The sequence below is a fragment of the Micromonospora sp. NPDC047548 genome (genome assembly GCF_040642975.1).
GTDB lineage: Bacteria > Actinomycetota > Actinomycetes > Mycobacteriales > Micromonosporaceae > Micromonospora.
This window is the reverse complement of the sequence record NZ_JBEYTI010000006.1, coordinates 1-45,962: the sequence shown is the minus strand read 5'-3', so window position 1 is coordinate 45,962 and position 45,962 is coordinate 1. Positions and strand designations below refer to the sequence as shown.

The 45,962-nt window shown below is 74.4% G+C and carries 37 protein-coding genes, 1 pseudogene and 1 riboswitch; of the genes and pseudogenes, 26 read left to right on the top strand and 12 right to left on the bottom strand.

Annotation, left to right across the window (positions count from 1 at the left end; all coding sequences use genetic code 11):
* Positions 1-206: 206 nt before the first annotated feature.
* The 3 genes from ABZ807_RS08350 (at position 207) to ABZ807_RS08340 (ending at position 3,259) form a co-directional block, all read left to right on the top strand.
* Entirely contained in the window at positions 207-1,574 is a 1,368-nt protein-coding gene (locus ABZ807_RS08350) for a pitrilysin family protein (RefSeq protein ID WP_357154291.1), read from the top strand.
* Positions 1,575-1,761: 187 nt separating this feature from the next.
* On the top strand, positions 1,762-2,535 hold the full coding sequence (dapB, locus tag ABZ807_RS08345; protein ID WP_357154288.1) for a 4-hydroxy-tetrahydrodipicolinate reductase: 774 nt from the start codon (positions 1,762-1,764) through the stop codon (positions 2,533-2,535).
* A 253-nt stretch (positions 2,536-2,788) separates the two neighbouring features.
* Positions 2,789-3,259, top strand: a complete 471-nt coding sequence (locus ABZ807_RS08340; RefSeq protein ID WP_357154286.1) for a GNAT family N-acetyltransferase — start codon at positions 2,789-2,791, stop codon at positions 3,257-3,259.
* A 59-nt stretch (positions 3,260-3,318) separates the two neighbouring features.
* Here the strand turns inward: ABZ807_RS08340 and ABZ807_RS08335 are convergent, their stop codons facing one another.
* Positions 3,319-5,442, bottom strand: coding sequence for a glycogen debranching N-terminal domain-containing protein (locus ABZ807_RS08335; RefSeq protein ID WP_357154284.1), 2,124 nt, complete (start codon positions 5,440-5,442; stop codon positions 3,319-3,321).
* 145 nt (positions 5,443-5,587) lie between these two features.
* On the opposite strand from ABZ807_RS08335, the gene ABZ807_RS08330 reads away from it, so the two are divergent.
* The 4 genes from ABZ807_RS08330 to ABZ807_RS08315 all read left to right on the top strand — a co-directional run bounded on the left by ABZ807_RS08330 (position 5,588) and on the right by ABZ807_RS08315 (position 9,979).
* A complete protein-coding gene (locus ABZ807_RS08330; protein ID WP_357154282.1) occupies positions 5,588-6,616 on the top strand; it encodes a substrate-binding domain-containing protein in 1,029 nt (342 codons plus the stop codon).
* A 26-nt stretch (positions 6,617-6,642) separates the two neighbouring features.
* Positions 6,643-7,890 carry an extracellular solute-binding protein gene (locus ABZ807_RS08325; protein ID WP_357154281.1) on the top strand — a complete coding sequence of 416 codons (1,248 nt, stop codon included), beginning with the start codon at positions 6,643-6,645 and terminating at the stop codon, positions 7,888-7,890.
* 68 nt (positions 7,891-7,958) lie between these two features.
* Positions 7,959-9,089, top strand: a complete 1,131-nt coding sequence (locus ABZ807_RS08320; protein WP_357154278.1) for a sugar ABC transporter permease — start codon at positions 7,959-7,961, stop codon at positions 9,087-9,089.
* A complete protein-coding gene (locus ABZ807_RS08315) occupies positions 9,086-9,979 on the top strand; it encodes a carbohydrate ABC transporter permease (protein WP_357154276.1) in 894 nt (297 codons plus the stop codon). Before ABZ807_RS08320 ends, ABZ807_RS08315 begins: the two co-directional genes overlap by 4 nt.
* A 109-nt stretch (positions 9,980-10,088) precedes the next feature.
* Here the strand turns inward: ABZ807_RS08315 and ABZ807_RS08310 are convergent, their stop codons facing one another.
* Complete coding sequence (locus ABZ807_RS08310) at positions 10,089-10,670, bottom strand: GNAT family N-acetyltransferase (protein ID WP_357154273.1); 582 nt, start codon at positions 10,668-10,670, stop codon at positions 10,089-10,091.
* A gap of 35 nt (positions 10,671-10,705) precedes the next feature.
* Here ABZ807_RS08310 and ABZ807_RS08305 point away from each other — a divergent pair, with 35 nt between their 5' ends.
* Positions 10,706-12,016 (top strand): glycosyltransferase 87 family protein, encoded by a 1,311-nt coding sequence (locus tag ABZ807_RS08305; protein ID WP_357154782.1) that lies wholly within the window; start codon positions 10,706-10,708, stop codon positions 12,014-12,016.
* On the opposite strand, the gene ABZ807_RS08300 is transcribed toward ABZ807_RS08305, so the two are convergent.
* Entirely contained in the window at positions 11,915-12,466 is a 552-nt protein-coding gene (locus ABZ807_RS08300) for a GNAT family N-acetyltransferase (RefSeq protein ID WP_357154271.1), read from the bottom strand. The genes ABZ807_RS08305 and ABZ807_RS08300 overlap by 102 nt on opposite strands.
* A 78-nt stretch (positions 12,467-12,544) precedes the next feature.
* Between ABZ807_RS08300 and ABZ807_RS08295 the strand changes: the two genes are divergently transcribed.
* The 5 genes from ABZ807_RS08295 to ABZ807_RS08275 all read left to right on the top strand — a co-directional run bounded on the left by ABZ807_RS08295 (position 12,545) and on the right by ABZ807_RS08275 (position 18,012).
* Entirely contained in the window at positions 12,545-13,774 is a 1,230-nt protein-coding gene (locus ABZ807_RS08295; protein WP_357154269.1) for a crosslink repair DNA glycosylase YcaQ family protein, read from the top strand.
* Between the two features lie 4 nt (positions 13,775-13,778).
* The gene (locus tag ABZ807_RS08290) at positions 13,779-14,420 is read left to right on the top strand and encodes a DUF2752 domain-containing protein (protein ID WP_357154266.1); all 642 of its coding nucleotides are present in this window, start codon (positions 13,779-13,781) and stop codon (positions 14,418-14,420) included.
* Positions 14,421-14,554: 134 nt separating this feature from the next.
* Positions 14,555-15,298 (top strand): FAD-dependent thymidylate synthase, encoded by a 744-nt coding sequence (gene thyX, locus ABZ807_RS08285; RefSeq protein ID WP_357154780.1) that lies wholly within the window; start codon positions 14,555-14,557, stop codon positions 15,296-15,298.
* A 46-nt stretch (positions 15,299-15,344) separates the two neighbouring features.
* Positions 15,345-16,271, top strand: coding sequence for a 4-hydroxy-tetrahydrodipicolinate synthase (gene dapA / locus ABZ807_RS08280; protein ID WP_357154264.1), 927 nt, complete (start codon positions 15,345-15,347; stop codon positions 16,269-16,271).
* 52 nt (positions 16,272-16,323) lie between these two features.
* Positions 16,324-18,012 (top strand): ribonuclease J, encoded by a 1,689-nt coding sequence (locus ABZ807_RS08275; RefSeq protein WP_357154261.1) that lies wholly within the window; start codon positions 16,324-16,326, stop codon positions 18,010-18,012.
* A 122-nt stretch (positions 18,013-18,134) separates the two neighbouring features.
* On the opposite strand, the gene ABZ807_RS08270 is transcribed toward ABZ807_RS08275, so the two are convergent.
* The 3 genes from ABZ807_RS08270 to ABZ807_RS08260 all read right to left on the bottom strand — a co-directional run bounded on the left by ABZ807_RS08270 (position 18,135) and on the right by ABZ807_RS08260 (position 21,112).
* A complete protein-coding gene (locus ABZ807_RS08270) occupies positions 18,135-18,965 on the bottom strand; it encodes an isocitrate lyase/phosphoenolpyruvate mutase family protein (RefSeq protein ID WP_357154257.1) in 831 nt (276 codons plus the stop codon).
* 69 nt (positions 18,966-19,034) lie between these two features.
* A complete protein-coding gene (locus tag ABZ807_RS08265) occupies positions 19,035-20,552 on the bottom strand; it encodes a YbjN domain-containing protein (protein WP_357154778.1) in 1,518 nt (505 codons plus the stop codon).
* A gap of 80 nt (positions 20,553-20,632) precedes the next feature.
* Positions 20,633-21,112 carry a YbjN domain-containing protein gene (locus tag ABZ807_RS08260; RefSeq protein ID WP_357154254.1) on the bottom strand — a complete coding sequence of 160 codons (480 nt, stop codon included), beginning with the start codon at positions 21,110-21,112 and terminating at the stop codon, positions 20,633-20,635.
* Positions 21,113-21,226: 114 nt separating this feature from the next.
* Here ABZ807_RS08260 and ABZ807_RS08255 point away from each other — a divergent pair, with 114 nt between their 5' ends.
* Positions 21,227-23,686 (top strand): DNA translocase FtsK 4TM domain-containing protein, encoded by a 2,460-nt coding sequence (locus ABZ807_RS08255; protein ID WP_357154251.1) that lies wholly within the window; start codon positions 21,227-21,229, stop codon positions 23,684-23,686.
* Between the two features lie 83 nt (positions 23,687-23,769).
* Here ABZ807_RS08255 and ABZ807_RS08250 read toward each other — a convergent pair whose 3' ends face one another.
* Positions 23,770-24,084, bottom strand: a complete 315-nt coding sequence (locus ABZ807_RS08250) for an SMR family transporter (protein WP_357154249.1) — start codon at positions 24,082-24,084, stop codon at positions 23,770-23,772.
* A gap of 63 nt (positions 24,085-24,147) precedes the next feature.
* A riboswitch (guanidine-III (ykkC-III) riboswitch) is annotated at positions 24,148-24,211 on the bottom strand.
* Positions 24,212-24,309: 98 nt separating this feature from the next.
* Between ABZ807_RS08250 and ABZ807_RS08245 the strand changes: the two genes are divergently transcribed.
* The 7 genes from ABZ807_RS08245 to ABZ807_RS08215 all read left to right on the top strand — a co-directional run bounded on the left by ABZ807_RS08245 (position 24,310) and on the right by ABZ807_RS08215 (position 30,688).
* The gene (locus tag ABZ807_RS08245; protein ID WP_357154776.1) at positions 24,310-25,233 is read left to right on the top strand and encodes an ornithine cyclodeaminase family protein; all 924 of its coding nucleotides are present in this window, start codon (positions 24,310-24,312) and stop codon (positions 25,231-25,233) included.
* A 75-nt stretch (positions 25,234-25,308) separates the two neighbouring features.
* Positions 25,309-26,862, top strand: a complete 1,554-nt coding sequence (gene rimO / locus ABZ807_RS08240) for a 30S ribosomal protein S12 methylthiotransferase RimO (protein WP_357154247.1) — start codon at positions 25,309-25,311, stop codon at positions 26,860-26,862.
* Positions 26,863-26,939: 77 nt separating this feature from the next.
* Complete coding sequence (gene pgsA, locus ABZ807_RS08235; protein ID WP_357154244.1) at positions 26,940-27,527, top strand: CDP-diacylglycerol--glycerol-3-phosphate 3-phosphatidyltransferase; 588 nt, start codon at positions 26,940-26,942, stop codon at positions 27,525-27,527.
* A 121-nt stretch (positions 27,528-27,648) separates the two neighbouring features.
* Positions 27,649-28,203 (top strand): CinA family protein, encoded by a 555-nt coding sequence (locus tag ABZ807_RS08230; RefSeq protein WP_357154242.1) that lies wholly within the window; start codon positions 27,649-27,651, stop codon positions 28,201-28,203.
* Positions 28,204-28,364: 161 nt separating this feature from the next.
* Complete coding sequence (locus tag ABZ807_RS08225; protein ID WP_357154240.1) at positions 28,365-28,802, top strand: helix-turn-helix transcriptional regulator; 438 nt, start codon at positions 28,365-28,367, stop codon at positions 28,800-28,802.
* A 201-nt stretch (positions 28,803-29,003) separates the two neighbouring features.
* Positions 29,004-29,879 carry a PspA/IM30 family protein gene (locus ABZ807_RS08220; RefSeq protein ID WP_357154239.1) on the top strand — a complete coding sequence of 292 codons (876 nt, stop codon included), beginning with the start codon at positions 29,004-29,006 and terminating at the stop codon, positions 29,877-29,879.
* A gap of 23 nt (positions 29,880-29,902) precedes the next feature.
* The gene (locus ABZ807_RS08215; RefSeq protein ID WP_357154238.1) at positions 29,903-30,688 is read left to right on the top strand and encodes a hypothetical protein; all 786 of its coding nucleotides are present in this window, start codon (positions 29,903-29,905) and stop codon (positions 30,686-30,688) included.
* A 58-nt stretch (positions 30,689-30,746) separates the two neighbouring features.
* Here the strand turns inward: ABZ807_RS08215 and ABZ807_RS08210 are convergent, their stop codons facing one another.
* From ABZ807_RS08210 to ABZ807_RS08195, 4 genes and pseudogenes are all read right to left on the bottom strand, one after another.
* Positions 30,747-34,355, bottom strand: a complete 3,609-nt coding sequence (locus ABZ807_RS08210; protein WP_357154237.1) for a hypothetical protein — start codon at positions 34,353-34,355, stop codon at positions 30,747-30,749.
* Between the two features lie 172 nt (positions 34,356-34,527).
* Positions 34,528-35,343 carry a zinc finger domain-containing protein gene (locus tag ABZ807_RS08205; protein ID WP_357154235.1) on the bottom strand — a complete coding sequence of 272 codons (816 nt, stop codon included), beginning with the start codon at positions 35,341-35,343 and terminating at the stop codon, positions 34,528-34,530.
* 181 nt (positions 35,344-35,524) lie between these two features.
* Positions 35,525-35,767 carry a CPCC family cysteine-rich protein gene (locus ABZ807_RS08200; RefSeq protein WP_357154233.1) on the bottom strand — a complete coding sequence of 81 codons (243 nt, stop codon included), beginning with the start codon at positions 35,765-35,767 and terminating at the stop codon, positions 35,525-35,527.
* Positions 35,768-35,811: 44 nt separating this feature from the next.
* Positions 35,812-35,983 (bottom strand): annotated as a pseudogene (locus ABZ807_RS08195) (SAM hydroxide adenosyltransferase); the annotation flags it as partial.
* Positions 35,984-36,214: 231 nt separating this feature from the next.
* Between ABZ807_RS08195 and ABZ807_RS08190 the strand changes: the two are divergent.
* On the top strand, positions 36,215-37,300 hold the full coding sequence (locus ABZ807_RS08190; protein WP_357154231.1) for a TIGR03118 family protein: 1,086 nt from the start codon (positions 36,215-36,217) through the stop codon (positions 37,298-37,300).
* 350 nt (positions 37,301-37,650) lie between these two features.
* Here ABZ807_RS08190 and ABZ807_RS08185 read toward each other — a convergent pair whose 3' ends face one another.
* The gene (locus ABZ807_RS08185) at positions 37,651-42,363 is read right to left on the bottom strand and encodes a DEAD/DEAH box helicase (protein WP_357154228.1); all 4,713 of its coding nucleotides are present in this window, start codon (positions 42,361-42,363) and stop codon (positions 37,651-37,653) included.
* Positions 42,364-42,535: 172 nt separating this feature from the next.
* Between ABZ807_RS08185 and ABZ807_RS08180 the strand changes: the two genes are divergently transcribed.
* The 4 genes from ABZ807_RS08180 to ABZ807_RS08165 all read left to right on the top strand — a co-directional run bounded on the left by ABZ807_RS08180 (position 42,536) and on the right by ABZ807_RS08165 (position 45,858).
* Positions 42,536-42,922 carry a hypothetical protein gene (locus ABZ807_RS08180; protein WP_357154226.1) on the top strand — a complete coding sequence of 129 codons (387 nt, stop codon included), beginning with the start codon at positions 42,536-42,538 and terminating at the stop codon, positions 42,920-42,922.
* 218 nt (positions 42,923-43,140) lie between these two features.
* On the top strand, positions 43,141-43,278 hold the full coding sequence (locus ABZ807_RS08175) for a monovalent cation/H(+) antiporter subunit G (protein WP_357154225.1): 138 nt from the start codon (positions 43,141-43,143) through the stop codon (positions 43,276-43,278).
* Between the two features lie 160 nt (positions 43,279-43,438).
* On the top strand, positions 43,439-44,797 hold the full coding sequence (locus ABZ807_RS08170) for a hemolysin family protein (RefSeq protein ID WP_357154223.1): 1,359 nt from the start codon (positions 43,439-43,441) through the stop codon (positions 44,795-44,797).
* Positions 44,794-45,858, top strand: coding sequence for a hemolysin family protein (locus ABZ807_RS08165; RefSeq protein WP_357154222.1), 1,065 nt, complete (start codon positions 44,794-44,796; stop codon positions 45,856-45,858). The genes ABZ807_RS08170 and ABZ807_RS08165 overlap by 4 nt, the downstream gene beginning before the upstream one ends.
* Positions 45,859-45,962 lie beyond the last annotated feature (104 nt).

Below are 45,962 nucleotides of genomic sequence, written 5' to 3'. Positions count from 1 at the left end.
GGCGGGGCGGGGGGTGGGGGGGGGGGGTGGCTCTCGGTCTGCCGTCCGGCGAGGGCTGGCGGTGTTGCCGCCCTCCCGCGCCGCGCGCCCGCCGCCCCCCCCCCCCCCCCCCCCGGCCGGTTCGTCCCACCCCACCCCTCGTCAACTGAGAGCAGGTTTCCGTGAGTCGGGCCCAGCGTTCGTCTTTTCCTGCGGGTCGACGGGGGGTGGCGCCGTCCGGCGCCGTCCGGCACGCCACCGGGACGCAACCCGGTCGCGCCGGGTCGGGCCGGGCGGTCACCCGTACGCTGAGTGACGACCCGCTGGGCGGCACGGTACGTCGTACCGTCCTGCCCAGCGGGTTACGCGTGCTCACCGAGGCGATCCCGGCCATGCGCAGCGTCTCGTTCGGCATCTGGGTGGCGGTGGGCTCCCGGGACGAGACCGGCCCGCAGGCCGGCGCCGCGCACTTCCTGGAGCACCTGCTCTTCAAGGGCACCCACAAGCGCGGCGCGCTGGAGATCTCCTCGGGGATCGAGGCGGTGGGCGGCGAGACCAACGCCTTCACCACCAAGGAGTACACCTGCTACTACGCCCGCGTGCTGGACGAGGACCTGCCGCTGGCGATCGACGTCATGTGCGACCTGGTCGCCGACTCGGTGCTCGAGGCGGCCGACGTGGAGACCGAACGCGGCGTCATCCTCGAAGAGATCGCCATGCACGACGACGAGCCCGGCGACGAGGTGCACGACCTCTTCGCCCGCGCCGTCTACGGCGACCACCCGCTGGGCCGGCTGATCTCCGGCACGGAGGAGACGGTCACCCCGATGACCCGGCGGCAGATCCAGAGCTTCTACCAGCGCCGCTACACCGCACCGCAGATCGTCATCGCCGCCGCCGGCAACCTCGACCACGCCGTCGTGGTCAAGCTGGTCCGCCAGGCACTACGCGGCACGCCGCTGGACACCGACCCGGCCGTGCCGGCTCCACACCGGTCGGCCACCCCGGCGGTACGCACCAGACCGGCCACCACCCTGGTCGAGCCGAAGGAGTCCGAGCAGGCGCACGTGATCCTCGGCTGCCCCGGCATCGACCGCTCCGACGAGCGGCGCTTCACCCTCGGCGTGCTCAACAACGTCCTCGGCGGCGGCATGTCCAGCCGGCTGTTCCAGGAGATCCGCGAGCAGCGGGGCCTGGCCTACTCGGTCTACTCCTATGCCAGCCAGTACGCCGACAGCGGCCTCTTCGCCGTCTACGCCGGCTGCGCCCCCGGCAAGGTGGACGAGGTGCTGGCGCTGACCCGCGCCGAGTTGGCCCGGGTGGCCGCCGAGGGGATCACCGAGGCCGAGCTGGCCCGGGGCAAGGGCATGAGCAAGGGTTCGTTCGTGCTGGGCCTGGAGGACACCGGCTCGCGGATGAGCCGGCTGGCCAAGGGGGAACTGCTCTACGGCGACCTGATGCCGGTGGACGAGCTGCTCACCCGGGTCGACGCGGTCACCCTGGCGGACGTGAACACGCTCGCCGCCGAGCTGCTGAGCCGGCCGATGTCCCTCGCCGTGGTCGGCCCGTTCGGCGAGCACGACTTCTCCGCCTGACCCGTCGCCCCGCACCCGTTCGGATCTGCCCTGCCCACGCGCCCGGTCGGCCGCGCCGTGCGGCGTGTCGCGGTGTCCGCCGCCCCGGAAGCGCGACATGCCGCAACCGCAGTGGGTCACCGCCGTCCGGTGGGACGAGGGTGGTCCCGGCGGATGACGGCGTCCCGATTGGGATAGGTTGTGCCCCGTGACTGACGAGCAGGAGAAGGGCCTGGACGAGCCGATCCGGGTCGGCGTGCTGGGTGCCCGGGGCCGGATGGGCGTCGAGGTGTGCAAGGCGGTCGACGCGGCCGGAGACATGGACCTGGTGGCGATGGTCGACCAGGGCGACTGGCTGTTCAACGCCTCCGACGCGGGCGCCGAGGTGGTCGTCGACTTCACCACGCCGGACGTCGTCATGGACAACCTGCACTGGTGCATCGACCAGGGCATCAACGCGGTGGTCGGCACCACCGGCTTCACCGAGCAGCGGATCGAGCGGGTGCGCGGCTGGCTGGAGCGCAAGCCGGGCGTCGGCGTGGTGATCGCCCCGAACTTCGGTATCGGCGCGGTGCTGATGATGCAGTTCGCCGCGCGGGCCGCCCGGCACTTCGAGTCCGTCGAGATCATCGAGCAGCACCACCCGCGCAAGCTCGACGCCCCCAGCGGCACCGCCACCCACACCGCCCGCCGGATCGCTCAGGCGCGGGCCGAGGCCGGCCTGGGTCCGGTACCGGACGCGACCAAGGACGAGGTCGCGGGCGCGCGCGGCGCCGACATCGACGGGGTACGCGTGCACGCGGTGCGCGCCACTGGGCTGGTCGCCCACCAGGAGGTGCTCTTCGGCACCACCGGCGAGACGCTCACCATCCGGCACGACTCGTACGACCGGGCCTCGTTCATGCCGGGCGTGCTGCTGGCCGTCCGCGCGGTGCGCAACCGGCCTGGTCTGACCATCGGCCTGGACTCCCTGCTCGACTGAACGCCCGCCGGCCGGGGTCGAGCGGCCTGAACCCTGCCCTTCGTCGGCGCCGCAGGCGGCGGGTCGGCGCCGTGCAGCCCGGCCCTGACGGCTCCGCCAGGCAGGTGACGTCCGCCGGTCGTCGCCGGCGCGGGGCTCGACGGCGACGGTCGGCGCGGGGAATGCGGTCGTCGCCGGCGTGGCGCTCAGCGCGTCGGTCGGTGCGGGGGAAAGCGGTCGTCCGCGGGGTGGGAATGCGCCTAGGCTCGGCGCCATGATCGATTCTGGGCTGCGCGACCGGGCCGGCCGTCACGTGACGCTGCGGCCGGTCGACGACGACAACTGGCGGGCCGTCGCCGACGTGGCGCCCCGCGACGACCAGCGGGACTGGGTAGCTGCCCTGGCGGCCCGCTACCTGGTGCTGACCATGCGCACCGACGTGTGGACCTCGCTGGCCGTCTACGCCGACGACACGGTGGTCGGGCACGCCATGTGGGGCGTGGACGACGACGGCTCCCGGTGGATCGGCGGCATGGTGATCGCTGCCGCCGAGCAGGACCGGGGCGTCGGCCGGGCCACCGTCCGCACCCTGGCCGACTGGTTGTCCGCCCAGGACGGCGGCAGCGTGGTCCGCCTCTCGTACCACCCCGACAACACCCCCGCCGCCCGCCTGTACACCTCCGTCGGCTTCACTCCCACCGGCGCCCGTGAGGACGACGAACTGGTCGCCGAACTCACCTCCTGACCCCGTCGATCATGAGGTTGACGGCAACGTACCGCCGCCAACCTCATGATCGACCCGGTTCAGGCCCGGACGGGGGAGTCGGGGGCGGGGCGGGGGGAGGGGACAGCCGGGGTGGTGGGGGTCAGGGTGAGGGTCGAGGGCAGATTGGTGAGGGTGGGCTGGCCCGTCCGGTCGACGTGGACGTCGACGGGGGTGCCGGCGATGCGCAGGCCCTGGACGGAGAGGGCGCCCAGCTCGGGGCCGGCCAGCGGGCGCAGGGTGACCCGGCCGTTCGGCACGTCGGGTTGCAGCCCGGTGGCGGCGTGCAGCAGCAGCACCGCGGCCGCCGCCGACCAGGCCTGCGGCCGGCAGGCCGCCGGGTAGGGGACCGGCCGGCCGAGCAGCGTACGGTCGTCGCCGCCGTAGAGCTCGGGCAGCCGGTGGTCGAACGCCTCCGCCGCCCCGAGCAGCCCCTCCGCCAGGCCGAGCGCGGCCTCCCGGAAGCCGGCCCGGGCAAGCCCGGCGAGCACGATGGCGGTGTCGTGCGCCCAGATCGACCCGCAGTGGTACGACAGCGGGCTGAACCCGGCGTCGTCGGTGGACATGGTGCGCAGCCCGAACCCGCCGGCCAGCGCGTCGCCGGTGAGCAGGCGGGCGACCTGCGCCTCTTCCTCGCCGGAGAGCAGGCCGGTGCCGAGCAGGTGACCGATGTTGCTGGTCAGCGAGTCGACGGGGCGCTTGTCCCGGTCCAGCGCCAGCGCCGGGCGGGGCCCGTCCGGGCCGCCGTCGACCCAGAACGAGGCGCGGAACCGCTCCGCCAGCCGGGCCGCGTACCCGCGCCAGCGGTCGGCGCCCGGACGGCCGAACGCGTCCAGCAGGTCCGCGCCGGCGACGGCCGCCTGGTGCGCGTACCCCTGCACCTCGGCCAGCACGATCGGCGGCGCGGCGAGCCGGCCGTCGCGGAACCGGACCGCGTCCCCGGAGTCCTTCCAGCCCTGGTTGGCCAGGCCGTGCCCGGTGGTGTCGACGTACTCGACCAGCCCGTCGCCGTCGGGGTCGGCGTGCTCGCCGAGCCAGCCCAGCGCCGCCTCCAGGTGCGGCAGCAGCGGCTCCACCTGGTCGGCGGCCAGACCCCAGCGCCAGGCGTCGTGCAGCAGCGCCACCCAGAGCATGGTGGCGTCGACGGTGCCGTAGTAGGCCGGCGGCAGCTGAAGCTGCCCGTCGAGCAGGGCGAACTCGTTCCGGCGCAGCTCGTGCAGGATCTTGCCGGGCGCCTCCCCGGTGGCCGGGTCGAGCCGGGCGCCCTGCCGGCGGGCGAGCACCCGCAGCGTTCCGGCGGCCAGTTCGGTGCCGAGCGGCAGCATCATCCGGGCCGCCCAGAGACTGTCCCGGCCGAACAGGGTGAGGAACCAGGGCACGCCGGCGCCGAGGAAGACGTCCCCGGGGGTGGCGGGTTCGGCCAGGCGCAGCCCGCGCAGGTCGTCCAGTGAGCGGTCGAGCAGCCGGACCAGCCGCCGGTCGTCGGCCTGCACCACCGGCCGGGACCAGGTCGACTCCCCGGTCGGGGCGGTCACCACCGCCCGCGGGTCGTCCACCCGCAGCCGCCAGCGCAGCGTCGCCGTCTCGCCGGGGCCGAGGTCGACCGGCCAGGACAGCCGGGGCGCGGTGGCCCGGTCGCCGTCGGTGTCCACCCGGGCGCCCTCGCCGGTGACGGTCACCGTGATGCCGTCGGCGGCCCAGGCCACCTGCCCCGGCTGGCCGGTCTTGCCCTCGATCGGCGTGGCCGCGCCGCCGGATTTGACCACCTCGATCGGCGCCAGGTCGCAGCCGAGGTCGACGCTGACCGTGGCGCGCACCGGCGCGGCGGCCGTGGAGACGAGGCGAATCTCCTCGTCGACGCCGCGCGGGCCGGCCCGGCGGGCGCGCTCGACCCGGACGGTGGGATCGGGGCCGGGGTCGCCGAGCCAACGGGCGAGGCCGACGAAGCACGCGCCGTGCGGGCCGTCCGCACCGTGGGTCAGCGCCTCCGGTTCCCGGTCGTCGATCCGCAGCTCGGCCCGGGACAGCACCCGGGCGTCGGCGTGGAAGACCCCCTGGACGCCGGCCGGGCGGATCTGCCCGGCCCGGTCACCCAGCGCGCTGGTCGGGGCGAGGACCACCCCGACCAGGTCGTGCAGCAGGGGTTGCAGCTGGCGTTCGGTCACGGTTCAGACTCCAGATCCTGAGGGGGCGGACGAGCTCTTGACAAGCCGTCCGGGGCGGTGCCAAAGTGCGAAACATTCCAGAAACTTGAACGATCTAATCCTGCCGTATCCGAATTGGATCGTTCAAGACGTCGAGAGGCATCAAGTGGCTGAAAAGGTGACCATCGCGACGGTGGCCCGGCACGCCCAGGTCAGCCGACAGACGGTGTCCAACGTGCTCAACACCCCGCACATCGTGCGCGAGGAGACCCGCCAGCGGGTGCAGGAGGCCATCGCCACCCTCGGCTACCGGGTCAGTCAGGCCGCCCGGCAGATGCGCACCGGCCGGTCCCGGCTGATCGCCGTACGGATCGAGCCCACCCGCGACGGGATCAACGGCTCGGTGCTCGACCGCTTCCTGCACGGCCTCACCGAGACCGCCGAGGCGGCCGGCTACCGCGCCCTGCTCTACACCGCCGCCGACGCCGCCGCCGAGATCGCCACCTACGACGACCTGCTCAGCGCGTACGACCTGGACGGTTTCGTGCTCACCGGCACCGACCACGGCGACTCGCGTACCGCCTGGCTCGCCGACCGCGGCGTGGCCTTCGTGACCTTCGGCCGACCCTGGGACGACCCCGACGCCCACCCCTGGGTCGACGTGGACGGCGCCGCCGGGACGGCCCAGGCCACCCGCCACCTGCTCGCCGCCGGTCACCGCCGGATCGGCTTCATCGGCTGGCCGGCCGGCTCCGGCGTCGGCGACGACCGCCGCGCGGGCTGGCGGGAGACCCTGCGGGCCGCCGGCGTCGACCCGACCGGGCTGGACCGGGAGACGCTGGACGGCATCGCCGAGGGCGAGCGGCTGGCCGCCGACCTGCTCGCCGCAGCGCCGCCGCCGACCGCCCTGGTCTGCGCCAGCGACTCGCTCGCCCTGGGTGCCCTCCAGGCCGCCCGCCCCAGCGCGCCGGCCGTCCGGGCCGCCCCCGACGGTCGCCCCGGGGCCGGCGTGCCGGTGATCGGCTTCGACGACACCCCGGTCGCCGCAGCGGTCGGGCTGACCAGCGTCAGCCAACCCCTGCGCGACGCCGCCGCCCGCTGCGTCGACCTGCTCACCGCGGTCCTCGACGGGCCCCCGCGGACCCCTGCCCCCGTGCTGCTCCAGCCCTCGCTGGTTGTGCGGCACACCGCCTGACACCATTCCCCCAACCAGGAGAACCGATGGCACCTCGATCCCTCACCCGCGCGGCGGTAGCCGGCCTCGCCGCCGTCGCGCTGTTCGGCACCGCCGCCTGCGGCAGTGGCTTCGATGACGACAACACCGAAGCCACGCAGTCCAGCGGCCCGGCCAGCCTGCAGATCCTGATCGGCTCGTCCGGCGAGGCCGAGACCAAGGCGGTGCAGGACGCCGCCGCGAAGTGGGCGAGCAGCTCGGGCAACCAGGCCACCGTGACCCCGGCCCAGGACCTCACCCAGCAGCTCGGCCAGGCCCTCGCCGGTGGCACCCCGCCGGACGTCTTCTACGTCGACGCGAGCCGGTTCGCCGACTACGCCAGCGTCGGCGCGCTGGAGCCGTACGGCGACAAGATCAGCAACAAGGACGACTTCTACGAGAGCCTGCGCACCACGTTCACCTACGACGGCAAGCTGTACTGCGCGCCGAAGGACTTCTCCACCCTCGCCCTCCAGATCAACACCGACCTGTGGACGAAGGCCGGCCTGACCGACGCCGACGTCCCCACCAGCTGGGACCAGCTCACCGCCACCGCCCGCAAGATCAAGGCGAAGGGGCAGGTGCCGCTGGCCCTCGGCGACACCCGGGACCGGATGGGCGCGTTCCTGGTGCAGAACGGCGGCTGGCTGCTCAGCAAGGACGGCAAGCAGCCCACTGGCGACACCCCGGAGAACGTGGCCGCCCTCACCTACGTCAAGTCGCTGCTCACCGAGGGGCTGGCCCGCACCCCCAAGCAGCTCGACGCCGGCTGGTCCGGCGAGGCGTTCGGCAAGGGCAAGGCCGTGATGACCATCGAGGGCAACTGGATCAAGGGCGCCCTGAAGAACGACTTCCCGAACGTCAAGTACAAGGTCGTCGAGCTGCCGGCCGGCCCGAAGGGCAAGGGGACGCTCTCCTTCACCCAGTGCTGGGGTATCGCCGCCAAGAGCAAGTATAAGGAGCAGGCGATCAAGTTCGTCGAGGCGATGACCGCCGGCGACCAGCAGATGACCTTCGCCACGGCGTTCGGCGTGATGCCGTCCCGGCAGTCCGTGCGGGACCAGTACACCGGCGCGTTCCCGGCGGACAAGCCGTTCATCGACGGCGCCGCGTACGCCCAGGGCCCGGTGAACGCCCCGAAGATGGACAGCGTCCTCAACGACCTGGAGTCCGGCCTGCAGGGGTTGGGCAACGGCGACCCGAAGACCATCCTCGGCAACTTCGACAAGAACGCCAAGGCCGCGCTCGGCGGCTGACGCCGACCATGGGGGCGCCGCCGACCGGCGGCGCCCCCACCGGCCAGGCGCGAGTCGAAGGAGGGGAGATGGCAACCGAAGCACCCGCGGCGCCGGCCACCGCGACCGGCCGCCCGCCGCGCCGCCCGGGACGCGGCATCCGGGGCAACGAGCACGTCGCGGGCTGGGTCTTCGTCGCCCCGGTGATCGTCATTCTCGGCCTGTTCATGCTGCTGCCGATCCTGATGGCGCTCTGGGTCAGCCTCACCGACTGGAACGGGCAGGGCAGCCCGTTCACGTCGAAGGTGCCGTTCGTCGGCGCCGACAACTACACGAAGCTGTTCACCGAGGACGGGCTGGCCCGCCGGGACTTCATGACCAGCATCCGCAACAACATCTACTACGTGGCGATCGTGGTGCCGGCGCAGACGGTGCTCGCCCTCGGTCTCGCGCTGGTGGTCAACAACCGGATGCTCAAGGGCAAGGCGTTCTTCCGCAGCGCCTTCTACTTTCCGTCGGTGACCAGCTCGGTGGCGATCAGCGTGGTCTTCCTCTTCCTGTTCGCCAACTCCGGCGCGGTCAACGCCATGCTCGGCCTCTTCGGCATCGACGGGCCGCAGTGGTTCGCCGACTCGCGCGGCGTGCTGCACCTGCTGCTCGGCGCCGTCGGGGTGGACACCGCGCCGGCCGCGTTCGCCGGCGGCGGTCCGTTCGGGCTGAGCTGGTGGGAGTGGCTCTCCGGGCCGAGCGTCGCGATGATGTCGATCATCACGCTGGTCGTCTGGACCACCTCCGGGACGTTCATGCTGATGTTCCTGGCCGCGCTGCAGAACGTGCCGGTGGCGTTGGACGAGGCGAGCACCCTGGACGGCGCGACCCGCTGGCAGCGGTTCCGCCACGTCACCCTGCCGATGATCAAGCCGACCATGTTCCTGGTGCTCACCCTCGGCCTGATCGGCTCCTGGCAGGTCTTCGACCAGGTCTACGTGATGAGCCAGGGCGAGCCGGCCAAGACCACCCTCACCCCGGCCTACCTGTCGTACCGGACCGCGTTCCGGGACTTCGACTACGGCCCCGGCGCGGCCATCTCCTTCGTGCTGTTCCTGATCATCGTCGTGCTCACCCTGGTGCAGCGCCGGGTGATGGCCGACCGGGACACCGACGGGCCGCGGCGCGGCCGGTGGTGGCGTCGGCGCGTACCGGAAGGGTCGCAGTCATGACCGCGCTCACCGACCGCCCGCCGGTGGCGGCGGCGCCCGCCCGCCGCGCCCGCCGGGAGGCCCGCACCCTGGCCAGCCGGTTCCTCGGGTACGCCGTCCTGATCTTCTTCGGGCTGGTCTTCCTCTACCCGTTCGTCATCCAGCTCGGCAACTCGTTCAAGACCGAGCCGGACGCGGCGGCCAACCCGCTGTCGCCGATTCCCGACCCGGTGACCTTCGCCGGCATCGAGCGGATCTTCGCCGGCACCAACTTCCCGCTCTGGCTCGGCAACTCGCTGCTGGTGACCGTCCTGGTCACCCTCGGCCGGGTGTTCTTCGACTCGCTCGCCGGATACGCGCTGGCCCGGCTGCGGTTCAAGGGCCGGTCCGGGCTGTTCGCCGCGGTCATCGCGGTGATGGCGGTGCCCGGCGTGGTGCTGCTGATCCCGAAGTTCCTGGTGCTCAACCAACTCGGCATCTACAACAGCTACGCCGGGCTGGTGGTGCCGCTGCTCGCCGACGCGGCCGGCGTGTTCATCATGAAGCAGTTCTTCGAGTCGATTCCGGTCAGCGTGGAGGAGGCGGCCCGCATCGACGGGGCCGGCGTCTTCCGCACCTACTGGTCGGTGGTGCTGCCGATGGCCAGGCCGGCGCTGATCACGCTCACCATCCTGTCCTTCCAGGGTTCCTGGAACGAGTTCCCGCACAGCCTCGTCTCGGTGCAGGACCCGGACCTGTTCACCCTGCCGCGCGGCCTGGCCGACCTGGTCAGCGGCTCGCTCGGCAAGGGCACGCAGTATCCGTTGAAGCTGGGGGCGGCGCTGCTGGCCACCATCCCGGTCGCGGTCCTCTTCGTGATCTTCCAGCGGTACTTCGTGCGGGGCGCCAACGAGGGCGCCGACAAGGGCTGACCCACCGGTGGCGGTTCCCGGCGTCGGCCGGGAACCGCCACCGGTGGCATGGCATCCACCGTGGGCGGCCCCTCCGACCCCGCCGCGCAACCCGCGCGGCCGGGCGTGGTCAGGCCTCGGCGACCGGCTCGGCCGGGACCGCGACGTGCAGGCGGAGCTGGGGGACCAGCATGTCGTCCACGTCCAGCGCCCGTGCGGCACCGTCGGGCTCCCAGCCGGTGGAGGTGAGGAACTTCCGGGTCGCCTCGTCGCCCTCGAACGCCCAGGCCACCGCCCGGTCGAAGCCGTCGGAGCGCCACTGGTCCACGATGGCCGCGAGCAGCCGGCTGCCGTGGCCGCGCCGGCCCCAGCGGGGCTCGACCAGCAGGTCGGTCACCGCCGCCACGCCGTCGGCCAGCGCCTCGGCCGGCTCGCCGGGGGCCAGCGCCTCGGCGTCCGCCGGACCGGAGGCGGCGAACCCCACCAGATACGATTGCTCGGCCTGTTCGACGGCGACCAGCACGCGGTGCGCGCCGGAGGGCGGCTCCTGCACCGCCGCGCTCCACCGCCGGGCGAGCCACGCCTCGTCCAGGTTGTCGAGCACGTGCCGGGGCAGGATCCGGCGATAGGCGACCCGCCAGGTCGCGAGCTGGATTCGTGCGATCTCGCCGGCGTCCTCGGGACGTGCCGGGCGGACGTACCCCATGGCCATGGGACGCAAGCCTACGCAGGGCGGGAGTGACGATGGTGGCGCAGGGTGCCAGGCGGACGGCCGCGCAGGTCGTCGGGGTGGTCGCGCTCGCCGCCGTGGTGGCCGCCTTCCTCTCCGTGGCGGCGGTGCGGCACGGCTTCTTCGACCTGAAGGTCTATTACGGGGCGCTGACCTTCTGGGTCCACGACCACGGCGAGATCTACGACTACCTCAAGCCCGGCACCCAGTACGGCTTCACCTACCCGCCGTTCGCCGCCCTGGTCATGCTGCCGATGGCGTACCTGCCGTGGCCGGGGGCGATCACCGTCAGCGTGGCCGCCAGCGTGGTGGTCAGCGCCGTGCTGCTCTGGTGGCTGCTCGACCCGGTGTCCCGTCGGGCCGGCTGGGCCCGCTGGTTCGCCCTGGCGGTGGCGCTCTGCCTGGCCGCCGCGTTCGAGCCGATGCGCGAGACGATCAATTTCGGCCAGGTCAACATGCTGCTGCTGTTCCTGGTCGCGCTGGACCTGCTGCGGCTGGTGCCGGCCGGCAACCGGTGGGCCGGCGTGGGCATTGGCCTGGCCACCGCGATCAAGCTGACCCCGGGCGTCTTCATCGTCTACCTGCTGATCACCCGCCGCTGGCGGGCCGCGTTCACCTCGGTGGCCGCCGCGGCGGTGGTGACCCTGCTCGCCGCTGCGCTCTTCCCGGACGCCTCCCGGGAGTTCTGGACCTCGGCGCTGTGGAACACCAACCGGGTGGGTGAGTTGGCGTTCGTCTCCAACCAGTCGCTGCGCGGCGTGGTGGCCCGGTTGAACCCGGATCACCCGAGCACCCTGGCCTGGCTGGCGCTGGTCCTGGCCACCCTGGCGATCTGGGCGTGGCGGTCCCGGGCGGCGGCGGCCGTCGGCGATCACGCGACCGGGCTGGCGCTGACCGGCGCGCTGATGTGCCTGGTCAGCCCGGTCACCTGGGTGCACCACCTGGTCTGGCTGATTCCCGCGCTGATCCTGCTGGTGGACAACGCGGTGGCCGCGCCCGCCGGCGGCCTGCGGCGCCGCGCCCTGCTGGCGTTCGCGGTGGTCGCGTACGGGCTGCTGATCAGCCGGATCGTCTGGGCGTGGGAGAAGGACTTCACCGGCGTGGGCGGCTTCCTCGGCAGCAACACCTACGTCTGGATCAGCCTGGCGCTGCTGGTGCTGCTGCCGATCCGGCGCTGGGCCGTCCCGGCCACGGCCGGTCCGGCCGGGCGTCCGGGGCCGGCCGGGTCAACCGTCGAGCCGGGCGGCGTACCGCAGCTCGTCGAGCCGGACCGGGGGACGCCCGCCGGCGAGCGGCACCGGGTAGGTCGACCGCTCGCCGTCCGCTGACAGCCCGGCCCGCTCGTAGAAGCGGCGGGCCCGCGCGTTCTCGGCCAGCACCCAGAGCCGGTACTCCCGCCAGCCCCGGGCCGCCAGGCCGTCGCGGGCGGCGGCCAGCAGCGCCCGCGCGGTGCCGTCGCCCCAGTGCGCCGGCTCCACGTACATCGCCAGCACCTCGCCGTACGCCGGGTTCAGGTCGCCCCGGTCCTGGTTGTTGCGGTACGGCCCGAACGTGGCGAACCCGGCGGGCACCCCGTCGACCTCGGCGAGCAGTGTGGTGAACGGGTGCTCCGGGTCGGCGGTGCCGACGTCCCGTCGCCGCTGCGCCCAGGCCACCGGGTTGAGCCGGCGGAGTACCTCGTCGGGCATGATCCCGGCGTAGCCGGCCTGCCAGCCGTGGATGTGCACCCGGGCGATCGCCTCGGCGTCCTCGGGTTCTTCGCGGCGGATGGTGAGCATGTGTCCGTTCTATGCCTCGGCGGCCGTACCGTCCAGCGTCCGCTCCGGCGTCGTACCGCTGGTTTAGGGTGCCCGACGATGGCCGCACCGGAATCGCTCTCCCTCGCCCAGGCCCGGCGGGTGGCGCTCGCCGCCCAGGGCTTCGCCGACCCGGCGCCCACCGGCGTGCCCACCCGGCGGCATCTGCGCCGGGCGCTGGGCCGGGTCGGGCTGATCCAGATGGACTCGGTCAACGTGCTGCAACGGGCGCACTACCTGCCGCTCTACAGCCGGCTCGGGCCCTACCCGACGGCCCTGCTCGACACCGCCGCCTACCGCCGACCGCGCGAGCTGTTCGAATACTGGGGCCACGAGGCGTCGCTGGTGCCGGTGGGGCTGCACGCGGCGCTGCGCTGGCGGATGGCCAGGGCCCACTCCCACGCCTGGGGCGGCATGCGGCGCATCGCCCAGGAGCAGCCCGAGCTGGTCGCCTGGGTCCGCGACGAGGTGGCCGCACGAGGGCCGCTGACCGCCGCCGAGATCGAGCACGACGCGCCCCGGGAGACCGGCAACTGGGGGTGGAACTGGTCGGCGGTGAAGCGGGCCCTGGAGTTTCTCTTCTGGGCCGGCGAGGTGACCGCCGCCGACCGGACGACCTCCTTCGCCCGCCGGTACGACCTGCCCGAGCGGGTGCTGCCGGCCGCCGTCCTGGCCGCGCCCACCCCGACCGACGCGGAGGCGTACCGCACGTTGGTGTCGGTGGCCGCGCGGTCGCTCGGGGTGGCCGCCGAGCCGGAGCTGCGCGACTACTTCCGGCTTCCGCTGGCCGGCGCCCGACAGGCGATCGCCGAGCTGGTCGAGGCCGGCGAGCTGCGGCCGGTGACGGTGCAGGGCTGGCGGCAGCCGGCCTGGTTGCACGCCACCGCCCGGCTGCCCCGGTGGGTGCGGGGCAACACGCTGGTGAGCCCCTTCGACCCACTGGTCTGGGAGCGGCCCCGCACCGAGCGGCTGTTCGACTTCAGCTATCGGATCGAGATCTACGTGCCGGCGCCGCAACGGGTGCACGGCTACTACGTGCTGCCATTCCTGCAGGGGGAGCGGTTCACCGCCCGGGTCGACCTCAAGGCCGACCGTCGGGCCGGGGTGCTGCTGGTGCCGGCCGCCTGGGTCGAGCCGGGCGTCGACCCGGGGGAGACCGCCGTCGCGCTCGCCGCGGAGCTGCACCGGCTCGCCGGCTGGCTCGGCCTGTCCGCGGTGGCCCCGCCGGCCGCCGGGGACCTCGCCGGCCCGCTGGCCGCCGCGCTGGCGGGGGTTGCCGGTGTACCGTGAGCGCGTGACGAGCGTTGACGGGTCGGCGGGCCAGCCGGGTCAGCAGGTGCAGGACACGGGCACGCCGCAGGCCGCCCCGCCCGGTGCGGTGCCCACCTCGCCCGGCGACGCCGTCCCGCACGGCGAGGGCGCCCCGGGCGCCTGGCCGCAGGACGCCGCTCCCGCCGCCTGGCCGCCCGGCGCCTACCAGCAGGTCGAGCCGGACCGGCTCACCCGTTTCGTGCTCCGCGTGCACGCGCGCTCCCCGCGCTGGGCGGCGCCGCTGGCCGCGCTCGGCTGCGTCGGCGTCGGCGTGGCGTACGCGCTGGTCAGCGACCCCACCCGCAGCGACCCGGACGCCGCCCCGAGCTGCCTGCTCAAGCTGCTCACCGGGCTGGACTGCCCGGGCTGCGGCGGTACCCGCGCCCTCTGGTACGTGCTGCACGCCGACCTGCCCGCCGCCGCCCGGCACCACTTCCTCTTCGTCTTCGCGCTGCCCTTCCTGGCGTACCTCTTCGTGGCCTGGGCCGGGCAGCAGGCGTTCGGCTGGCGCCTGCCCGAGCTGCGGATCAGCCCACCGGTGATCGCCGGGTTCCTCGCCGTCTGGCTGGCCTTCTCCGTCGCCCGCAACCTGCCCTGGGCCCCGTTCACCGCGCTCTACGTCTGACCCCGGCCGCTGCGATCCTCGCCACCCCGAGGCCGGGCGGCGGTACCGATCACCAGGTCGTGGGCGCTGTCACGCCCGCGAGCCCAACTTTCCCCGCCGGCCGCCCGGCCACTACAGTCGCAGGAATGCCGGAGATGGTGCAGCCCCAGGTCAAGCTGATCGCATGGACCCAGTTCCAGGCCCCGGACGACGTGCCGTGGTCGACCGACGCCGACGGCGGCCAGGCCCTCGCGGAGTTCGCCGGCCGGGCCTGCTACCAGAGCTGGAAGAAGCCGAACCCGGCGACCGCCACCAACGCCGGCTACCTGGCGCACATCCTGGAGGTCGGGCACCTCTCGGTGCTGGAGCACGGCTCGGTGAGCTTCTACTTCACCGGCGTCTCCCGCTCGTTCACCCACGAGCTGATCCGGCACCGGCACTTCTCCTACTCCCAGCTGTCCCAGCGGTACGTCCCGGAGCGGGACGCGGCCATGGTCGAGCCGACGGTGATCGCCGAGGACCCGGAGCTGCACAAGAAGTTCGTCGAGGCCGCCGAGGCGAGCGTCCGGGCGTACACCGAGCTGCTGGAGGGGCTGGAGCGGCGCTTCTCCGACGAGCCCAACCCGACCCTGCGGCGCAAGCAGGCCCGGCAGGCGGCCCGCGCGGTGCTGCCCAACGCCACCGAGACCCGGATCGTGGTCACCGGCAACTACCGGGCCTGGCGGCACTTCATCGCCATGCGCGCCACCGAGCACGCCGACGTGGAGATCCGCGAGCTGGCGGTGGAGTGCCTGCGCCAGCTTCAGCGGGTGGCCCCGAACGTCTTCGCCGACTTCGTCATCTCCACCCTGCCCGACGGCACCGAGGTGGCGACGAGCGCGCACGCCGAGCTGTCCTGAGCCCTTCCCCACCGGCCCTCCGGTGGTCGTCCGCTAGGTTGGGAACATGACGCACGACCACCCTGCCGCCCCCGACCGGGGCGCCTCGCGCCCGTTCGGGCGACTGCTCACGGCCATGGTGACCCCGTTCACCGCCGACGGGTCCCTCGACCTGGACGGCGCCGTACGGCTCGCCGCCCATCTCGTCGACGAGCAGGGCAACGACGCGCTGGTGCTCAACGGCACCACGGGGGAGTCGCCGACCACCACGGACGCGGAGAAGGAGGCCCTGATCCGGGCGGTCGTGGAGGCGGTCGGTGACCGGGCCCGGATCGTCGCCGGGGTGGGCACCAACGACACCCGGCACACCATCGAGCTGGCCGCGTCGGCCGAGAAGGCCGGCGCGCACGGCCTGCTGGTGGTCACCCCGTACTACAACAAGCCGCCGCAGAGCGGGCTGCTGCGCCACTTCACCGCGGTCGCTGACGCCACCGGGCTGCCGATCATGCTCTACGACATCCCGCACCGGGCCGGGGTGGCCATCGCCACCGACACGCTGGTGCGCCTCGCCGAGCACGGCCGGATCGTCGCGGTCAAGGACGCCAAGGCGGACCTCACCGCCACCAGCTGGGTGCTCAGCCGCAGCGACCTGGCCTACTACAGCGGTGAGGACTCGCTCACCCTGCCGGCGCTGGCCGTCGGCGGGGTCGGCCTGGTGGGCACGTCGACGCACTTCACCGGCGTGCTGGCCAGGCAGCTGATCGAGGCGTACGAGGCGGGGGACACCGCGACCGCGCTGAGCCTGCACCGGCGGCTGCTGCCGCTGTTCACCGGGATCTTCCGTACCCAGGGCACGATCCTGGTGAAGGCCGGCCTGGCGGCCAAGGGCCTGCCGGCCGGCCCGGTGCGACCGCCGCTGGTGGACGCCACCGCCGACGAAATCGCCCAGCTGCGCGCCGACTGCGCGGCGGCGGGCCTGGAACTGACCGAATGATTGAACGACACGACGGACGCCGGTTGACGGCGTCGCAGAATGAGGTGGACGCGTGACCGAAGCCCACATCGAGGGTGAACTGCCCCCGCCGCTGCCGGAGGGCGGTCTGCGGATCATCCCGCTCGGCGGGCTCGGCGCCATCGGTCGCAACATGACCGTCTTCGAGTACGACGGCAAGCTGCTCGTCGTCGACTGCGGGGTGCTCTTCCCCGACGTCGAGCAGCCCGGCGTGGACCTGATCCTGCCGGACTTCGGCCCGATCCTGGACCGGCTGGACGACGTCCAGGCGATCGTGCTCACCCACGGTCACGAGGACCACATCGGCGCGGTGCCGTACCTGCTCGCCCACAAGCCGGACATCCCGCTGGTCGGCTCCCAGTTCACCCTGGCCCTGGTCGAGGCGAAGCTGGCCGAGCGGCGGATCCAGCCGTACACGCTGACCGTGCGGGAGGGCGGCCGGGAGCGGCTGGGCCCGTTCGAGTGCGAGTTCTTCGCGGTCAACCACTCGATCCCGGACGCGCTGGCGGTGGCCATCCGCACCCCGGCCGGGCTGGTGCTGCACACCGGCGACTTCAAGATGGACCAGCTCCCGCTGGACGGCCGGATCACCGACCTGGCCGGCTTCGCCCGGCTCGGCGCCGAGGGCGTGGACCTGCTGCTGTCGGACTCCACCAACGCGGAGATCCCCGGCTTCGTCACCCCGGAGCGGGAGATCGGGCCGGTGCTCGACTCGATCTTCGTGAAGGCCAAGGGGCGGATCATCGTCGCCTCGTTCGCCTCGCACGTGCACCGGGTGCAGCAGGTCTTCGACTCGGCGATCGAGCACGGCCGCAAGGTCGCGCTGATCGGCCGGTCCATGGTCCGGAACATGGGCATCGCCCGGGATCTCGGCCTGCTCAACATCCCGGCCGGTCTGGTGATCGGCATCGAGGAGGCCACCACGCTGCCGCCCGAGCAGATCGTGCTGATGTCCACCGGCTCCCAGGGCGAGCCGATGAGCGCCCTGGGCCGGATGGCCAGCGGCGACCACCGGCACATCACCATCGCCCCCGGCGACACGGTGGTGCTGGCCAGCTCGCTGGTGCCGGGCAACGAGACCTCCGTCTACCGGGTGATCAACCGGCTGGCCCGGGCGGGCGCGGTGGTCGTGCACAAGGACGTCGCCAAGGTGCACGTCTCCGGCCATGCCCCCGCCGGTGAGCTGCTCTACCTGCTCAACGTGGTCCGCCCGAGCAACCTCATGCCGGTGCACGGCGAGTGGCGGCACCTGCGCGCCCACGCCCGCCTCGGCATCGAGTCCGGCGTCGCCTCCGACCGGGTGGTGCTCTGCGAGGACGGCGACGTGGTCGACCTGGTCGAGGGCCGGGCCAGCCTGGTCGGGCACGTGAAGAGCCGCTACGTCTATGTCGATGGTCTCGCCGTCGGCGACGTCAGCGAGTCGCTGCTCACCGAGCGGCGGATCCTAGGCGACGGCGGCTTCATCGCCACCACCGTGGTGGTCGATTCGGTCACCGGCAAGGTGGTCGCCGGCCCCACCCTCTCGGCGAAGGGCTTCTCCGAGGACCCGGAGGCGTTCAACCCGGTGATCCCGTTGGTCACCGAGGCGCTCAACCGGGCCGCCGCGGACGGCATCACCGACCCGCACCAGCTCCAGCAGATCGTCCGGCGCACCGTCGGGCGCTGGGTCAACGACAAGTACCGCCGCCGTCCGATGATTGTCCCGACGGTCGTCGAGGTCTGACCCACCGGCTCCGCACGCCGGTCCACCGTCCGCGGTGGACCGGCGTCGTCGTGCCCGGACTCCGCCCCGGCGGGCGTACCCGAGCGGATGGACCGCAGACGGGGGCCGCTCCGCGTCCGCGTTCAGCGCAGCAGCGCGTTCAACTCCCCGTACGATGCGGCGGGCGCCAGGGCCGCGTACGTGCCGCCGCCCAGCGCCTCGGTGGCAGCCCTCCGGACCAGGCCGTACGCGGCCTCGGCGAGCGACGAGCCGAGGCTTACCCGGGCCACGCCCAGCTCGGCCAGGGTGGTCACGGTGGGTGCGCCCGGGCCGGCGAGCACGTTCACCGGTCCGTCCACCCCGGACACCAGCGCGGCGATGCTCGCCACGTCGGTCACCCCCGGCACGAAGACGCCGTCCGCCCCGGCCGCCAGGAACGCCTCGGCCCGGCGCAGGGTCTCGGCAAGTCGCTGCGCCGGGTCGCCGACCGCCCGCAGGTAGGTGTCGATCCGGGCGTTGACGAAGAGCGCCACCCCGGCGGCGTCGGCGGCGCGGCGGGCGGCGGCGATCCGGGCGCACTGCTCGGCCGTGGGACGCAGCGCGGTCGGGTCGTCCGGGGCGGCGTCCTCGATGTTGATTCCCACCGCCCCGGTGGCCAGCACCTCGGTCACGGTCCGGGCGACCCCGTCGGGGTCGGGGGCGTAGCCGTCCTCGACGTCGGCGGTGACGGGGACCGTCACGGCCGCGGCGATCCGGGCGACCGGGGCGAGCGCCCGCTGGCGGTCCAGCGCCCCGCCGTCGGCGACGCCCAGCGTCCAGGCGATGCCGGCGCTGGTGGTGGCCACCACCGCCGCGCCACACTCCTCGACCAGCCGGGCACTGGCGACGTCCCAGGCGTTGGGCAGGACGAGCGGGGAACCGGGCTGGTGCAGGGCGCGCAGGCGGGCGGCCCGCTGCTGTGCTGGCGTCGTCATGCGGCAAGTCCACCAGGGTCGGCGGCCCGCCGTCCAGCGGCTATCGGACCTCACCGCCCGCAGGTCCGGTCAGGGCAGCGCGGCGACCGCGTCCGCGTACGCGACGCCGGTGGCGACCGCCGCGTCGACCAGGACGCCCAGCTGCGCCGGGGCCACCCCGTGCTCCAGGTCGGTGGTCACGTCGCCGGCCAGCACCAACTCGCCCTCGCCCAGGTCGTGCACGTACGCCTTCGGCAGCAGCCGGTCGTGGTTCCAGGCGTTGCAGAACTCGTACGCCTCGGTCAGCCGCCCCGCCGGCAGCCGCCGGGCCGCCACCACCCGGGCGTGCAGGATCTCGCCGCGCTGCCCGACCTGCCGGAACTGGATCACCGCCTCGTTCCAGCGCCCGACCACGACCCCGCCGGCGTCCACGGCATAGACGTCGCCCCGGCGGTCCAGCACAGCGATGATCATCGACAGGCTCAGCGGGGCCAGCTCGTCGGCCGCCGGGGCGAACGGCGTCGGCTCCGGTGGGTCGCCGGTCTCGTCGTCCGGCAGTGGCACCGGCGTGGCGAGGGGCCGCTCCGCCAGCCAGGAGGCGATCCGGCCGGACTGGTGCCCGGTGCCGTTGCGCGCGTCGAAGCTGCCGGCCAGCCCGGTGGCCAGCGCCAGCAGGTCGGTGCCGAGCGTCTCCACGTCCATCTCGGCCGCCGGCCGGCTGCCGTGCGCCGGTCGGCGCACCCGCCGCCCGGTCGGCCCCGCCTCGGCGGCGAGGGCGCAGACCAGCGCCCCGGCGGCGGCGAACTCCATCGCGGACAGGTCGTCGTGCGGGTGGTCCAGCCGGGGCAGCTGCTCGGCAAGGATGTCGAGCCCTCGGGCGGGGTGCCCGGCCAGTGCACAGAAGCGCAGGTGCGCGGCGAGGTACGGGAAGGCGCCCCGCTCCCGCCGGTGCCGCCGGTACGACCGCAGGTGCGCCTGCCCGGCCCGCTCCGCCTCCCCGGTGCGCAGCCAGGGCAGCAGCGCCACGGCCAGGGCCCGCTCCGGCGAGTCGGTGCAGTCCACCGCGCCGTCGAGGACGGGGTGCAACGCCGCCAGCGCCGCCGCGTCGTCGCCCCACCCGGCGAGCAGTTCCGCCCGCCGGGCCGGCAGGCAGCCGGGGCAGCCGGCGGTCGGGTCGGGTTCGGTGGCGGCCCAGTCGTCGTACCGGCGGCGGGCGGTGGGCTCGTCGCCGAGGTGGTCGGCGAGCCGGCAGCGCAGCTGGGCGACGAGCCCGGTCCGCTCGCCGGCCCGCCGGGCCAGGTCGTCGAGGAGGGCCCGGGCCTGGTCCAGGCCGACCCTCGGGGTGCCGATCGCCGCCTCGACCGCGTACCGCTGGTGCCGGCGCAGCAGCTCGGCGTCGCCGGGGCGCTCGGTCAGCAGCTGGGGGGCCCGGTCGACGGTGGCCACGCAGCGCCGCACCGGATCGGCCAGCCGCCACCGCTCCCCGTGCAGCAGGTACGCCTCGACCAGCGCGAACCGGGCGTCCAGGCCGGAGTGCGGGTCGCCCAGCGCGTCGGCGCGGGCGGCGATCCGGTCCAGCTCGGCGAAGCGGGCCTCGCCGTCGGGCATGTCCCGGGCGTCGGCCAGCGCCGCGACCAGCTCCGGGACGCGGGCGGCCAGTCCCCGCCCGGCGGGCTCGCCCCGGCCGGTCACCGGGTCGTCCCGCCGGGGAGCTGGGCGACGGCGGCCGCGAGTTGGCAGCCGGTCGATACGCCGCAGTCGATGAGCTGGTCGAGCTGGTGCGGGGTGACCCCCCGTTCCAGGTCGGTGATCACCTCGCCGCAGACCCGGGCCACGCCCTCGTCGTCGACGTGCACGAACGCCTTGGGCCAGAGCCGGTCGTGGTTCCAGGAGTTGCAGAAGGCGTGGAGCGTCGGGACGTACTCGATGGCGAAGGCCGGCGCGGCCATGGTGCGGACCTGGAGCAGCTCCCCGGCCTCGCCGGGGCGCAGGAACCAGATGAGGTTGTCGTCCCAGCGGCCGACCAGGTCGCCGTCGGCGTCCGCGGAGAACGCGTACCCTCGGGCGCCGAGCACGGCGGCGATCAGCGCGCCGGTCAACGGCCGCAGGGCCTGCGGGTGCCCGGCCAGGGGGTCGTCCGGACGGTCCTCGAAAGCAGGCGACGCCATCGGGCATCCCTTCCTGAGGCGAATAACACGTTTGCGGGCGTGGTCCGTGCTGCGACGCGCGGACACGACCCGGAAAAGCGGCGATCTCCCGGGTTACGCCGTTACGGTGACTGTATGGCGGGCCGTACCTCTCAGGCGAGCCGGCGACGCGGCGCGTCGCCGCGCGGTACCACGAATAGCCGTGCCCGCCAGCCGGCGAAGAAGGCCACCAAGGCGACCGCCCGGCGACGGCCGGCGGCCCGGCCCGGCCCGGCGGTCTACGTCGGACGCGCGGTCGGTGCACTGTGGATGGGACTGGCGCACGGCGTGGGCTGGGCGGTCCGCGCCGCCGGCCGGCAGGCCGCCTCCGCCCGCGACCTCGACCCGGAGCACCGCCGCGACGGTGCCGGGCTGCTGCTTTTCGGCCTGGCCATCCTCAGCGGGGTGGGGATCTGGTTCGCCGGTGCCGGCCCGCTCGGGGCCCGGCTCGCCGACACCGTGCGGCTCTTCCTCGGCGCGATCGCGATCGTGGTGCCGGTGCTGCTGATGATCGGCGCCTGGCGGCTGATGCGCACGCCGGCCGACCCGGAACACCGCGGCCGCGGCCTGGTCGGCTGGGGCTCCATGCTGATCGCCACGGCGGCGATGCTGCACATCGGACAGGACCCGGTCGGCCCGACGCAGCGCGACTACGCCGGCGGGCTGATCGGCGCCGGGATCGGCGACCTGCTGGCGGCGGCGGTCACCGCCTGGGTGGCGGTGCCGCTGCTCATCCTGCTGCTCGTCTTCGGCCTGCTGGTGGTCACCGCGACCCCGATCAACAAGATCCCCGAGCGGCTGGGCCTGCTCGCCGGCACGCTGGTCGCCCCGCCGGCCGACCCGGAGGCGGAGGAGGAGACTCCGGCGAAGCCGGCCCGCCGCCGCGCGGCCAGGCGGACCGCGCCGCCGCCGCTGGGCCCGGACGACCCGGACGACGACCTCGACGGCGTCGACCTCCAGGACACCCTGACGCTGCCCCGCAGGCCGCGGGCGAAGGTGCCCGCCACCCGCAAGCCGGTCGAGCCGCCGGAGCACTCGCCCGTGCCCACCCGGGCCGAGCAGCTCGCGCTCACCGGGCTGGCCGGCGACTACACGCTGCCGCCGGCGAACATGCTCAGCGGCGGCGCCGCGCCGAAGACCCGGAGCAAGGCCAACGACGAGGTGATCGCGGCGCTGACCGGCGTCTTCGAGCAGTTCGACGTGGACGCCGCGGTCACCGGCTTCACCCGTGGCCCGACGGTCACCCGCTACGAGGTCGAGCTCGGGCACGGGGTCAAGGTCGAGCGGATCACCCAGCTCTCCCGCAACATCGCGTACGCGGTGAAGTCGCCGGACGTGCGGATCCTCAGCCCGATCCCGGGCAAGAGCGCGGTCGGCGTGGAGATCCCGAACACCGACCCGGAGAACGTCGCCCTCGGTGACGTGCTGCGCTCCCGGGTCGCCACCAGCAACCACCACCCGATGGTGGTGGCGCTCGGCAAGGACATCGAGGGCGGCTACGTGGTGGCCAACCTCGCGAAGATGCCCCACATTCTCATTGCGGGAGCCACCGGTGCCGGCAAGTCGAGCTGCCTCAACACCCTGCTCGTCTCGATCCTGACCCGGGCGACCCCGGACGAGGTGCGGCTGCTGCTGATCGACCCGAAGCGGGTCGAGATGACCGGGTACGAGGGCATCCCGCACCTGGTCACGCCGATCGTGACCAACGCGAAGAAGGCGGCCGACTCGCTGGAGTGGGTCGTCCGCGAGATGGACATGCGCTACGACGACCTCGCCGCCAACGGGGTCCGGCACATCGACGACTTCAACCGCAAGGTGCGCAACGGCGAGATCAAGGCACCGCCGGGCAGCGAGCGGGAAATGCGGCCCTACCCGTACCTGTTGGTGATCGTGGACGAGCTGGCCGACCTGATGATGGTCGCCCCGCGCGACGTGGAGGACTCGGTCGTCCGGATCACCCAGCTGGCCCGCGCGGCCGGCATCCACCTGGTGCTGGCCACCCAGCGTCCCTCGGTCGACGTGGTCACCGGCCTGATCAAGGCGAACGTGCCGTCCCGGCTGGCGTTCGCCACCTCCTCGCTGGCCGACTCGCGGGTCATCCTCGACCAGCCGGGCGCGGAGAAGCTGCTTGGCCGCGGCGACGGGCTCTTCCTGCCGATGGGCGCCTCCAAGCCGGTGCGGATCCAGGGCGCCTGGGTGACCGAGCGCGAGATCGCCGACGTGGTCAAGTTCTGCAAGGACCAGCGCGAGCCGGAGTTCCGCCCGGACGTGCTGGCCCCCGCGCAGGAGAGCAAGAAGAAGATCGACGAGGACATCGGCGACGACCTGGACCTGCTGGTGCAGGCGGTCGAGTTGGTGGTCACCTCGCAGTTCGGCTCGACCTCGATGCTCCAGCGCAAGCTGCGGGTCGGCTTCGCCAAGGCGGGCCGGCTGATGGACCTGATGGAGACCCGGGGCGTGGTCGGCCCGTCCGAGGGTTCCAAGGCCCGCGACGTGCTGGTCAAGCCGGACGAGCTGGAGGAGGTCCTGGTCGGCCTGCGCGGCGGCGAGGACTGACCGGTCCAGCACCGGCGGCACTTCCGGCGATGTGGCGGTCTTCTCCGGCCCGGGAGACCGCCGTTTCCGCGCCATGGCGACGGTCAGTGGTAGAGCTTGAGCCCCACCACGCCGGCGACCACCAGCAGCAGGCAGGCGATCCGGGGGAGGCTGGCCGACTCGCCGAGGGCCACCATCCCGACCAGCGCGGTGCCCACCACGCCGATGCCGACCCAGACCGCGTAGCCGGTGCCGACCGGGATCTCGCGCAGCGCGTACGCCAGCCCGAACATGCTGAGCACCAGGGTCACTGCGAAGACGAGCGAGGGGAGGGGCCGGCTGAAGCCGGCGCTGCGGTCGAGCGCGACCGCCCATGCGGTCTCCAACAGTCCGGAGACCACCAACACGATCCAGGCCACGGGTCATCACCTCGGGGAGCGGGCCCCGAACCCTCGGGGCCGGGACGAGTGGGTTCTGCTTGTCGCGGGGCGTCTTGGCCTGACCGGGTACGCCCACCACTCGTCCGGGACGGCCGGGGCCGCCACCGCCGACGGTAGCACCGCCCGGCGGGGCGGGTGGCCGGGCGGTGATCTGGCGCACCGCAGGTTGAGGTGAAGCTGACTTCAGGTTGCAGGATGGCAGCCATGACGCTGCTCTTCACCGACCGGGAGGTCGCCGCCGCCCTGGACGCCCCCGCGACCGTCGCGGCGATGCGGGACGCGCTACTGGCCGCCCACGCCGGCCGGCTCGTCGCCCCGCCCCGGGCGGCCGCCCCGTTGGGCGGCGGGCGGATGGTGCTCACCGCCGGCCACCTCACCGGCGAGTGGTACGGCTTCCGCTCGTACGACACCTTCTGCCTGCCGGAGTCCGAGCAGCTGGTGGTGCTGCACGACGGGCGTACCGGGGCGGTGCGGGCGGTGGCGGTCGGCGAGGAACTGGGCTCCCGGCGTACCGGGGGGCTGGGCGGGGTCGCGGTGGACGCCCTGGCGCGGCCGGACGCGGCCACCCTCGGGGTGATCGGCTCCGGCCGGCAGGCCTGGACGCAGGTCTGGGCCGCCGCGGCGGTGCGCCCGCTGCGCGAGGTGACCGTGCACAGCCGCTCCGCCGCCCGCCGGGAGGCGTTCGCCGCTCGGGTCCGTGCCGAACTGGGCGTGCCGGCCCGCGCGGTGGACTCGGCCCGGGCGGCGGTGCGGGGCCGGGACGTGGTGGTGCTGGCCACCACCAGCCCGACGCCGGTGCTCGACGCCGCCGACCTCGCCCCGGGCACCCACGTCAACACCGTCGGCTTCAAGCAGTCCGACCGGCACGAGTTCGGCACCGACCTGCTGGACGCCGCCGACGTGCTGGTCACCGACTCGCCGGCCCAGGCGTCCGCGTACACCCCGCCGATGCTCGCCGCCGTCGAGCCGTACGTGGCGCGGTTGGGTGACCTGGGCGCGGTGCTGGCCGGGGCGGTCCGGGGCCGGACCGGCGCGGACCAGGTCTCCGTCTTCTGCTCCACCGGCCTGGCCGGCACGGAGGTCTTTCTCCTCGACCGGCTGGTGCTCCTCGGCGCGGCGGCGGTCTGACCGGCCGGGGTGTGAGCCGGCCGATGCCGGCGGCCCGCCGTTGCCGGCCCCCGCCTCGCCGCCCGGTACCCTCGGATGGTGTCTGCCACCTCCCCTGCCGACAATTCCAGCTCGGCGCGTCTGGCGCCGCGCCGCGACCTGGAGCTGTCGTCCGCCCCCGACGGCCGCCGCGTCGCCCTGCTGACGCTGGGCTGCGCCCGCAACGAGGTCGACTCGGAGGAGTTGGCCGCCCGGCTGCACGCCGACGGCTGGCAGGTCACCACCGACGGCGAGGGCGCCGACGTGGTGGTCGTGAACACCTGCGGCTTCGTGGAGAAGGCCAAGCAGGACTCCATCCAGACCCTGCTCGCCGCCGCCGACACCGGCGCCAAGGTGGTCGCGGCCGGCTGCATGGCCGAGCGGTACGGGCGTGAGCTGGCCGACAGCCTCCCCGAGGCGCAGGCGGTGCTCAGCTTCGACGACTACCCGGAGATCTCCGCCCGGCTGAACGCGGTCGTCGCCGGCGAGGCGGTCGACGCGCACACCCCGCGCGACCGGCGCGAGTTGCTGCCGCTCACCCCGGTCTCCCGCCGGGGCAGCGCGGTCTCCCTCCCCGGTCACGGCACGCCGGCCCGGCCGGTCACCGAGACCGACGAGCACACCCCGGCCCACCTGCGCCAGGTGCTGCGTCGCCGGCTCGACACCGGCCCGGTCGCCTCATTGAAGCTGGCCAGCGGCTGCGACCGGCGCTGCGCGTTCTGCGCCATCCCGGCCTTCCGCGGCGCCTTCGTCTCGCGTGAGCCAGACGAGCTGCTGGCCGAGGCGGAGTGGCTGGCCAGAACCGGCGTCCGTGAGCTGGTGCTGGTCAGCGAGAACTCCACCTCGTACGGCAAGGACCTGGGCGACCCCCGGGCACTGGAGAAGCTGCTGCCGCAGCTGGCCGCGATCGACGGCATCGTCCGGGTGCGGGCGAGCTACCTCCAGCCCGCCGAAACCCGGCCCGGCCTGGTCGAGGTGATCGCCACCACGCCCGGCGTGGCACCGTACTTCGACCTGTCGTTCCAGCACTCCAGCGAGCCGGTGCTGCGCCGGATGCGCCGCTTCGGGTCCACCGACCGGTTCCTGGAGCTGCTGGCCGGCGCCCGCGCCCTGGCCCCGGAGGCGGGCGCGCGGAGCAACTTCATCGTCGGCTTCCCCGGCGAGACCCGGGCCGACGTGAACGAGCTGGTCCGATTCCTGACCGAGGCGCGCCTCGACGCGATCGGCATGTTCGACTACAGCGACGAGGACGGCACCGAGGCCGCCGGCCTGCCCGGCAAGGTCTCCGCCGCCACCGTCAAGCGCCGGTACGACAAGCTCAGCGCGCTCGCCGACGAGCTCTGCTCGCAGCGGGCCGAGGAGCGGCTCGGTTCGACCGTCGAGGTGCTGGTCGACTCGGTCGACGACGGCGTGGTCGAGGGGCGGGCGGCCCACCAGGCCCCCGAGGTCGACGGCTCGACGACGCTGGTCGCGCCGGTCGACGGCGGGGTCGACCTGGCCGCGCTGCGCCCCGGTGACCTGGTCCGCGCGACGGTCACCGCGACCGAGGGTGTCGACCTGGTCGCCGTGCCGGATGAGATGATCTCGGCGGCGTCCGGCGCGGAACGGTGACGGCGGGCCCGGAGGGAGCGGGGGAGCCACGTGGTGCGGTACCAGGTACGCCACGGCGACCGGAGCGGGGTGCGACCGTGACCGGTACGACGGAGTCGGCTCCGGTGGTCGCCCGGGTGCCGGTGCTCAACGCGGCCAACGCGCTGACCGCCCTGCGGCTGGCGCTGGTGCCGGTCTTCGCGGTGTCGGTGATCGTCTCGGGGGCGACCCACGCCGGCTGGCAGATGGCCGCCTGCCTGATCTTCGTGGTCGCCTCGGCGACCGACCTGGTCGACGGCTGGATCGCCCGCCGGTTCAAGCTGGTCACCTCGGTCGGCAAGGTCGCCGACCCGATCGCCGACAAGGCGCTCACCGGCGCCGCCCTGGTGCTGCTCTCCTGGTACGACCGGCTGCCCTGGTGGGTGACCGCGGTGATCCTGGCCCGGGAGCTAGGCATCACCGGGCTGCGCTTCTGGGTGATCCGGCACGGCGTGATCGCGGCCAGCCGGGGCGGCAAGATCAAGACGGCGCTCCAGATCCTCGCGATCACCTGGTACCTCTGGCCGATGCCGGCCGCGCTCGCCGCCGTCGGCCCGTGGATCATGGCCGCCGCCGTGGTCGTGACGGTGGTCACCGGCTTCGACTACGTCGTCCAGGCCCTCCGCCTGCGTCGTCCCACCCGCTGACCGGACCCTCGGGGCACGGGGTGGCCGTGACACGCCGGCGTTGTCAGCGCAACGGCTCCATGATCGACGCCTCGGGGCGGAGGATGAGTACGGCGCGGCAGGCGGGGAAGGGAAGCGGGGCATGGGGACGGATGCGAAGAACGAGCGGCCCGTCGGGAGCCCGGCGGCGACCGTGGTGCACAGCCTGCACGAGCGGCACGAGACGCTGGCCACCGTCGAATCCCTCACCGGCGGGCTGCTCTCCGCCTCGGTCGTGGAGATCGCCGGGGTCAGCGAGGTCTACCGGGGTGGCCTGGTGACGTACGCCACCGAGCTGAAGTCGGAGCTGGCCGGCGTGCCAGCGGAGCTGCTGGCGGAGCGCGGGCCGGTCGACCCCGACGTGGCGCGGGCGCTCGCCGAGGGCGGGCGGCGACGCTGCGGGGCCGACTGGGGGCTGGCCACCACCGGCGTGGCCGGGCCGGAGCCGCAGGATGGCAAGCCGGTCGGGCTGGTCTACGTCGCGGCGGCCGGGCCCGCCGGCACGACCGTCCGCCGGCTCGACCTGGACGGTGGTCGGGACCACATCCGCGCCGCCGCGGTGATCGAGGCGCTGCGGCTGCTGGCCGAGCAGGTCCAGGCCCCGGCCGGCGCCGGCGTGGACGAGCGTGCCGCCGCCAGCCCGGCCGGCCGGCGGTGACGGGTGATCGGATTTGACGGGCGGGGTGGGATGTCGCGGGGGCGGGCAACGGGTACGGTTGCGGGAAGGCTCCGGCGTGCGATGCCGGCTCCGGCGCGGGGGACCGCGTCCGGCGCGGGCGGGCGCCCGGGGGAGAGGGATTCCCGTCATGGGGAGGTGCGATGGTTCTGCTACGCCGCGTGATCGGCGACGCACTTCGGGCGCGCCGACAGGGTCAGCAACGCACCTTGCGTGAGGTCTCGACCGCCGCCAACGTCAGCCTCGGCTACCTGTCCGAGATCGAGCGCGGCCAGAAGGAGCCCTCCAGCGAGCTGCTGGCCGCCATCTGCGACGCCCTCGGCGCCCGCCTGTCCGAGCTGCTGCGCGAGGTCAGCGACACGGTCGCCCTCGCCGAGCAGCTGCCGGGGGTGCTCGTGCCGATGCAGGACGAGCCGACGCCGGCTCCGGTGGCCGTGCGCAAGCCCACCAACCGAAACGTCCGCCAGGTCAGCTCGGACGGCAAGGTGGCCGTCTCCGTGCGCCAGGAGTCGCCGCTGAAGGCCACCCTGCGCAGCACCCGGGTCCGTCCCGCCGAGCGGGACGTGGTCTGCGCCGCCTGACACCCGACGTCCGCACCGCATGGCCGCGCTCGCGCGCGCCGCGTAGGGTTGATCGCAGGCCGTACGGCGCACTCCCATGGTACGGATGTCCGACTGGCATCCGGCTGCGACGATGGGGGAACACCGCGCGGCCGGTCGGCCGGTCGGCCCGGTCCGGCTCCGGTCGAGGCGCAGCGACGCTACTGAGGGGATACCGCGGAGATGGCGAACCCGTTCGTCAAGGGCTGGCACTACCTGATGGCGCTCTTCGGTGCCAAGATCGACGAGCACGCCGATCCGAAGGTGCAGATTCAGCAGGCCATCGAGGAGGCGCAGCGCCAGCACCAGGCGCTGGTCCAGCAGGCCGCCGCGGTGATCGGCAACCAGCGCCAGCTGGAGATGAAGCTCTCCCGGCAGATGTCCGAGGTCGAACGCCTCCAGGCCAACGCCCGGCAGGCGCTGGTCCTCGCCGACCAGGCCCGCGCCCGCGGCGACGAGACTGAAGCCGGCCGCTACGAGCAGACCGCCCAGGTGCTGGCCACCCAGCTGGTCTCCGCCGAGCAGGCCACCGAGGACCTGAAGACCCTGCACGACCAGGCGCTCGGCGCGGCCGCCCAGGCCCGCCGCGCGGTCGAGAACAACTCGATGATCCTCCAGCAGAAGCTCGCCGAGCGCACCAAGCTGCTCAGCCAGCTGGAGCAGGCCAAGATGCAGGAGAGCGTGGCCCACTCGCTGGAGTCGATGTCCGCGGTCACCGCCCCTGGCAACACCCCCTCGCTGGACGAGGTGCGCGACCGTATCGAGCGCCGCTACGCCAACGCGATGGGCCGCGCCGAGTTGGCCGGTAACTCCGTCGAGGGGCGGATGCTGGAGATCCAGAAGTCGGCGCTGGACACCGCCGGCTCCTCCCGGCTGGAGCAGATCCGCGCGAGCATGGCCGGTGAGCAGCTCGGCAAGCAGGAACGGCCGGCCGTGCAGCAGCAGACCCAGCCGGCCGCCCCGGCGGCAGCCGACCCGGCCGCCGCCGCCCGGCTCGACGAGATCCGGGCGAGCATGACCCGCGACCGCGGCACGGGGGACACCACCGCCGCCGGTTGAGCGGACGGCACGAGGAGGTACGGGTGGCGGACGAGCGAGCACGGCACTTCCGTCGGCTGCGCCGGTTGCGGCGTTCCGCCCGACGGTGGAGCGTCCTGGCCGGTGGGCTCGGCGGCGCGGCGGCCGTGCTGACCCCGTACGCCGGGCTCGGGCTGCCCGATGCGGCCTGGGCCGGCGCGGCGGGCAGCGCGGTGGCGCTGGCCGCCTGGCGCTGGGTCGACCTGCGGGCCCTCGCGGCCCGGCCCGCACCGCCCGCCCTCGATCCGGCCGAGGCCGCCGCCCGGTCCCGGGCCCGGCTGGTCGCCGCCGTGGAGCGCCTCCCCGTCGGCCCGGGCGTGCTGGCCGAGGTGCGCCGGGTCCGCTCCCGGTTGGCGCTGCGCGGCACCACCGCCGCCGAGGCGTGGGCCCGGCTGGACCGGGCGGCGCTCACCCTGGCCGGGATGGCGCCCCGGTTGACCGGGCTGGCCGAGCCGGCGGTGCTGGAGGCCGCCGCGGCCGACCGCTCGCTGCGTGACCTGGCCGGTCGGGTGGCCAGCGTGGAACGTGCCCTGACGCTGGCCCCGCCCGAGGCCCGGCCCCGACTCGCCGAGGCGCACCGCACGCTGGTCGGCCAGCTCGACGGCGGGGTGGCCGCGTACGAGGGGCTGGTGGTGGCGGCGGCCGGCTACGTCGCCGAGGACGCCCGCCCCAGCACCGAGCACCCGGCCGCCTCCCGGCTGACCGAGGCGACCGACCTGCTGCACGGCGTCGCCTCGGCGCTGGCCGAGCTGCGTGCCGTCGGCGATCCGCTGCGCGCCCCCACCCGCTGACCGCCCACCGGGCGCGGCGCCCGCCACCGGGACCGTCGGCTCGCCCGGCGGGCCGGGGTCAGTCCGGCGTGGTGACCGGGGCCGGCCCGGTGAACGGCGAGCTGCCGACCACGTTGAACGAGCGGATCCGGTAGTGGTACGTCACCCCCCGGGCCAGCCCGCTGTTGGTGAAGCCCCGGCCGGTGACGGTGAAGGTGGCCAACCCCCGGGTGAACGACGGGTCGAGCGCCCGTTGCACGGTGAAGCCCGCGCCCGGCCCGCTCGGCGTGCCCGCCGCCCAGTTCAGCACCACCGTCGCGGTGTCCGGCGCGGGGGCGCTCGGGGTGGCGGTCACTCCGGTCGGCGTCGCCGGGGCCGGCGGGGTGATCACCGTGGCCACCGTCGACCACGGGGACGCCGCACCGAGGTACGTGGTGCGCACCCGGTAGTAGTACGTGGTGTCCGGGGCGACCGCCGGGTCGAGGTGGTTGTCCGCCACGCCGATCGCGGTGGTGGCCGGCCCGCTGGTGAAGGTCGGGTTGGTGGCCCGCTGCACGTCGATCCCGGTGGCGAAGGAGCGGTTGGTCCAGCGCAGCGCGATCCGCAGCGGCGCGGCCGGCGGGACGGCCGCGGCGATCCCGGTCGGCGTGGCGAGCCGCACCGACGCGGGGACGCTGTTGGACCAGGCCGAGCAGCTCACCGCGTTCTCCGCCCGGATGCGGTAGTGGTAGGTGACGCCGGGGGTGACCGTCGCGTCGGTGTACCGGGTGGCGGTGGCCGCCACCGTGATCGTGGTGAGCCCTTCGGCGAAGCCGGCGTCGGTGGCCCGCTGGAGCAGGTGACTGCTGGCCGGCGGGCGGCTGCCGTTGCCGGTCCAGGTCAGGGCGATCGCCGGCAGTGCCGTCGCCGAGCCGGGTACCGGCGTGGCGGTGAGCCCGCTCGGCCCCCGGGGGGAGACCCGCAGCACCAGCGGCCGGCTCATCCCCAGGTCGCGCAGGCCGGCCGCGCCGCTGGACCAGCGGTACTCCCAGCCGAGGTTGACCAGTTGGTTGACCACCGCGGCCGGGCGCCCGTCGAGCGGGCTGACCGGGGTGGAGCCGACCCGGGCGCCAGCCGGCCGGCTCGGGTCGAGCAGCCGCAGGCTGTCGCCGATCTTGAACGGCAGCGGAGGCACCACCGGACGCAGCGCCACCACCACGTCCTCGGCGGGGTTCACCCGGATCGTCTCCTTCCAGCCCAGCTCCCCGGCGTCGGGGAGCCGGACCGTGCCGTCCCAGCCGACCCGGTTGAGCACCTGCACGTCGCAGCCGCCGATCCGCACCACGTGCGTCTGCCGGCCGGTGCCCCTGATCCGCCACACCTGGGAACCGTCGGCCGTCGCGTCCTGCGGTCCGGTCGGGTCGGCGGCGACGAGCACCTCGGTCGCCGGGTCCGCCGGGCCCAGCGGCAGGGACGCCGGGCCGAGCGGTCCCGCGTACGGGTGGGCGACGCCGAGCCGCCCGGCCTGCCGGCCGTGCCCCGGCTCGAAGACCTGCCCGACCGTCTTCACGTGGACCGGCAGGGTCACCGGGGCGGCGGCGCCGGCCGGGGTGAAGCTGACCGTGGTGGCGTGCACCGGCACCTGCGTCCGGCGGGCGGTACGGGTGCCGAACGCATGGTCGTACTCGGGCTGCGGCACGATCGGCGGCCGTTGGCTGGCCGCGTACGCCCCGGGCAGCCGCTCGGCCAGCCGGCCCAGGTCGTACGGGTCGGCGGGAGTGCCGGCCACCCGGAACTGGAGCAGGGTGCGGGTGTTCGGGCCGTACCCGGGGCGGGTGCCGGCCACGCCGCCCTCGGCGCTGCCGTCCGGGGCGTCGGTGTGGTGGTCGTACCGGGGGTCGAAACAGGGCAGCGGGGCCGGGGCGTCGTTGTAGAGGATCAGCGTGCCGCCGGGCGGGACGGTGGAGAAGTCCACGACCACGTCGGCCCGTTCGCCGGGGGCGAGCAGCAGGGCGTGCCCGTCCACGTTGAGCACGGTCGGGTCGCGCCGGTCGTAGCGGTAGCCGACCGGCCGGTTCGGCACCACCACCGGCGCGGGGAGCAACCCACACTCGTTGCCGATCCGGATCATGCGCGGCCCCGCCGCCCGGGGGTCGGGCACGCCCCCCTCCCGCCCGTCGGTGGGCCAGTCGGCCGGCCGTCCCGAGACCCGCATCGCCTCCACCATCGGCACCTCACCGGCCCCGGCGTCGGCCAACGCGCCGTCGGACCGCCACATCGGAGCGTCCGAGCAGGCCCGGTAGAGCGCCAGGTTGAGGCTACGGTCGGCGCAGGCGTTGAGGATCCGGAACCGGTACGCCTTCGGCCGCACCGTCAGGTACGGGTACGCGACGCCGTTGACCAGCGGGGTGTCCCCGTACGCCTCGGGCACCGCGGTGGGGTGCGGCACGCCCGGCGCCCGGGGCGGCTCCTCCGGGGCGGCGACCGGATCGTGGTTCGGGTTGTCCACCGGGCCGGCCCCGACCGGGTCCCCGCTGCCCGCGCCAGGCATCCACGGGCCGTAGTCCCACCGCCCGGTGGGGTTGCGCCCCGACGGGACGTACGGGTTCTGCCGGGGCTGGTAGACGTGCGGGTGCCACAGGTTGCCCCGGGTTCCCCACCGGTCCCGGTCCCAGGTCGGGTCCTGTTCGGCGAGTTGGGCGTCGTCGGGGACGAAGGTCTTGTCCTGGACCACCAGGGGGAACTGCTCGGCGGGCAGCACCCCGTCGGCGACCAGCCGTTCCTCGGCCGGGTCGGTGAGCAGGTAGAGCGCCAGCTGCCCGGAGTAGACGGTCAGCCGGGACAACCCGAGGGTGTTGTCGTGCAGCCACATCAGCCTTCCGCTCTGCTCGTTCGGGAAGTAGAGCGTGGTGGCGCCGAGGCCAGGGGGCGGCATGTCCGGCACGTGGCTCAGCCCCGGCCCGTTCGGGTATGGGGTGATCTCGCCCGCCGGGGTCACCCACTGCCACGGGTTCCCGGCGCTGGTCCAGCCGGTCTGCGCGCCGGCCAGGTGCAGCACCGCCCGGTTCTGCGGGTACGGGGCCGGCCCGTCCAGCGGCCCGGTGCCGGCCCCGTCCAGGCTGGTGTCGACCGGGAGGAAGAGTTCGCCGGCCCGCCCGGTGGGCAGCTGGTTGATGAACTTGACCCGTACCGGCCGCCCCCGCCGCGCGACGATCATCGGGCCCAGGTGGTACGGCCGTTCCGGCGGGGCGACCGTGTTGTGCCCGTCGGGGTCGGTGCCGAGGTTGAGCTGCCGGTAGCCGCGCAGCCGGGAGGTGGGCAGGTCGCGGTGCAGCCGCTGGGTGTACTCGCGCAGCCCGATCTCGTAGTAGTCGCAGCCGGGATAGCTGATCGTGTCCGGCACCGCGACCGGCAGGAGCCCGCCCAGCCCGTTGCGCCCCAGCGGGCCGGGCAGCGGCAGCGCGTCGACGAACTTGCGGACGCCGGTGCCCGGGACCACCCGGCCGTTCCCGTCGAGCGCCGGCAGCGGGCTGTGCGCGAAGTTGGGCACCGGGCCGAAGCAGCGCGGGACGGCGGCCGGGTCCAGGCTGGCTGGTGCCGGCCCGGCCGGCTCGGCGGTCCGGGCGGCCGGCACGGTGGGTCCCCCGGCGCGGTCGCTGCGGACCGCGCGGACCGGCCAGCTGGAGCGCAGTCTGCGGAACAGGGCCATGGCTCTCCCCCGGGGCTCGGGGCACGACGGCCGCCACCTCGACGTGGCGGGTGGTCGCGCCCGGCAGTGACGAACGGTGAGCACTCAACCGCAGCATGCGACCTGGGAGGCCGGTTAGGAATTACCCAATCGTCCCAATCCCGTGCGTGTCTCGTCTGATGGGAGTCGCAGGTCAGGGCAGCGACGGGCCGGGTGCGGGCTGGCACACCGGGCACCAGTAGGTGACCCGCTCGCCCAACTCCTCCTTGCGGATGGCGGTGCCGCAGCGCAGGCAGGGCTGTGCGCGCCGGCCGTAGACGTAGCTGGTCCGGCCCCGGTGCAGCGAACCGGTGGTGCTCTGCGTCCAGCGGCCCCGGTTGGCCGTCAGCAGTCGCTGGGCCAGCGTCACGGTGCCGGCCAGGTCGGGCACCGCGCCGACCGGGGTCCACGGCGAGACGCCGCGCAGGAAGAGCACCTCGCACTTGTAGAAGTTGCCGACCCCGGCGAGGTTGGTTTGGTCCAGCAGCGCCTGGCCGATGGTGGCCTCCGGGTGCGCAGCGAGCCGGCGGAGCGCCTCGGTCGGGTCCCAGTCGGGGCCGAGCAGATCGGGGCCGAGGTGCCCGACCAGGGACTCCTCGTCGGCCGTGGGCAGCAGGGCCAGCTCGTGCAGGTGGTAGCCGACGGCCACGGCACCCGTGCCGCACAGCACCACCCGGATCAGGTGCGCGGGCCGGGCCGTCCAGCGTTCCCCCGGCGCATACGCCCGCCAGGCGCCGTCCATCCGCAGGTGCGAGTGCAGCGTCCAGTGCCGGGTGTCGGACCGCTCCTCGGGCGCGGCCAGGCGCAGCAGCAGATGCTTGCCGCGGCTGGCCGACTCGCGCACCGTCCACCCGGCGAGGTCGGTGGCGGCCAGCTGCGGCACCCGGAAGTCGCTGCCGGTCAGCGTGGCGCCGCCGAGCGCCCGGTGCAGGACGCGGGCGGTGTTCCAGACGGTGTCACCTTCGGGCACCCCGCCATCCTCCCCCGCCCGAGCCGAATCACTGCTGACCCGCGCCTCGGCCGGGCCCTCCACCGGGTCCGGTGGGCCCGGGTCGGGCCGCCGGAGTTCGTGGCCTTCTACCGTGCGCTGATGGCCGCCCCACCGCCGGAGGACCGGCGCGCCCGGATCGCCGGTCAGAGCCGGCAGACGGTCAGGGGCGCTCCTCGGGACGGGGCGAACGGACCATGTCCTGATAGCGCGGGTGGCTGGCGCCGTAGACGTGGAAGTTGAGCCGGGCGTGCGTGAGGCTGAGGTCGCCGTTCGGGCCACCGCGCACCACGTCGGCGTCGGCGTCGGACTGGCCGTCGTCGGTCCAGAAGCAGACTGGGCAGGTCCCCCCGCCGGTCCGGGACGCGCAACACGGACAGACGACGGGAACCCAGTGCTCACCCACCGGGGCAGCATCCCACACTCGATGCGGGCCGGGGAGGCGCGGTCTCAGCCGCCGGTCACCGGCAGGACGTCCCCGGGACGTACGGCGAGCAGGTCGACCGCCCGGCCGTTGGTGACCGCCACCGCCACCAGTCCGGCGGAGTCGGCGTACGCGACCAGTCCGCCGGCCGGCGCGTCGGTGAAGGGTACGCCCGCGCACCGCCTCCCGGTTGGCCACCCCCTCTCCCCCCGGCCGGGTGGAAAGCTGATAAAAGTTCACTAAACCGGCAGCCGGCTCCCGGGCCTTATGGAAGGGTCGCTACGGGCGCCCAACCGACTCGAGACGGCGAAAGGCACCACAATTTCCCCTCTCCGAAGCCAGCTGTGGCTCCCGTGCCCGCGTCCGCGACAGCTACCTGGCTGACCGGCGGACGCAGGCTTCCCCGTCAGCCGATGCAAAGGAGCAGAAATGGCGACGAAGATCGCGCGGCTGGTGACGATCGGAGCGGTGGCGGCAGCTACCGCCGTGGGCAGTCCGGCGATGGCGGACGGCGGAGGTCACGGTGATGACCGCGCTCCTCGCTTCGATGTCATCAACCAGGTGTCAGACCAGGAGTCCCGAAGACCGGCCGTCGTCGACCCGGACGCGGTCAACTCGTGGGGTCTGGCCCTGGGGCCGACGACGCCGCTGTGGGTGTCCAACAACGGCACGAACACGGCCACCGTCTATCGCGGGGGTGTGGACGGCGAGCCCGTCACGAAGGCGGATCTCACCGTCACGATTCCTGGCGGAGCGCCGACCGGAGCGGCGTTCAACGACACGGATGGCTTCGAGGTGCCGGGACGGGGTGACGACGAACCGGCCCGGTTCATCTTCGTGAGCGAGGGCGGTGACGTCACGGCCTGGAACCCGAACGCGGGCACCGAGGCGGTCGTCGTCGCCCACACCGACGGTGCGATCTACAAGGGAACCGCGCTGCTGGAGACGGACTTCGGCGACTTCCTGCTCGCCACCGACTTCCACAACGCCCGCATCGACGTGTTCGATGAGAACTTCGAGAAGGTCGAGCTGCCGGACTTCGTCTTCCAGGACGAGGACCTCCCCGAGGGGTTCGCACCGTTCAACGTGTTCACGGTCGGTCAGCGGGTCTACGTCACCTACGCCAAGCAGGACGAGGCGGCCAAGGACGAGGTGCATGGTGCGGGGCTCGGCTTCGTGGACCTCTTCACCCACTTCGGCAGGGACGTGCGCCGGGTCGCCAGCGAGGGGACCCTCAACGCGCCCTGGGGTCTGGCCATCGCGCCGGAGGGCTTTGGCGAGTTCACCGACGACCTGCTGGTCGGCAACTTCGGCGACGGCCGGATCAACGTCTTCGACCGCGACGAGTTCGAGGGCCAGCTGCGGGACGATGACGGTGACACGATCACCATCGACGGCCTGTGGGCGTTGCTGCCCGGCACCGAGACGACAGGCGGCGAGGGAACGCTCTGGTTCAGCGCCGGGCCGGACGACGAGCAGCACGGCCTGGTGGGTCAGTTGATCCCGACGAGCTGACAGTCGGCTCGCACCCGCGGCGCCTCCGGCAATGACCGGGGGCGCCGCGGCGTGTTCTCCTACGCGCCGCCGGGTCCCGGCCTTCCGACGCCGCCGGTGCCGGCAACGTCCGCCCCGTGGTCGTCGGGGCGGTTCCGAACGTGGTGCCGGCGGCCTGTCCGGTCCGCCCGGCGAGACGTGTCCCCGTGAGCGTGATACCTCAGGGTTATCACTATGCCTTCGAGGTATCACGCTCGCGGAGGCACCGGCCGCCAGCCGGCGACACGCCGAGCAGCGGCGCGTGCGGCGTGCGGTGGCGGTCGGCACCGGACGCGCAGGGCAGTGGCGCGTGCGGGTGCGGCGGTCGACGGTCAGCCGCGCAGCCGCAGCCCCCGGGGGGTGGCCCGGAAGCCGGCGGCGGTGAGCGCGTCGCGCAGCGGCGAGGAGCGCACCGCCTCGCCGTCGGCCCGCTCCACCGACATCGCCCCCAGCGCGCCGGAGTGCACCGCGTCGGCGAGCGCCTTGCCGGCCGCGGCGAGCGCCTCGGTGTCGTCGGTGAACGACAGGATCGTCCGGCCGCCCCGCTCGACGTAGAGCACCAGATCCCCGTCCACCAGCACCACCAGCGCGCCGGCCTTGCGCCCGGCCCGGTGCCCGGTCGCCGGGGTGGCCCCGTCCCCGGAGTCCACCACCCGTTCCGGCCAGGGCAGCGCCGCCCCGTACGGGTTGGCCGGGTCGGTTGCGGCGAGCACCAGCGTCGGCCCGCCCCGGCCCCGCGCCCCGACGGCCGGGTCGGCCAGGGCCCGGATCCGGTCCACCGCCCCGGGCACGGCGAACTGGGCGGCGCCCAGCCCCTCGACGAAGTAGCCGCGCCGGGCGGCACCGCGCTCCTCCAGCGCGGAGAGCACCGGGTAGACCGCGGCGAAGCCGCCGGCCACCTGCTCGGCCACCACCGCGCCCCGGGTCACCACCCCGTGCCGTTCCAGCAGCACGTCGGCCAGCGCGGCGGAGCGTCGGGTGGGGTCGGTGTCCCGCTCCGGCAGCCGGGACCAGCGCCCGGCCACGGTGGGCGGGCCGCCGCGGGTAGGCAGCGCCACCCGGCCCGGACGGCGGTAGCGGGTGCGCGGCGCGGACGGTCGGGACCGGTGCGCGCCGCCACCGCCGAGCACGGCCCGCAGCGGGGCGAGGGTGTCGTTGGTGAGCTGACCGGCCCAGACCAGATCCCAGATCACGCCGGTCAGCGCCGCGTCGTCGGTGGCGCCGACCCGGTCGGACAGCGCGCGGAAGAAGAGCGCCTGCCCGTCGGCGAGGGCGTCGAGCACCGCCTCGTGCAGCGGGGTGCGGCTCAGCGCCTCGTCCGGCGGCGGGAGCAGCAGCGGTGCGGCGTCCGCGTACGCCAGGGTGACCCAGCCGTCCCCGCCGGAGATCGCCCCGGAACCGGCCCAGAGCACCTCGCCGGTGGCGCACAGCTCGTCGAGCTGAGCGGGGGAGTAGTCGGCGACCCGGGCCGGCAGCACCAGCCGTTCCAGCGCGGACGCCGGCACCGCCGCCCCCTGCACCTGCTCGATGGTGGCGGCCAGCGCCTCCACGCCCCGCGCCGACGAGCCGACCTGCTGCCAGCGGGGCAGGAACGCGGCCAGCGCCCGGGGCGGCACCGGCTCGATCTCCCTGCGCAGCGCGGCCAGGCTGCGGCGACGCAGCAGCCGCAGCACCTCGGCGTCGCACCACTGGGTGCCGACGGTGTCCGGGGCGAACTCGCCGGAGAGGACCCGCCCGGTGGCGGCGAGCCGGCGCAGCGCCTGCTCCACCACGAACACCCCGAGCCCGAAGCGGGCGGCGCAGGTCGCCGCAGTGAACGGCCCGTGGGTGCGGGCGTACCGGGCCACCAGGTCGCCGAGCGGGTCGGTCACCGGCGTCAGGTACGCCTCGGCCACCCCGACCGGCAGCGCCACGCCGAGCGCGTCGCGCAGCCGCGCGGCGTCCTCCACGACCACCCAGCGTTCCTCGCCGGCGACGCGGACCCGCAGCGCCCGGCGGGCGGCCTCCAGCTCGGTCAGCCACGGCACCGGCGCGCCCCGCTCGGCCAGCTCCGCCTCGGAGAGGTCGCCCACCACCCGGAGCAGCTCGACCACGTCCTCCGCGTCGCGGGGCCGGCGCTGCTCGGTCAGCCAGCGCAGTTGGCGTTCGGTCTCGGCGAGGACCGCCGGGTCCAGCAGTTCGCGCAGGTCGACCCGGCCGAGCAGCTCGCCGAGCAGGGCCGAGTCGAGCGCGAGCGCGGCGGCCCGGCGCTCCGCGAGGGGGGCGTCCCCCTCGTAGAGGAAGGCGCCGACGTACCCGAACAGCAGTGAGCGGGCGAACGGCGACGGTCGGTCGGTCTCCACCTCGACCAGGCGTACCTTGCGGGCGGTCAGGTCGCGCATCAGCTCGGCCAGGGCCGGTTGGTCGAAGACGTCCTGGAGGCACTCCCGGGCGGCCTCCAGGGTGACCGGGAAGTCGGCGTACTCGCGGGCGACGTCGAGCAGCTGCGCGGCGCGCTGGCGCTGCTGCCACAGTGGCTGGCGGCGGCGCGGGTCGCGGCGGGGCAGCAGCAGCGACCGGGCGGCGCACTCGCGGAACCGGGACGCGAAGAGCGCGGAGGTGCCGACCGACTCCTCGACCATCTGGGCGATCTCGTCGGGCTCGAAGACCACCACGTCGGCGCCGGGTGGCTCCTCGGCGGTGTCGGGCAGCCGCACCACGATGCCGTCGTCCGCGGGCATGACCTGGGCGTCCACCCCGTACCGCTCGGCGAGCCGGCGGCCGATGGCCAGCGCCCACGGCCCGTTGACCCGGGCGCCGAGCACGCTGTGCACGGCGAGCCGCCAGTCGCCCAGCTCGTCGCGGAACCGTTCGACCACCACCGTGCGGTCGTCCGGCAGCGAGCGGGTGGCGGCCTTCTGCTCGCGCAGGTACGCCATGAGGTTGCCGGCGGCCCAGTCGTCCAGCCCGCCGGCGCGCAGCGCGGCGACCGCGGTCTCGTCGCTCTGCCGCAGCAGGGCCCGGACCCGGGCGCCGATGGCGCGACCCAGCTCCACCGGCCGGCCGAGCTGATCGCCCTTCCAGAACGGCATCCGGGCGGCCTGGCCGGGTGCGGGGGAGACCAGCACCCGGTCGGGGGTGATCTCCTCGATCCGCCAGGAGGAGGAGCCGAGCAGGAAGACGTCGCCGACCCGGGACTCGTAGACCATCTCCTCGTCCAGCTCGCCGACCCGGGCGGCGCGTTCCGCGCCGGCCAGGAAGACCCCGAACAGTCCCCGGTCGGGGATGGTCCCGCCGCTGGTCACGGCGAGGCGCTGGGCGCCGGGCCGGCCGGTGAGCACGTCGGCGGCGCGGTCCCAGACCAGGCGGGGGCGCAACTCGGCGAAGGCGGTGGACGGGTAGCGCCCGGAGAGCATGTCCAGCACGGCGTGCAGCGCGGAGTCGGGCAGCTCGGCGAAGGGGGCGGCGCGGCGTACCACCACGGCCAGGTCGCCGACCCGCCACGGCTCCAGGGCCACCATCGCGACGACCTGTTGGGCCAGCACGTCGAGCGGGTTGCGCGGGTAGTGCAGCTCCTCGATGGCGCCCTCGGCCATCCGCTCGGCGACCACTGTGCAGGAGAGCAGATCGCCCCGGTGCTTGGGGAAGACCACGCCCCGGGAGACCGCGCCCACCTGGTGCCCGGCCCGGCCCACCCGTTGCAGGCCGGCGGCGACGCTCGGCGGCGCCTCGATCTGCACCACCAGGTCGACCGCGCCCATGTCGATGCCGAGCTCCAGGCTGGAGGTGGCCACCACGGCGGGCAGCTGCCCGGACTTGAGCGCCTCCTCGATGTGCTTGCGCTCCTCGCGGGACACGCTGCCGTGGTGGGCGCGGGCGATCACCGGCGGCGCGCCGGCCGCCGCGCCGGACTGGGCCATCACCTCGGCCGGCGGCCGGTCGGCCCGGACCGGCCCGACCGGAGCGTCGCCGCCGCCCGCCGGGCTGTCGCCGCCCGCCGGGCCGTCGTCCCACGCCGACTCGTCGGGTACGCGCACCGGCCCGTCGCCGTGGGTGGTGCGCCCGGCTCCGGGGCCCACCAACGGGGCGCTGGTGTCGGCCAGCTCCTCGGCGGCCAGCTCGTTGAGCCGGGCGCAGAGCCGTTCGGCGCTGCGCCGGGAGTTGGTGAAGACGATGGTCGAGCGGTGCGCCCGGATCAGCGAGAAGACCCGTTCCTCGACGGCCGGCCAGATCGACGCCCGGCGGGGCCCCGGCCCGCCCAGGTCGTCCTCCGGCTGCTCCTGCTCGTCGAGGCGGGTCATGTCCTCCACCGGCACCTGGACGCTCACCTCGATGGTCTTGGCGCTGGCCGGCTGCACCACGTCGACCGGGCGGGCGCCGCCGAGGAACCGGGCACACGCGTCGATCGGCCGGACCGTGGCGGAGAGGCCGATCCGTTGCGCGGGTCGGTCCAGCAGCTCGTCGAGGCGTTCGAGGGACAGCGCGAGGTGCGCGCCGCGCTTGGTGCCGGCGACCGCGTGCACCTCGTCGACGATCACCGTCTCGACGCCGCGTAGCGAATCCCGGGCGGCCGAGGTGAGCAGCAGGAACAGCGACTCGGGCGTGGTGATGAGGATGTCCGGCGGGGTGCGGGCGAAGGCCCGCCGCTCGTCGGCGGGGGTGTCGCCGGTGCGCATCCCGACGGTGATCTCCGGTGGCGCGACGCCGAGCCGGGTGGCCGCCTGGCGGATGCCCGCGAGGGGGGCTCGCAGGTTGCGCTCGACGTCGACCGCGAGCGCCTTGAGCGGGCTGACGTAGAGCACCCGGCAGCGCTGCCGCGCCTCGGCGGGGGGCGGCTCCTTGGCCAGCCGGTCCAGCGACCAGAGGAAGGCGGCGAGCGTCTTGCCGGAACCGGTCGGCGCGACGACCAGCGCGTTGCGCCCCGCGGCCACCGAGTGCCAGGCGCCCGTCTGCGCCGGAGTGGGCGCGGCGAAGGCGGCCGTGAACCACTCCCGGGTCGCCGCGCCGAACCCAGCCATCACCCGCGCGCCGTCGGCCCGGCCCACCTGCTCAGTCACGCCCTCCATCCTGCCCGGTCGGGGTGACAATGAGTCCGGGGCGTGGCGTGGTCTGCCCGGCTGTGGCTGCTTACGGGGTGGATGAGCCGCTTGACGTGTTAAGTCTTACTTAACTGCTTGCTTGTGTCGCGCGACATAAAGTAACTTTACTCGCAACGCAGCGTCGGGTGGAGGGGTTCGGATGACCGTCGAGGAGCCCGCCTCCACGCCCGCCACCGACGTGCTCATCCGCAAGGTCGACAGTCACCTTTCCGCCGTCCGGGGCAGCCTGCGCGGCCCCGAGCTGGAGCTCGCCGAGCGGCTCGCCCGTTCCCTGCGCGAGCTGGTGATCTCCACCGCCCAGGCCAGCGCCGCCGACCGGGGGCAGGTGCGCGCCGCGGTGCACTACTTCGTCCTGCGCCGGGAGAGCCGGGGCAACCTGCTTTCGGTACGCTCGCTCGCCGCCGCCCAGCGCGTGGTCAACAAGGTCGTCGTCCAGCTCGGCCGTCCCGACCTGCTGGTCGAGACCCGCCGGGACCGGCCGTCCCGGGAGACCGCCGTCCCGGCCGGCGACGTCGCGCGGCGCTGACCGCCGATCAGTGCGGCCCTGGCCTCGGCGGGCGCGTCGGGGCGCCCGCGCCGCACTGGCCAGCGCGCCCGTGGCCCTGCCGGGCGGCGGCCCGGCGGGGCAGGCGCGCCGCGACGGCCGCGACGGGAGAGCCGTCGTGAGCGCGGGTACGCTCGCCGACTGGCTGGCGGCGGTCGCCCTGGTGCGGGGCGCTGCTCAGCCTGGTCGCCGGGATCGGGGTGCTGCGCTTCCCGGACGTGCTGGCCCGGATGCACGCCGCCACCAAGCCGCAGATGATCGGGCGGGCCGGGTACCGGTCGGGGCGGGTGGACCGGGCCCTGCTCGACCGGGACGAACTCGCCGACCAGCGGAAATAGGGGATGAGCGGCGGCTTTGTCCCCACCCTCAGCGGGCGTTCAGCGACCGCCGATAGAATTGCCGCATGATCGACTCTTCTGCCCAGGAGGGCAGCAGTAGCCAGCCGGGACATGCCCGGCATCCCTTCGCCCCGACGTCCCCGGGAGCCCTGAGCGACCCGTGTTGATCGTCGTCGGTCTCGTACTCATCATCGTTCTCACCGCCGCCACCGGCTACTTCGTGGCCCAGGAATTCGGCTACGTCGCGGTGGACCGCGGCCGGCTCAGGCAACAGGCCGACGAGGGCGACCAGGCGGCCGCCCGGGCCCTGGTGGTCACCGGCCGGCTCTCCTTCATGCTCTCCGGCGCCCAGCTCGGCATCACCGTGACCGCCCTGCTGGTCGGTTACGTCGCCGAGCCCTACCTGGGCGCCGGCCTGGCCGAGCTGCTCGGCGGCGCCGGCGTCTCCACCGCGGTCAGCCTCCCGCTCTCGGTGGTGCTGGCCCTGGTCATCGCCACCGTGGTCCAGATGGTCCTCGGTGAGCTGGCCCCGAAGAACCTGGCCATCGCCCGCGCCGAGCCTCTCGCGCGGGCGCTGAGCCGCTCCACCCTGATGTACCTCAAGATCGCCGGCCCGCTGATCACGCTCTTCGACCGCGCGGCGGTGCGGCTGCTGCGCCGGTTCGGCATCGAGCCGATCGAGGAGCTGCCCACCGGCGCCACCCCCGAGGACCTGGAGCAGATCATCGCCGAGTCCCGGGAGGAGGGGCGCCTCGACGCCGAGATGTCCGACCTGCTCGACCGGGGGCTCGACTTCCGGGAGCTGACCGCCGGGGAGGCCATGGTGCCCCGGGTCGACGTGCACACCGTACGGGCGCACGAGCCGGTCAGCCGGGTCGTGGAGCTGCTGGACACCGGCCACTCCCGCTTCCCGGTGCGCGGCGCCGAGGGCGTGGACGACCTGGTCGGCGTGATCGGCATCGCCGACGTGCTCGGCGTCCCCCCGGCGCAGCGGGCCACCACCCCGGTCAGCGCGGTGGCCGTACCCCCGTTGCTGGTGCCCGAGACGCTGCCGCTGCCGACGGTGCTGGACCGGCTGCGGTCCGGGCACCGGCAGCTGGCCTGCGTGGTCGACGAGTACGGCGGCTTCGCCGGCGTGATCACGCTGGAGGACATCGCCGAGGAACTGGTCGGCCCGATCCGGGACGAGGACGACCCGCCGGAGCGCGCCCCGGCCCGGCAGGAGGACGGCTCCTGGGTGGTGCCGGCCCGCTGGCGGATCGACGAGGTCGCCGACAGCACCGGCATCGCGCTGCCCGAGGCCCCCGAGTACGACACCCTCTCCGGGTTGGTCATGCGGGAGCTGGGGCGGGTGCCCGAGGTGGGTGACCGGCTGGAGATCAGCCTGCCCGCCGACGGCGAGGAGCCGCGCGAGCGGCCGAGGGCCCTGGTCGAGGTGCTCGCGGTGGACCGGCACGTGGCCGACTCGGTGCGGCTGCGGATGGCCGGCGAGGCCCCCGGTGGGGAGGTGGCGGCATGAGCCCCGGCGTGGCCCTGCTGGTCTCGGCGCTGCTGCTGGCGCTCAACGGCTTCTTCGTGGCCGCCGAGTTCGCGCTGGTGGCGAGCAAGCGCTACCGCCTCGAACAGGTGGCCGCCGGTGGCGGCCGGGCGGCCCGCGCCGCCCTGGACGGCGTCCGCGAACTGTCGCTGATGCTGGCCGGCGCGCAGCTCGGCATCACGCTGTGCACCCTGGGTCTCGGCGCGCTCGCCGAGCCGGCGATCGAGCATTTGCTCAGCCCGCTGCTGCACGTGGTGGGGCTGCCCGAGGCGGCCAGCCACGCGGTCGCGCTGGTCTTCGCGCTGGCGCTGGTGACCTTCCTACACCTGGTGGTCGGCGAGATGGCCCCGAAGTCCTGGGCGATCACCGACGCCGAGCGGTCGGCGGTGCTGCTGGCGCTGCCGTTCCGGGCGTTCGCCCGGGTCGCCCGGCCGGTGCTGTCGGCGCTCAACGCGCTGGCCAACGCGATGCTGCGGCTGGTCGGGGTGCAGCAGCAGGACCAGCTCGCCCAGGTGCACGGCCCGGACGAGTTGCGCATCCTGCTGGAGCAGTCCCGCGAGCACGGGCTGCTCGGCGCCGAGCAGCACCACCTGCTGACCAGCATGCTGGAGTTGCAGGGCACGACCGTCGCCGACGTGATGGAGCCCTTCGGCGAGATCGTCACGGTCCGCCGGGACGACAGCGCGGAGCACGTCGAGCAGGTCAGCCGCGACAGCGGCCGGTCCCGGCTCGCCGTGCTCGACCCGGGCGGCGAGGTCTGCGGCCTGGTCCACGTCCGGGAGGCGGTGCGGGCGGTCACCGCCGGCCGGCCGGCGACCGCGGGCGAGCTGATGACCCGGGCCTTCACCCTGCCGGGGACCTCCTCGGTCACCGAGGCGGTGGCCGCGATGCGCGCCGACCAGGCCCAGCTGGCGCTGGTCCGCAACGGCGGCGGCCCGACCCGGCCGATCGGCTTCGTGGCGCTGGAGGACCTGCTGGAGGAGGTCATCGGCGAGTTCGACGACGAGACCGACCCGGTGCCGCGCGGGCGGCGCCTGCGCTGACGCCGCACCGAAGTCCCTGGCCGGCCGCCGGGTCCCCGTGACCCGGCGGCCGGCCCGCATTCCAGCCCAGATCCGCGCCCGTCGGGTGCCACGCTGCCGCGCGG

Bases quoted from the DNA above. Each gene is read 5' to 3' on its own strand.
- ABZ807_RS08230 (WP_357154242.1), top strand. From the start codon at position 27,649: ATGGGGACGGATGCGAAGAACGAGCGGCCCGTCGGGAGCCCGGCGGCG.
- ABZ807_RS08245 (WP_357154776.1), top strand. From the start codon at position 24,310: ATGACGCTGCTCTTCACCGACCGGGAGGTCGCCGCCGCCCTGGACGCC.
- ABZ807_RS08190 (WP_357154231.1), top strand. From the start codon at position 36,215: ATGGCGACGAAGATCGCGCGGCTGGTGACGATCGGAGCGGTGGCGGCA.
- ABZ807_RS08340 (WP_357154286.1), top strand. From the start codon at position 2,789: ATGATCGATTCTGGGCTGCGCGACCGGGCCGGCCGTCACGTGACGCTG.
- thyX (WP_357154780.1), top strand. From the start codon at position 14,555: ATGGTGCAGCCCCAGGTCAAGCTGATCGCATGGACCCAGTTCCAGGCC.
- ABZ807_RS08260 (WP_357154254.1), bottom strand. From the start codon at position 21,112: ATGGCGTCGCCTGCTTTCGAGGACCGTCCGGACGACCCCCTGGCCGGG.
- dapA (WP_357154264.1), top strand. From the start codon at position 15,345: ATGACGCACGACCACCCTGCCGCCCCCGACCGGGGCGCCTCGCGCCCG.
- rimO (WP_357154247.1), top strand. From the start codon at position 25,309: ATGGTGTCTGCCACCTCCCCTGCCGACAATTCCAGCTCGGCGCGTCTG.
- ABZ807_RS08295 (WP_357154269.1), top strand. From the start codon at position 12,545: ATGGCCGCACCGGAATCGCTCTCCCTCGCCCAGGCCCGGCGGGTGGCG.
- ABZ807_RS08325 (WP_357154281.1), top strand. From the start codon at position 6,643: ATGGCACCTCGATCCCTCACCCGCGCGGCGGTAGCCGGCCTCGCCGCC.
- ABZ807_RS08165 (WP_357154222.1), top strand. From the start codon at position 44,794: ATGAGCCCCGGCGTGGCCCTGCTGGTCTCGGCGCTGCTGCTGGCGCTC.
- ABZ807_RS08270 (WP_357154257.1), bottom strand. From the start codon at position 18,965: ATGACGACGCCAGCACAGCAGCGGGCCGCCCGCCTGCGCGCCCTGCAC.
- ABZ807_RS08265 (WP_357154778.1), bottom strand. From the start codon at position 20,552: ATGCCCGACGGCGAGGCCCGCTTCGCCGAGCTGGACCGGATCGCCGCC.
- ABZ807_RS08210 (WP_357154237.1), bottom strand. From the start codon at position 34,355: ATGGCCCTGTTCCGCAGACTGCGCTCCAGCTGGCCGGTCCGCGCGGTC.
- ABZ807_RS08300 (WP_357154271.1), bottom strand. From the start codon at position 12,466: ATGCTCACCATCCGCCGCGAAGAACCCGAGGACGCCGAGGCGATCGCC.
- ABZ807_RS08225 (WP_357154240.1), top strand. From the start codon at position 28,365: ATGGTTCTGCTACGCCGCGTGATCGGCGACGCACTTCGGGCGCGCCGA.
- ABZ807_RS08320 (WP_357154278.1), top strand. From the start codon at position 7,959: ATGGCAACCGAAGCACCCGCGGCGCCGGCCACCGCGACCGGCCGCCCG.
- ABZ807_RS08255 (WP_357154251.1), top strand. From the start codon at position 21,227: ATGGCGGGCCGTACCTCTCAGGCGAGCCGGCGACGCGGCGCGTCGCCG.
- ABZ807_RS08310 (WP_357154273.1), bottom strand. From the start codon at position 10,670: ATGGCCATGGGGTACGTCCGCCCGGCACGTCCCGAGGACGCCGGCGAG.
- ABZ807_RS08315 (WP_357154276.1), top strand. From the start codon at position 9,086: ATGACCGCGCTCACCGACCGCCCGCCGGTGGCGGCGGCGCCCGCCCGC.
- ABZ807_RS08220 (WP_357154239.1), top strand. From the start codon at position 29,004: ATGGCGAACCCGTTCGTCAAGGGCTGGCACTACCTGATGGCGCTCTTC.
- ABZ807_RS08185 (WP_357154228.1), bottom strand. From the start codon at position 42,363: ATGGAGGGCGTGACTGAGCAGGTGGGCCGGGCCGACGGCGCGCGGGTG.
- ABZ807_RS08180 (WP_357154226.1), top strand. From the start codon at position 42,536: ATGACCGTCGAGGAGCCCGCCTCCACGCCCGCCACCGACGTGCTCATC.